We start from the raw sequence: 56,477 nt of genomic DNA on the forward strand, positions 1-56,477 counted from the left end.
GTGCGGGACTGCGGGGCGCGAGGGGGGCGCGGGGCAGGGGCGCGGCGGGTACGTGGGGCGGAAGCGCGGCGGCGGCGCGGCACAAGCGCGGGGCGGGAGCGGGGCCGGAGCGCGGCGGAAGCGGGGGGCGGGAGCGGCGCGTTCCGCTCCGTGCCCCGCGCCCGCGCGCCCCCCTGCGTCGTGCGCGTTACGGCAGGTTGCGGGCCATGACGATGCGCTGGACCTGGTTGGTGCCCTCGTAGATCTGGGTGATCTTCGCGTCGCGCATCATGCGCTCGACCGGGTAGTCACGCGTGTAGCCGTAGCCGCCGAGGAGCTGGACCGCGTCCGTCGTGACCTCCATCGCGACGTCCGAGGCGAAGCACTTGGCGGCGGCGCCCTGGTAGGTGAGGTCGGCGTCGCCGCGCTCGGAGGCGGCGGCGGCCTGGTAGGTGAGGGCGCGCGCGGCGGAGATCTTCATGGCCATGTCGGCGAGCATGAACTGGATGCCCTGGAAGTCGGCGATGGCCTTGCCGAACTGCTTGCGCTCCTGGACGTAGCCCTTGGCGTAGTCGAGGGCGCCCTGCGCGATGCCGAGGGCCTGCGCGGCGATGGTGATGCGCGTGTGGTCGAGCGTCTTCATGGCGGTCGCGAAGCCGGTGCCCTCGGCGCCGATCATGCGGTCGGCCGGGATGCGGACGTTGTCGAAGTAGACCTCGCGCGTGGGCGAACCCTTGATGCCGAGCTTCTTCTCGGGGGCGCCGAAGGAGACGCCCTCGTCGCCCTTCTCGACGACGAAGGCGGAGATGCCCTTGCTGCGCTTCTCCGGGTCGGTGACGGCCATGACCGTGTAGTACTCGGAGACGCCCGCGTTGGTGATCCAGCGCTTGACGCCGTTGAGCACCCAGAAGTCGCCGTCCCGCACGGCCTTGGTCTTCATGCCGGCCGCGTCCGAGCCCGCGTCGGGCTCGCTGAGCGCGTACGAGAACATCGCGTCGCCCTTGGCGAGCGGGCCCAGGTACTTCGCCTTCAGCTCCTCGGAGCCGGAGAGGATGACGGGCAGTGAGCCGAGCTTGTTGACCGCCGGGATGAGCGAGGAGGAGGCGCAGACCCGGGCGACCTCCTCGATGACGATGACGGTCGCGAGCGCGTCGGCCCCGGCACCGCCGTAGTTCTCGGGCACGTGCACGGCGTGCAGGTCGGCGGCGGTGAGCGCGTCGCGCGCCTCCTGCGGGAAGCGGCCCTGCTCGTCCACCTCGGCGGCGTGCGGGCCGATCTTCGCCTCGGCGAGGGCGCGGACCGTCTCGCGGAGCATGTCGTGCTCCTCGGCCGGACGGTACAGGTCGAAGTCGGACACGGTGCTGGTCTCCTTCTCGAACGGCCCGGTGCGAACGGGCCCGGGGGATGCCGCGAAGGGCCCCGCTGACGGCCCGCGCGCTCATTACCGGTTAGTAACCTACGGTTCCGCATGATAGGCCGCGAAGCCTGCCGCGCCTACGGGACGCGTACCCCGAGTGACCTTTCCGACAGCCCGCGCACCTTCCCGGCCGCGCCCCCGAAGCGCTTCGAGGGCCGCCGACTATGCTCGGCATCCGCCGGGGAGGCGCCCGCGCGGCCCCCGGCCGGCCGCTTCGGCGGCCCGTACGCGGCCCCGCCGCACAGCCCCGCCACGCATCCCCGTCGCACAGGAGCCGTCCATGAGCCAGTCGCCCCGGATCACCGTCATCGGTCTCGGCTATCTCGGTGCCACGCACGCGGCGTCCATGGCGGAACTGGGCTTCGACGTCCTCGGCATCGACGTCGTGCCCGAGAAGATCGAGTCGCTCTCGCGCGGCGAGACCCCGATGTACGAGCCGGGCCTCGAAGAGGTGCTGCGCAAGCACGTCGAGGGGCTCGACGGCTCCACCAAGCGGCTGCGGTTCACGAGTTCCTGGCAGGAGATCGCGGACTTCGGCGACGTGCACTTCGTGTGCGTCAACACCCCGCAGCGGCAGGGCGACCTCGCCTGCGACATGAGTTACGTGGACAGCGCCGTCGAGTCGCTGGCGCCGCTGCTCACCCGCCCGGCGCTCGTCGTCGGCAAGTCGACGGTCCCCGTCGGCTCGGCCGAGCGGCTCGCGGCGCGGCTCGCGGAGCTGGCCCCGGCCGGTGCGGGGGCGCGGCTCGCGTGGAACCCGGAGTTCCTGCGGGAGGGCTTCGCCGTCGAGGACACCCTCCACCCGGACCGGCTCGTCGTCGGGGTGACCGACAAGGAGTCGGAGGAACTGCTCCGCACGGTCTACGCGGGCCCGATCGCGGAGGGCACGCCCTTCCTCGTCACGGACTACGCGACCGCCGAGCTGGTGAAGGTCTCGGCGAACTCCTTCCTCGCCACGAAGATCTCCTTCATCAACGCGATGGCCGAGGTGTGCGAGGCCGCGGGCGGCGACGTCTCGCAGCTCGCCGAGGCGATCGGCTACGACTCCCGCATCGGCCGGAAGTTCCTGCGCGCCGGGATCGGCTTCGGCGGCGGCTGCCTGCCCAAGGACATCCGCGCCTTCATGGCCCGCGCGGGCGAACTCGGGGCGGACCAGGCGCTCACCTTCCTGCGCGAGATCGACTCGATCAACATGCGCCGCCGCGCGCAGATGGTGGACCTCGCGCGCGAGACCGTCGGCGGTTCCTTCCTGGGGGTACGCGTCGGGGTGCTCGGCGCGGCCTTCAAGCCGGACTCCGACGACGTACGGGACTCGCCCGCGCTGAACGTCGCGGGGCAGATCCACCTCCAGGGCGGGCAGGTCACGGTGCACGACCCGCGCGCGATGGCGAACGCGGCGCGCGTCTTCCCCACGCTGGGGTACGCGGACACGGCGCTGGACGCGGTGCGCGGGGCGGATGTGGTGCTCCACCTCACCGAGTGGGGGGAGTACCGGGACATCGACCCCGCGGAGCTGGGCGCGGTGGTGACGACGCCGACCATCCTGGACGGGCGGAACATCCTCGACGCGCAGAAGTGGCGCGCGGCGGGGTGGACCTACCGGGCGATGGGCAGGCCGAACGCCTGAGCGCCCTACCGGCACCCCCGCTCCCCCGCCCGTGAGGCACCCCCGCTCCCCCGTCCCGTGAGGCAGCCTTTCGGAGGCTGCCTCACGGGACGTCACGGGACGTGCCCTACCCCAGGCGGGTGGCGTGGATGCCGCCGTCGATGTCGAAGGTCGCGCCGTGGACGGACGCCGCTTCGTCGCTGACCACCCAGCGCACCGCGTAGGCGATGTCGAGCGGGCGCACGGGCACCCCCGCGGGGGTGCCCTTCGTCATCGCCGCGAGGATGTCGGCGGAGGCACCGTTGCCGGGCGTGGCCGTCGCTCCCGGCGCGACGGTGTTGACGCGCACGCCGCTCGGGCCGTACTCCGCCGCCCAGGCGCGCGTGAGCTGCTCGATCGCCGCCTTCGTGGCGGGATACAGCCCTTTGTTCGGCACCCCCACGCGTGCCATCCAGGAGCCGATGTTGACGACGGAGCCATGGCCGCGCTCGGCCATGCGAGGAGCGAGGGCGGCGACGAGCACGTGCGGGGCGCGGATGTTCGTCGCCCACAGGGCCTGCATCTCCTCGTCCGTGACGTCCGCCGTGGCGCCGCCCGGGTAGACGCCGGCGTTGTTCACGAGGATGTCGACGCTCCCGCCGAGGGCGGCCTCGGCTCGCGCGGCGAACTCGCGCACCTCCGAGGGCTCCGCGTCGAGGGCCGCGGTCACGACGTGCGCCGTACCGCCCTTCGCGCGAATCGCGTCCGCGACCGCTCCGGCGCGGTCGGGGTTCCGGCCGGACACGACGACCTCGGCGCCGGAAGCGGCGAGGACCCTCGCGATCGCCTCCCCGATGCCGTTGGACGATCCGGTGACCAGAGCCGTCCTCCCGCGCAGCCGCTCGTCGAGGGGAAGGGTGTCGAGAAGGTCTTGGAGTGCCTGGTTCTGTTGCATGTGTCCATGCTGGGCGCTCCGGCCGGTCCCGGGCTTGCCGGAATCCACGGCATCCTTGCCTGATCCCGTAAGGAGTGATCGCCTACCATGCGTGCGGTGGAGGGAAGTACGAGCGCGGCGGGCGCGGTCGCCGCGAGTCTGGAGCGGTCGGCCGACATCGTCGCCCGGCATGTCGGTGACACGGCGCGCGCGGCGGGGCTCGGCCTGCGCCTGGCGCGAGTGCACGGCACCACGCCCCTCTTCTTCCAGCGCTACGCGCCCTCGCTCGCCGTGGTCCTCGCCGGGAGGAAACGCTCCCTGGTGGGCGCGGACGACGAGGTCTGGGGCAGGGACCGCTTCCTGCTGACTCCCGTCGATCTCCCGGTCGTCGCGGGGGTGGTCGAGACCGACCCGGTGACCGGCGTTTTCCTCTCGGCGACCTGGGAGTTCGATCCCGTGCTCGTGCGGGAGGTCGCCGTCGCCTTTCCTCACCACTCGCGCCCGTCCGCCGGATCGCCGGACCGGCTCGGCACGTGGACGCCGGGCCTCGCGGACGCGTTCGCCAGGCTCGTCGGGCTGCTCGACGAGCCCGAGATCATCCCGGTACTGGGCCCCGCCCTCGCGCGGGAAGTCGTCCTTCGGCTGCTCCAGACGGAACAGGCGCCCCGCATTCTCGCCGCCACGCACGGGGAGGAGCGCTCCGTGGTCGTCCAGGCGGTCGCGCACCTGACGGACAAGATGAGCGAGCCCTGGACGATGCCCCTGCTCGCGGCGGCCCTCCACACCAGCGAATCGACGCTCTTCGGACGGTTCAAGCAGGCGACCTCGATGACGCCGATGCAGTACCTCAAGCGGCTGCGGCTGGGCGAGGCCCGGCACCGCATGGTGATCCTCGGCGAGTCGGCGGCTCAGGCCGCCCGTGCGGTCGGCTACCGCAGCGCCTCGCACTTCTCCCGCGACTACCGCGCCGTGTACGGCACACCGCCCGCCACCGACGCCGCCCGCTCCCGTGCCCACCTGCGGCGGATGGCCCCGGCGCTCCCCGAGAGCGGCGACCGGCCGACGAGCCCCTGACGCGGAGGGGGCCGCCGTGGCGGTGTCCCGGCGGTACGCCGGACTTACAAGCGCTAGTGCAGCCCGAGTGGCGGCACCGGCTTGGGCGTCAGTTCGTCGCGCTCCTCCAGCCTCGCCGTGCTCGGTCCGCGTCGCGCGCTCGTCTCTCTCGCCGTCTCGTCCGCCTCCTTCAGGACGCGGATGACGTTCTCCCAGGTCAGCGCGGCCAGTTCGGTGTCGCTCCAGCCCCGGGCGCGCAGTTCGGTGAGGAGGGGCGGGTAGCCGGTGGGGTCCGTGAGGCCCTCGGGGTGGGGCTCGCCCGTGTCGTGGGCTCCGCAGAGGGCGACCGACTCGGGCCCCGCGACGGCGCGGACGTGGTCGATGTGGTCGGCCGTGTCGGTGAGCGCGGGTCCGGTCAGCGGCTCGGTGAGGGGGACGAGGCACAGGCCGCGCGCGGCGCCGAGCGCGGCGAGCACGGGGTCGGGCGCGTTGCCCGCGTGGTCGCGTACGGCGGCGGCTCCGGCGCGCAGGAGCGCGGGGGCGCGGGAGATGTCGAGAACACGCGTGACGACGGCGGCGGGCGCCCCGGTGAGGTCGAGCAGCATCCCGAGGCGGTTCGTCTCGCGGACGACCTCGGTCCCGAAGACGCTCAGCCCCTCCTCGCCCGCCCAGCGGGCCCCGGCGAGGGTCAGGGAGCGGACGCCGAGTTCGGCGAGGGTGCGCAGCCCCGCCAGCGAGTCGTCGATGCCGCGCGCGTCGGCGGGGCCGGGGACGACGGCGATCCGGCCGCGGCCGTGCGCGTCGGCGATGTCGTAGGAGGTACGGGCGAGGCGCAGCGCCCCGGGGTGGGCGGCGACGACGGCGCGCGCGAAGTCGAGTTGTTCGAGGGTGCTGGTGAGGCTCGCGCCCTCGTCGCCGGGCACCTTGAGCGACCAGAACTGCGCGCCGACCCCGCCGGCCCGCAATCGGGGCAGGTCGGCGCCGAGCGCGCTGTCGCCCAGCTCCATCTCGCACCAGGGCAGGTGGCGCAGCGTCCAGGCGAGCCCGCTGTAGCCGTCGGCGACGGGGTGCTCGGCGAGCAGCGCCGCGATGTCCTCGGGCGCGGTCCGTGGCGCGGTGGCGTCCCCGCCGAGCGGGTCGGTGCCTTCGGGGAAGGGGTCGTCGGGAAGGGCATCGTCCCGCAGGTGCGCCATGGGAGGGCTCCGGTGCTCGCTCGGGTACGGGGCAGTGCGCCCACCGTGCCACGCGGCGGGGCGCCCGACACGCCGGAGCGGCCGTTCGGGTGAGGCGGTGCGGGGAGGCCGGGAGGGGCGGCGGTGCGGTCCTCGGGCGGGGCGGGCCGGGCGGCAGCGGTACGGGGCGGGGGTCGCCGGCCGCCCCCGCCCCGTATCGCAGTGCCGCGCGGTGCGTCAGGAGGTGACGAGCTTCAGCCCGTACCTGCCGAGGATCTCGTTGACCGGCTGGAACCAGGTCTCGCCGCCGCTGGAGCAGTTGCCGAAGCCGCCGGACGTCACGCCCTGCGCCTGGTCGCCGCTGATGAACGAGCCGCCGGAGTCGCCCGGTTCGGCGCACGCGTTGGTGTGCGTGGCCTGGTAGACGGGGCCGTCCGCGTAGTTGATGGTCTCGTTGAGGCCGAGGACGGTGCCGCAGTGCCAGTGCGAGGTCGAGCCCGAGCGGCAGATCGAGCTGCCGACCGGGGCGACGTTGGAGCCGCGCACGAGCTGGTCGGAGACGGTGCCCCAGCCGAGCACGACGGGGACGGTCCACCAGCCGCTGCCGACGTTGACCCAGGCCATGTCGTCGCCGGGGAAGGTCGAGCCCTGGATGTTGCCGATGTAGCTGTTGTCCCAGCCGTAGACGGCCTGGCCCGGCCTGCCGCAGTGCCCGGCGGTGACGAAGCCGCCGACGACCGAGAAGCCGATGGAGCAGCGGACGTTCCCGGTGTAGAAGGGGTCGCCGCCGACGGTTCCGGCGGCGAGCGGGCGGGGCTTCTCGGGGGCGCCCTCGACGGCGTGGACGGTGACGGGCCCGGCGTCCCGGGCCTTGGCGAGGAAGGCGCGGACGGCGCGGTCGGAGCGGTGGGCGGCGAGGACGTCCACGACGACGCGGTTCGCGCGCGGGTCGACGCGCCAGGCGGTGACCGACGTGGGCGCCTTGATGCGGTCGATCTCGCGCTTGACGGAGGTGAGCCGGGCCTCGCTGTGCCGGGCGTCGGTGCGGACCTCGGCGCCGGTGGAGCGGACGGCGTCGGCGGTACGGGTGCCGGTGAGGGCGACGGCGAGCGTGCCCTTCTTCGCGTCGAACCACGAGCCGGCGAAGTCGGAACCGGCGGCCTCGCGGGCCGCGCGGTCGGTCTTCGCGGCCTGCTTCTCGGCGGCGAGCCGGGTCTCGGCCTGCCGCGCGGTGAGGTGGAAGTCCTTCTGCAGGGCGGTCAGCATCCCCGCCGAGGCGGGCGGTTCGGGCTTGCTGTCCGCCTGTGCGGTGGTGCCGGTCCCGGCGGCGACGCCGAGACCTCCCAGGAGGGCGAGCGTGGACAGGGCGATACGCATGACGGGTCTGCGATGCATGGGGGTGACGGCCTCTCGTTGTTCCAGGAGTGGGGGTGGAACAACGACGCCCCGACGCGGTGGGGGCGCCGCGTTGACGAGAGTAGGCATAGCGAACAGGCCAGGCATAGACCAATGTTCGCCACTGTTGGTTCGTGTCCGATTCCGTGACAAGTTCCAACAAGACGCTGCGCTAGGGGAGTTGGAGCCAGGTCGGCTCCAACCCCCGTACACGGGCCCTTTACTCCTTGCCGTCCAGCTCCTCGATCGTCGCGTTGGACGGGCCGCGCCCGCGCTGGATCTCCTTCGCCGCGATCTCGGCCTCGCGCAGGACGCGGACCGCGTTGGACCACGTGAGCTTGGCCAGATCGGCCTCCGACCAGTTGCGGTCGAGGAGTTCGGCGACCAGGTTCGGGTAGCCGGCGACGTCGTCGAGCCCCTTCGGCGTGAAGGGCGTGCCGTCGTAGTCGCCGCCGACGCCGAGGTGGTCGATCCCGGCGACCTCGCGCATGTGGTCGAGGTGGTCGGCGACGGTCGAAGCGGTCGCGACGGGGCGGGGGTTGGCCTCCTCGAAGGCACGGTGCGCCGCCATCGCGGCGGGAGTCGTGTCGAGGTGGTGGAAGCCCTTGGCGCGCAGGTTCTCGTCGGCGCGCAGCGTCCACTCCCCCGCCTCGGGGAGGATGAACTTCGGGACGAAGGTGGCCATCGCGATACCGCCGTTGGCGGGCAGCCGCTCCAGGACGTCGTCCGGGATGTTGCGCACGTGGTCGCAGACGGCGAGCGAGGAGGAGTGCGAGAAGATCACCGGGGCCTCGCTCGCGTCGAGCGCGGCGCGCATCGTCGCGGGCGCGACGTGCGAGAGGTCGACGAGCATCCCGAGCCGGTTCATCTCGCGGACGACCTCGACGCCGAAGCGCGTGAGCCCGTCGTGCGCGGGCTCGTCGGTCGCGGAGTCGGCCCAGTCGGTGTTGCTGTTGTGCGTGAGCGTCATGTAGCGGACGCCGAGCGCGTACAAGGCCCGCAGCGTGCCGAGCGAGTTGGCGATCGAGTGGCCGCCCTCCGCGCCCTTCAGCGAGGCGATGCGGCCGGAGGCGCGGGCGGCCTCCATGTCGTCGGCGGTACGGGCCTCGGCGAGCCGCTCGGGGTAGCGGGCGAGGAGCTGGTCGACGCAGTCGATCTGTTCGAGCGTCGCGGCGACGGCCGCGTCCCCGGCCAGCTCGCCCGGCACGTACACCGACCAGAACTGCCCGCCGACGCCTCCGGCGCTCAGCCGCGCGAGGTCGGTGTGGAGACTGCCGCGCTGGTCCTCGGCGATGTCGAGCCGCCCGAGGTCGTACCGCGCCTGCTCGCGCAGGGCCCACGGCAGGTCGTTGTGCCCGTCGACGACGGGCGCCCCGGCGAGCAGCGCGCGGGCTTCTTCGAGTCGGGCGGGGGACGGCTGGGGCGTGGCCACGGCGGGACCTCTTTCCGGGAAAAGGGACGGGGGCGGCCCCGCGCGGAACGCGGCGTCACCCCCGTGACGTACGCAGAAGAACGTACGCCCGCCCTCACCTCCCGAAGCCGAAGCCCCCGCTCGCGTTCCGCGCGGGACCCTCAGCCCCCGAAGCCGAAGCTCCCGCTCGCGTTCTGCGCGGCCTTCGTCCGCAGCCGCTTGCCCTTCTCCGTCGCCTGCGCGTTCAGGTCCTGCTGGAAGTCGCGCATCCGGGCGAGCAGCTCGGGGTCGTGCGCCGCGAGCACCCGCGCCGCGAGGAGGCCCGCGTTGCGCGCGCCGCCGACCGAGACGGTCGCCACGGGCACCCCGGCGGGCATCTGCACGATGGAGAGCAGCGAGTCCATCCCGTCGAGGTACTTGAGCGGCACGGGCACGCCGATGACGGGCAGCGGGGTGACGGAGGCGAGCATCCCGGGCAGGTGCGCCGCGCCGCCCGCCCCGGCGATGATCGCCTTGAGACCGCGGTCGGCCGCGCCCTCGCCGTACGCGATCATCTCGCGCGGCATCCGGTGCGCCGAGACGACGTCGACCTCGTAGGGGATCGCGAACTCGTCGAGCGCCTTCGCCGCGGCCTCCATGACGGGCCAGTCGGAGTCGGACCCCATGACGATGCCCACGAGGGGCTGGGCTGTGGTGCTCACTCTGTGATCGTTCCTCGCAGGTAGCCGGCCGCGTGCCGCGCGCGCTCCAGGACCTCGGGCAGGTCCTTGCCGTAGGTGTTCACGTGGCCGACCTTGCGGCCGGGCTTCACGCCCTTCGCGTACATGTGGATCTTCAGCCCGGGGTCGCGCGCCATGCAGTGGAGGTACGCGCTGTACATGTCGGGGAAGTCGCCGCCGAGCACGTTGACCATGACGGTCCAGGGCTGGCGCGGGCGCGGGTCGCCGAGCGGGAGGTCAAGGACGGCCCGCAGGTGGTTGGCGAACTGCGAGGTCACCGCGCCGTCCTGCGTCCAGTGCCCCGAGTTGTGCGGGCGCATCGCCAGCTCGTTGACGAGCACGCGTCCGTCGCGCGTCTCGAACAGCTCGACGGCGAGGTGCCCGATGACGCCCAGCTCGTTCGCGATGCGCAGCGCCATCTCCTGCGCGATCCCCGACAGTTCCTCGTCGAGACCGGGCGCGGGGGCGATCACGGTGTCGCAGACGCCGTCGACCTGCTGCGACTCGACGACGGGGTACGCGACGGCCTGCCCGTGCGGGGAGCGCACGACGTTCGCGGCCAGCTCCCGTACGTAGTCGACCTTCTCCTCGGCGAGGACGCGGACCCCGGCGCGGAAGGGCTCGGCGGCCTCCTCCTCGGAGCCGACGACCCACACGCCCTTGCCGTCGTAGCCGCCGCGCGTCGTCTTGAGGACGACGGGGTAGCCCTCGCCCTCCGCGGCGAAGCGCGTCACGTCCGCCGGGTCGGCGACGAGGCGGTGGCGGGGGCACGGGACGCCGAGTTCGCTGAGGCGGGCGCGCATGAGGCCCTTGTCCTGCGCGTACACGAGCGCGGCGGGGCCCGGCCGGACCGGGATGCCCTCCGCCTCCAGGGCGCGCAGGTGCTCGGTGGGGACGTGCTCGTGATCGAAGGTGATCACGTCGCAGCCGCGCGCGAAGTCGCGGAGCACGTCGAGATCGCGGTAGTCCCCGACGACGACCTCGTGCGCCACGAGGGCGGCCGAGTCCTGCGGGGTATCGCTGAGCAGCTTGAACGTGATGCCGAGCGGGATGCCCGCCTCGTGCGTCATGCGCGCGAGCTGACCACCGCCGACCATGCCGACTACGGGGAATGTCACCACGCAAGCCTATCCGTTCCCGCTGGTCCCCCCGCTGGCCGGGCGGCCGATCGCCGCAGCGCCTAGCATGGCGGGGACCGCCCTTACCCGTCTCCTGGGGACAAACGCCTTATGACGAACGCCAGTGCCCCGCCCTCGCGGCTGAGACGTATCGTCGCGGAGCTGGCGAAATTCGGCGCGGTCGGTGGTGCGGGCGTGCTCGTGAACATGGCCGCCTACAACCTCGTCCGGCACTTCACCTCGCTCGCCTACGTGCGCGCGAGCGTCATCGCCACCGTCATCTCGATCGTCTTCAACTACGTCGGGTTCCGCTACTTCACGTACCGCGACCGGGACAAGTCGGGTCGCAAGCGGGAGCTGGGACTCTTCGCCGTCTTCAGCGTGATCGGTCTCGTCATCGAGAACGGGGTGCTCTACGCGGGCACCTACGGCTTCGGTCTCGACACCCCGCTCCAGACGAACATCGTGAAGTTCTGCGGCATCGGCGTCGCGACCCTCTTCCGCTTCTGGTCCTACCGCAGCTGGGTCTTCCGCGCGCTGCCGCCGAAGGACCAGGAGGCCGTGCGCGAGGTGTCCGCCGCCGTCCACGAGGCGGAGGCCGCCTTCACGCCGCCGGGCGGCCACCACGGCCCGTACGCGGGACCGCGCCGCGGCCAGCCCTCTCCCGTCGTCGCGCACCACACCCCCTCCACCGAGCACCTGGGCCAGGGCAGGCACCGCAGGCCGCGCCGCGTGCACGTGGACTGAGGCTCAGCGCACCGTCGGCGTCTCCTCGCCGTCCGCGCCCGTGCTCGGCTTGCGGGGGCGGGTGCGCGAGAGGAAGAGGGCGAAGACGGGCGGCTTGCCCTGGAGGAGTTCGAGCCGGCCGCCGTCCGCCTCGGCGAGGTCCCGCGCGACGGCCAGGCCGATGCCCGTGGAGTTCCGGCCCGAGATCGTGCGCTCGAAGATGCGCGCGCCGAGGTCGGGCGGCACGCCGGGGCCCTCGTCGGTGACCTCCACGACGGCCTGGTTGCCCACGGCGCGGGTGCGCAGCGCGACCGTGCCGCCCCCGTGCATGAGCGAGTTCTCGATGAGCGCGGCGAGCACCTGCGCGACAGCGCCCGGGGTGCCGACGGCGCGCAGGTGCCGGGGCCCCGAGCTCACGATGGCGCGGCCCGCGTTGCGGTAGGCGGGCAGCCACTCCTCGACCTGCTGCTTGACGACCTCGTCGAGTTCGAAGGGCACGGCGGAGCCGTTGCGCGGGTCGCGGGAGTTGGTGAGCAGCCGCTCGACGACGGCGGTGAGGCGCTCGACCTGGTTGAGCGCGATGTTCGCCTCCTCCTGCACGGTGTCGATGTCCTCCGTGAGGGTGATCTCCTCCAGGCGCATCGAGAGCGCGGTCAGCGGCGTACGGAGCTGGTGCGAGGCGTCGGCCGCGAGGCGGCGTTCGGCGGTGAGCATCCGCGCGATGCGCTCGGCCGAACTGTCGAGCACCTCCGCGACCCGGTCCAGCTCGGGCACCCCGTACCGCTTCTGGCGCGGGCGCGGATCGCCCGAGCCGAGGCGCTCGGCGGTCTCGGCGAGGTCCGTGAGAGGGGCCGCGAGGCGGTTGCCCTGCCGGATGGCGAGGAGCGCGGCGGCGATGATCGCGAGGAGCGCGACGAGGCCGATGATCATGAGCGTGCGGCCGACCTCGCGCGTCACCTCCGAGCTGGGCTCCTCGACGGTCACCGACTCGCCCGCCTCGCCCCGCTCGGTCGCCTTGATGACGTCGCCGCGGGGCCTGTCGCCGATCTCGATGGGCGCGCGGTTGCGCAGCCGTACGACCGCGTAGCGCCCCTCCTCGACCTGGTCGCGCAGGACCTCGGAGGTGATCTGCTCCTCGGCGATCAGCCTGCTGTCCACGATCGACACCAGCCGCACGGCCTCGGAGTCCACGCGCTCCTGCGCGCTGTTGGTGATCGTCCGGGTCTCGACGATGACGAGCGAGAGCCCGAAGACGGCGATGACGACGAGGACGACGGCGAGGGTGGACGTGATGAGGCGGCGGCGCATACCGCCATCCTGGCAGGTGAGGCGGCGGCCTCTCCGGCGTTCGCGGGAGCGGGGCCCGGTGCGCGGCCCCGGGAGACGGCCCGCCGGCGGTCAGGCGTGCGGGAAGAGGGCGCCCCTCACCGGCCCCGCTCACCCGCGGTCACTGGCCGCCCGCTCCTCCGCAGTCACTGGCCGCCTTCTTCCCGTTCGCCCTCGCGCTGAGCCAGGCCGCCAGGTCCTGGAACGAGACGTCGAGCAGGCCGTCGTGGTCCGCGTTCGCGTACGCCTTGTACTCCACCTGGTCCTTCAGCCCGCAGAGCTGCCCCTTCAGTTTCTCGGTCAGCTCCGGGGCGACCGTGGTGTCCTTGCCGCCCTGGAGCAGGAGGACGGGGCCGGAGGACTTGGCGTGGGCGGGCTGGGCCTGGGCGAAGAAGGCGCGCAGCGCCTTGCTCGTGCCCCAGTCCGCGTTGACGAGGGCGGGCGGCTGCGGGTCCAGCCCTTCGAGGTGCTCGCTCAGCGGCGCGAGGCACAGCCGCTCGGCCGCCGGGATCTGCCGGACGAGGCGGGGCGGCAGCAGGTCGGAGTACGCGACGGACGGCGTCGAGCGCTGGGCGCCGATGGCGATGTAGGTGAGGTACGAGGCCGTGCGGCCCCAGCCCGGCGCGTACGGCGGCCTGAGCTTCGCGAGGCCGTCCACGGCGTCGCCGAGGTTGCTCACGGGGGCCAGCGAGACGGTGCCGAGGTACTTCAGGTCGCTCGCCCGCTTCGCCGCGATCTCGCCCGCGCCGAGCGCGGCGGCGCCGCCCTGCGAGTGCCCGACGGCGAACCACCGCGTACCGAGCGCGGAGTCGAGGTGCCGGGCCGCGCGCACGCTGTCGACGACGGAGTTGCTCTCGGGCCCGAGCTGGAGGTAGCCCTGGACACGGCCGGGGAAGCCGAGACCGGGGTAGTCGGTGCCGACGACCGCGTAGCCGCCGCGCAGCAGGTTCGTGATCAGCTTCTCGTCCTGGCCGTCCGGGGAGAGGGAGAGGCCGGGCTCGCGCGAGGGCGCGCAGTCGGGCCCGACGCCGGTGGTGCCGTGCGCCCAGGCCACGACGGGCCAGCCGTCCTTGGGCGGGGTGCCCTGGGGCGTGAGCGCGAAGCCGGTGACGGCGACGGGCTCGCCGCCCTGCCCGTCCGAGCGGTACATGATCCGCTTCGCGCGCGCGGCGGCGGCAGCGAGCCCGGGTGTGACCTGGAGGGGCTCACTCGCGAAGACCTCACCGGCCGTCTTGCCCTTGATCGTCCCCGCGGCGGGATACGTGTAGAACGAGGCGACACCCGCCGAGGGGGAGCCGCTGGGGCTGGGCGGGGGCGAGGGCTTGGCCGTCCCCGCACTCGATCGGGCGGTCACCGCCCCGCACGAGGCCACCAGCCCCCCGGCCACACAGAGCCCTACCGCCCGCACGATCCCCTTGCTGACGCCCACAGCACACCCCTTCGCCGACTAGCGCTCACGCTAGGTCGCAAAGAAGCACAAAGCGACAAACCAGACCCAAAAGGGTCACACCCTCACCCAACTCGGGGGCCCAACCCCAGCCAGCCCGATGGCCTCAAACCCAGCCCGTCCGGCGCCACCCACCCCCAGCCAGTCCGGCGCTTGAGGACAAAGGCCGCAGGCCGCCCCGGGCACCCAACACCAGCGGCTCCCCCCAGCCAGTCCGGCGCTTGAGGACAAAGGCCGCAGGCCGATCCCCCAGCCCGTCCGGCGCTTGAGGACAAAGGCCGCAGGCCGATCCCCCAGCCCGTCCGGCGCTTGAGGACAGAGGCCGCAGGCCGATCCCCCAGCCACCCCCGAAGGGCTCAGCTCTTCTCGAACCGGAACCCCACCCCCCGCACCGTCGCGATGTACCGCGGATTCGCCGCGTCGTCCCCGAGCTTCTTCCGCAGCCACGAGATGTGCATGTCCAGCGTCTTCGTCGAGGACCACCACGTCGTGTCCCAGACCTCCCGCATGAGCTGATCGCGCGTGACGACGCGCCCCGCGTCGCGGACGAGGACGCGGAGGAGGTCGAACTCCTTGGCGGTGAGCTGGAGTTCCTCGTCACCCATCCACGCCCGGTGCGATTCGACGTCGATGCGGACGCCGTGCGTCGCGGGGGCTTCCTTGCCTGCCTCACCGGCGCCGCGCCGCAGGAGGGCCCGGACGCGGGCGAGGAGCTCGGCGAGACGGAAGGGCTTGGTGACGTAGTCGTCGGCGCCGGCGTCGAGCCCCACGACGGTGTCGACCTCGTCGGCGCGCGCGGTGAGGATCAGGATCGGTACGGAGAGCCCCTCGGCGCGGAGCCTGCGGGCCACCTCCAGGCCGTCCATGCCCGGCAGGCCGAGGTCGAGGACGACGAGGTCGATGGCGCCCTGCACGCCGGCCTCCAGGGCGGCGGGCCCGTCCTCGCGCACCTCCACCTCGTAGCCCTCGCGCCGCAGGGCACGGGCCAGCGGCTCTGAGATGGACGCGTCATCCTCGGCGAGCAGTACACGGGTCATGCCCTGATGGTAGACCGCGCGCGGACCCCCGGGCGGGCCCTCGTCGAAGGCCGGACGCCCTCCGTCGCACCGCCGGGGCCGCGGCTTGTGCGCGAGCTGTCGCGCGGCTGTGGAGGCGGCGCGCGGGGACGCGCTCCGCACCCGCGTCACCCCTCTCCCCCGTCCTGCGAAACGAAGCCCCTGACGCCCCATCACCTGCGATCCCGGCCTTCTGTTCCCTTCCTCACCTGTGATGGATGCCTCATTGCCCGCGGGGAACCGTCGGGAGTGCTTTAGGCTGAGTAAACGTCTGACGCACGGATCACGGACCTTCGCAGGTGCCTGGCGCACGCGAGGGTCCTTGTCGTATCGGTCTCCCGCACCCCCGCGGGCCCCGCCGCGACTCGTCAATGACCTGTGGCCGGGCTCCGGGTGCGAGGAAGCGCCTGGGGCGTGGTTCCTGGTACGCCCCCACTCTCTCGTCGCGCTCCCCCTACTACGGGCGCGACGACCGCGTCGGACGTGGGAGGAGGGGTGCGTACCGGTGCCGGCCTTCCCCCACGCAAGGAACGACCCATGGCGCCCAGCCTGACGAAGGACGCCACCGGCACCGTCACCGCCGGTAGCGAAAAGACCTTCTTCGGCCACCCCCGCGGACTGGCCACCCTCTTCATGACCGAGATGTGGGAGCGTTTCAGCTTCTACGGCATGAGGGCCCTGCTGCCCCTCTATCTCGTCTCCTCCGGCGGCCTGCACATGAACGCGGGCACCGCCACGGCGATCTACTCCGTCTACCTCGCGATGGTCTACCTGCTCGCGATGCCGGGCGGCTGGATCTCCGACCGCTGGTGGGGCCCGCGCAGGACCACCGCGATCGCCGCGGGCATCATCATGTGCGGCCACCTGCTGCTCGCCGTGCCGGGGCAGGGACTCTTCTTCGGCGGGCTGGCGCTCGTCGCGATCGGCTCCGGCCTGCTCAAGTCGACGATCTCGACGATGGTCGGCCACCTCTACCAGGGGCCCGGCGACCCGCGCCGCGACGGTGGCTTCACCGTCTTCTACATCGGCATCAACCTCGGCAGCTTCGGCGCGCCCCTCATCATCGGCACGGTCGGCGAGAACGTCTCCTGGCACCTGGGCTTCGGCCTCGCCGCGGTCGGCATGGGGCTCGGGCTCGCGCAGTTCCTGCTCGGCTCGCGGCACCTGAGCCCCGAGAGCAGTGTCGTGCCGAAGCCGCAGCCGCGCGAGGAGAAGATCGCGACGATCCGCAAGGGTCTGCTGTGGACGCTCGTCGCCGCGGTCGCGTACGGAGTGCTCGTCGCGACCGGTGTGTACACGCTCAACTGGGCGCTGGTCCCGATCAACATCGCCGGTCTCGTGATCCCGGTGGTGGTGCTCGCGCGGATCAAGCGGGACAAGGACCTGGACCGCGCCGAGCGGTCGAAGATGTCCGCGTACATCTGGTTCTTCGTCGCGGCCGCGCTCTTCTGGATGATCTACGACCAGGGCGGCTCGACGCTGTCCCTCTTCGGCGACACCCGGACGACGAACAGCCTCTTCGGCATCGGCTTCCCGACCTCGTGGTACCAGTCGGTGAACCCGGTCTTCATCATGGCGCTGGCGCCGGTGACGGCGTGGATCTGGCTGGCGCTGAACCGGCGCGGCAAGGAGCCGAGCACGGTCACGAAGTTCGCCTCGGGGCTCTTCCTCGTCGGCGTCTCCTTCTTCGTCTTCCTGATCCCGCTCCTGGACACCACGGCGAACGAGCGCGTGAGCCCGATGTGGCTCGTGGCGATCTACTTCGTGCAGACGGTCGGCGAGCTGTGCCTGTCCCCCGTGGGGCTCTCGGTGACGACGAAGATGGCCCCGGCCAAGTACAGCTCCCAGATGATGGGCGTCTGGTTCCTGGCGGTCACGGCGGGCGACAGCGTGACAAGCCTCCTGTCCCTCGCGCACGTCAACCTCGACCGCGCGGGCGTCGTAGCCGCCCAGGCGGCCCTGGCGGCCCTGGCAGGAGCGGCGATCTTCATGTACCGGCGCACGGTGCGCACGAAGATGGGCGAGGTCCACTGACCGACACGAAACGACGGAGGGGCCGGCCACCACACGCGGATCGTGTGGCGGCCGGCCCCTCCGGCGTTCGAGAAGCGGGGCCCGAGGCCCCAATCAGCCCCTCCGGCGCTTGACCACCGGGACGGAGGCCCCACCACTCAGCCCCTCCGGCGTTTGAGGAGCGGGGTCCGGGGCGGAGCCCCGAAAAGCCCCCCAGGGCCCGGGGCAGAGCCCCGACACCCCACGGGGTCGGGGGCGGAGCCCCGGGAGATCGGGCTTGGGGCGAAGCCCCAGAAGCCCTCCCGCCCCTGCGGACACGCCTACGCCGGGGCCGCCACCTCGGCCCACACCCGCTTGCCGGGGACCCCTTCGGCCCGGGACACTCCCCAGTCCACCGAAAGCCTCTGCACGATGAACATCCCGTGCCCGCCGGGCCGCCCCGCCTGGTGCGGTCGCCTCGGCTCCGGCTCCCCCGCCCCCAGGTCGGCGACCTCGATCCGCAGCGTCTTGCCATCCGTGCCGAGAACGAGTTCCTCCGGGCCCTCCGCGTGGAGGCACGCGTTGGTGACCAGCTCGGAGACGACGAGGAGCACGTCCTCGGCCGCCGCCTTGCGGTCCGCGCCATCGGCGGGCATCCATCCCCAGGCGTGCAGCGCCTGGCGCGCGAAGTCGCGCGCCATCGGCACGACACCGCTCTCGCCCACGAGGCTGAGCCTGCGGGTCTGCCGGCCGCCGGGAGCGGACACGCCACCGGGGGCGGACGCGGGGGCGCCGGGCCCTTCCTCGCCGGGGCGCTCGTCCGGCAGTTGCGGCCGGATGGTGCTCATCAGCGCTTCACCTCACCGAATCGCCGGAATCGCCAGTTCTCAGTGCACACTTTCGACACTTCAAGTCTCTCGGGGACCCGCTGGGGAGGGTCCTGACGGCTGCGGGGGTCACGGGAATCTCCTGCCCGACAGCGGGCGGCGGACACCTGCGGATCACTCCTCGCCCCCGTCTCGTGACCCGGGGCCCGCCCCGCGCTCAGCCGGTGAGCGCCTCGGCGAGGGTGGGGTGCACCTGGAAAACGGCGTCGGCGCCGGTGATCTCGAAGACCCGTGAGACGACCGGCTGCATCGCCGCGAGGTGGATGCCGCCACCCGCCGCCTCGGCCCGCAGCCGGGCGCCGAGGAGCACGTTGAGGCCGGTGGAGTCGCAGAACTCGAGCTCGGAGCAGTCCAGGACGATCCGGTCGTGACCGGCGTCGAGCTTGCTGTCGAGTGGTTCACGCAACAATTCGGCGGTGTGGTGATCCAGTTCACCGGCGAGCGCGACCACGACCCAGGGGCCCTCTTCGCGCACCTCGACGCGGAGCCGTCCCCTGTTCGCGCTGCCGACCGTCCCGCGGTCCATGCCGTCTGTCTCCTGAGCCTCGTCGTCCACCCGGCTGCGTGGCGCGGCGTGCGGAAACACGACGCGCCTCATGGCCTTTGTGCTGACCCGGCGTCCACTCCCACTGACCCTCCGCGACCAAGGCGCGGGCGAGCTCTGGGCAGAGGTACGCCGATGTTCTCGAACACTACGCCCTCGACACCCCTCTTCGGTAGCCGAACAACCGCCCAAAAAGGGACATTTGCCTCGTATCGCACTTGCGGTCACTGCGCGCGAGCGGGTAGGGCTAGAAGAACGCATTCGATACAAGCCGGCTTTGGAGGCGCCGCACACCGCAGTGCACGTATTGGCATCGGCAGCCATATGCCGAGAACGATGGAGGACATCATGTCATCCCAGCTCGACGCATCGCGGGCGAATCCGGCGACGTCGACCATCCCCGCTCCTCGCCCCCCGGGCGCGGCGAAGCGGGACCCCGCCGTGGCCCCCCCGGCCTTCCGGTCCCCCACCGCCGTACCCGAGCTGGCGGATCTCCCGGAGATCCCGCCGCTGGACGAGGTGGGGCCGCTGGACGCACGGGCCCTTTCCAAGAACCTTTTCGAACGACTCGAAGACCTCGACGAGGGCACGCACGCCCACTCCTATGTACGCAACACGCTCGTCGAGCTGAATCTCGCCCTGGTCAAGTTCGCCGCCTCGCGCTTCCGCTCCCGCAGCGAACCGATGGAGGACATCATCCAGGTCGGCACGATCGGCCTGATCAAGGCGATCGACCGCTTCGAGCTCTCGCGCGGGGTGGAGTTCCCCACCTTCGCGATGCCGACGATCATCGGCGAGATCAAGCGTTTCTTCCGTGACACCTCGTGGTCGGTGCGGGTCCCGCGCCGGCTGCAGGAGCTGCGCCTCGACCTGGCGAAGGCCGGGGACGAGCTGGCACAGCACCTGGACCGCGCCCCGACCCCCTCGGAACTCGCCGAGAAGCTCGGCATCGAGCGCGAGGAGGTCATCGAGGGCATGGCGGCGTCGAACGCCTACACCGCCTCCTCGCTGGACGCGCAGCCCGAGGAGGACGACAGCGAGAGCGCTCTCGCCGACCGGCTCGGTTACGAGGACCACAGCCTGGAGGGCATCGAGTACATCGAGTCCCTGAAGCCGATGATCGCGCGGCTCCCGCAGCGGGACCGGATGATCCTCTCGCTCCGCTTCGTCGCCAACATGACGCAGTCGGAGATCGGCGAGGAGCTGGGCATCTCCCAGATGCACGTCTCGCGCCTCCTCTCGCGGACCCTCGTGAAGCTCCGCAAGGGGCTGACGCTGGAGGAATGAGCACCGCGCTCCCGGCTTTGATCTGAACACGTGCGCTGCGGCAGTGCGCGAGAGGCCCGTCCCGCCCCCGGGACGGGCCTCTCCGTGTTTCCTCTTCCCGCACGTGCCAAAGTCATGCGCGCGCGGCAAATTCCTTACCGCACGCCCACGTTCGGCACCGAATCCACACGCACGTCGGCCGCACGGACCCGAGGAACCCGCGCGCCCCGCGCCGCACCGGACACCGCGAAGCCCGCCGCTCCCGATGCGGGACACGGCGGGCTCTCGATGGTCGCGTCAGCGCTCGCGCACGCTCCCGAGGAAGCGAGCGAAGGCCGCCCGGCCGAACTCGATCACGGGACCGGAGGCCGCGCACTTGCTGTCCCGCACGGGCATGACGTCTCCCCCGACGGCAAGCTCCACACAATTGCCGCCGTCAGCACCGCTGTAGCTGCTCTTCACCCACGTGAGTCCGTCGCGGTTCGTCATTCGCATTCCCTTTGCTCGGCCAGTCGGTGGAACAGCTCGGCCGACTGCGTCCCGGACATGGCGCTCTCGCGCAGATGGTCACACAACTCCGGGTCGGTGGCGCCGAACAGCTCAGTCCGCCTGTCGGCGTAGACACCGGGAGCGCCCGCCACCACGTCCATCTGCTCGGCGAAGGCCGCCGTCGCCGGGACCGATCCGCTCTCGACGCGGGACACGAGCGTCTGATGGCAGAACATGCGCTGGGCGAATTCCGTTTGGCTGAGCCCGAGATGCTCCCGGAGCCGCAGGACGTAGACGCCGAACTTCTTCGCGGCCTTCGCGCGACGCTCGAAATCGCTCACGCGTTCAACCTCCGTGTCATAGCGTCAAGTTGTCGGCCCCTTCGGCGCCATTGAATACCAAGGCACCGGTAACCGCGGACGTATCGGCAGGAACCACTCCGCGCCTACGACCGCGGCACATCGATCGCGCGCACGATCAGCGCGCGGGCCTCCGTCCCGTACACGGCCAGGTGCGGCAACTCCTCGAACGCCTGCACATACAAAGCGACTTCGGACGGCTGGTTGATGTTCACCCGCGCCGGGAGCAGTTCGGCCGACACGAGTGTGCCGTCGTAGCGCTGAACGACTCTGGACCCATATCGGGCGGCCCCCGTTGGGCATGGGATGAGCACTCTGACTCCGAGACGGTTTCGAAAGTTTCGAAACTTACCCCGATATCGTGACGCCACAAGGTAGGGACGCGGGGTGTTCCGGTCAAGGCTTGCCACTGATCTGCCTGGAAACAGCATCCCCCTGCGGGCCTGACGGACGAGCACGCCGGGCGGGCCCCTCCTGAAGGCACACGTATGGTTCGCCCAGTCCAAGGGGTGTGTGGGGAGTGGAAGTCCCGGACACGCGCTCGCTCCGACCGCGCCCCCGCACCGTTCGGCGACGGCGGCGCAGGGGCTGATTTTCCCCTCAGAAGTTTCGGAGCATTAATCGAAACTTCTGCTGCGGAGAGTATTGACGGCCCTCACCGGTGCCTCAATCATCCCTGTCTGAGGAGCTGACCGTGGTCCGCAAGACCGGACGTCGGCCTCGGCCCTCTGTCCTGCACGGCAGGTCCGCACCCCCCACCAGTCCTCTCGTGATGTCCCCCTTGGAGGCACAGTCATGGGCTTCTACACCCTTCCCGGAGCCGTTGTCCGCCGGAGAACCCGCGGCCTGCTGTTAGCGCTGGTCGTCGGCGCCCTCGGCGTGTCCGGCGCGCTGGTCGCGCCGCCGGAGGCACACGCGGCCGAGAGCACGCTCGGCGCCGCGGCGGCGCAGAGCGGCCGCTACTTCGGCACCGCCATCGCCTCGGGCAAGCTGGGCGATTCGGCGTACACGTCGATCGCGAACCGTGAGTTCAACATGGTGACGGCCGAGAACGAGATGAAGATCGACGCCACCGAACCGCAGCGGGGCCAGTTCAACTTCAGCTCCGCCGACCGCGTCTACAACTGGGCGGTGCAGAACGGCAAGAAGGTGCGTGGCCACACCCTCGCCTGGCACTCCCAGCAGCCCGGCTGGATGCAGAGCCTCAGCGGCAACGATCTGCGTCAGGCGATGATCAACCACATCAACGGCGTGATGGGCCACTACAAGGGCAAGATCGCCCAGTGGGACGTCGTGAACGAGGCCTTCGCCGACGGGAGTTCCGGAGCCCGGCGCGACTCCAATCTCCAGCGCAGCGGCAACGACTGGATCGAGGTCGCCTTCCGCACCGCGCGCACCGCCGACCCGTCCGCCAAGCTCTGCTACAACGACTACAACGTGGAGAACTGGACCTGGGCCAAGACGCAGGCCATGTACTCGATGGTCCGGGACTTCAAGCAGCGCGGCGTGCCGATCGACTGCGTGGGCTTCCAGGCGCACTTCAACAGCGGCAGCCCCTACGACAGCAACTTCCGCACCACGCTCCAGAACTTCGCCGCCCTCGGAGTCGACGTGGCCGTCACCGAGCTGGACATCCAGGGCGCCCCGGCCACGACCTACGCCAACGTGACCAACGACTGCCTGGCCGTCGCGCGCTGCCTCGGCATCACGGTCTGGGGTGTGCGCGACAGCGACTCCTGGCGAGCGGAGCAGACCCCGCTGCTGTTCAACAACGACGGAAGCAAGAAGGCCGCCTACTCGGCCGTCCTCAACGCGCTCAACGGCGGAGGCACGACGGAGCCCCAGCCCCCGACGGGCTCCGTGCAGATCAAGGGCGTCGGTTCGAACCGTTGCCTGGACGTGCCGAACGCCAGCACCACGGACGGCACCCAGCTCCAGCTGTGGGACTGCGGCGGCGGCAGCAACCAGCAGTGGGTGGCCACTGACGCGGGCGAGTTCCGGGTCTACGGGGACAAATGCCTGGACGCCGCCGGTACGAGCAACGGCAGCAAGGTCCAGATCTACAGCTGCTGGGGCGCCGACAACCAGAAGTGGCGCGCCAACTCCGACGGATCCATCGTCGGCGTCCAGTCCGGCCTCTGCCTCGACGCCGTCGGGACCGGCACCGCGAACGGCACGCAGATCCAGCTCTACTCCTGCTCCGGCGGCAGCAACCAGCGCTGGTCCCTCACCTGAGGGGACCCGCCCCGCACGAAGGGGCGAACCGATGACGGCCCGCGGTGCGGGGGCCGAGGCGGCGACGGCAGGCAGGACGCCCGGCCTGCGCCCCGAGAGGCTTCCCCCTCGGTGGTGCGACTGATCAGCACCGCGCACCTGCACGATCCCGGCCCCGCCGGGGAGCGGGCAGCACGTCCTGCCGGATGAGACGGGTGGCGGACCTCATGTCGCCGCCCGCCTCGTCCGGCGCCGAAGGCACCTTCGTGCCGCGATCGCGAGGGCGCCTTCCGGTCAGCCGACCCGCTTCCCCGCCCGCCAGACCTCGGCCACCAAGGGCACTCCGGGGCGGTAGGCGAAGTGGACGTGGCTGGGGGCGTCGAGGAGGAGGAGGTCCGCGCGGGCGCCGGGGGTCAGCGTGCCCACGTCCGTGCGGCGCAGCGCCCTCGCTCCGCCCGCCGTCGCGGACCAGAGGGCCTCGTCGGGGGTCATGCCCATGTCGCGGACCGCGAGGGCGAGGCAGAAGGGCATCGAGGAGGTGTAGGAGGAGCCGGGGTTGCAGTCCGTCGACAGGGCGACCGTCGCTCCCGCGTCCAGCAGGCGGCGCGCGTCGGGCCACTCGGCGCGCGTCGAGAACTCCGCGCCGGGGAGCAGCGTCGCGACCGTGTCGGAGGCGGCGAGCGCCGCGACGTCCTCGTCGCTCAGGTGCGTGCAGTGGTCGGCGCTCGCCGCGCCCAGTTCGACCGCCAACTGGACGCCGGGGCCGTACGTGAGCTGGTTGGCGTGGACGCGCGGGGTCAGTCCCCGCGCCGCGCCCGCCGTGAGGATCGCGCGGGCCTGGTCGCCGTCGAAGGCGCCCTTCTCGCAGAAGACGTCGACCCAGCGGGCGTGCGGCGCGCAGGCGTCGAGCATCGGGCCCGTCACGAGGGACACGTACGCCGCCGGGTCGTCCGCGTACTCGGGGGCCACGATGTGCGCGCCCAGGTACGTCACCTCGTCGGTGTGGCGCGCGGCGAGCGCGAGCGCGCGGGCCTCGTCGTCGACGGTCAGGCCGTACCCCGACTTCGTCTCCTGCGTCGTCGTGCCCTGCCGCAGCCCTTCGGTGAGGTGCCGTACGAGGTTGGCCTCCAGCTCCGCGTCGCTCGCCGCCCGCGTCGCGGCGACGGTCGTGCGGATGCCGCCCGCCTCGTAGGGCCGGCCGGACATGCGGGCGTGGAACTCGCGGGTGCGGTCGCCCGCGAAGACGAGGTGCGCGTGGGAGTCGACGAAGCCGGGGACGACCGCGCGCCCACCGGCGTCATGGCGCGTGTCCGCCGCCGGGGCCGCGCTCGCGGGCCCGGTCCAGGCGACGCGGTCGCCGTCCACGACGAGCGCGGCGTCCTCGATCAGGCCGAGCGGGCCGCCGTGCGCGGGGTCGTTGGTGACGAGGGAGCCGATGCCGGTGAGGAGGGTGCTGGTCATGCGCGCGCGTCCGTTCCTTCGGTGTGCAGGGCCGCGATGGTCTCGGCGAGGAGGGCGGCGGGGTCCGCGACCCGGGTGTGGCGTCCGTCCCGTACGACATGCTCGCCGCCGACGACCGTGTGCCGCACGTCCGCCGCGCTGCCCGCGAACACGGCGGTCTCGGCGCCGAGTTCGGGGCCGTGCCCGGCGGTGCGGACGGTGTCGAGGGCGAGGGTCGTGAAGTCGGCGGGCGCGCCGGGGGCGAGGCGGCCGGCGTCGGGGCGGCCGAGCGCGGCGTGGCCGCCGGGGCTCGCCGCTTCGAGGAGCGCGGCGGCCGTCCAGTGGCCGCGCGCGCGGGTGCGCAGGCGCTCGTCCAGCTCCAGCGCGCGGGCCTCCTCGAAGAGGTCGAGCACGGCGTGGCTGTCGCTGCCGAGCGAGAGCGGACTGCCCGCCTCCTGGAGTGCGAGGGCGGGCCCGATGCCGTCCGCGAGGTCGCGCTCGGTGGTCGGGCACATGCACGTCCCCGTGCCGCTGCCGCCGATGAGCCGGATGTCCTCGTCCGTGAGGTGGGTGTTGTGGACGCCGGTGGTACGGGGCCCGAGGACGCCGTGCGCGGCGAGGAGCCGGGTCGGGGTCATGCCGTGCGCGGCGAGGCACGCCTCGTTCTCGGCGGGCTGCTCGGAGAGGTGGACGTGCAGGGGCGCCTCGCGCGCGGAGGCCCAGGCGGCGACGGTCGCGAGCTGGGCGGCGGGGACGGCGCGCACGGAGTGGATCGCCGCGCCGATGACGGTGTTGTCGTCGCCGCGCAGCCGGTCCACGCGCCGGGCCCAGGCGTCCGCGTCGCCGTCGCCGAAGCGGAGCTGGTGGGGCTCGGGCGGGGCGCCGAAGCCGGAGGAGAGGTAGGCGGTGTCGAGCAGCGTGAGGCGGACGCCCGCCTCACGCGCGGCCTCGACGAGCGCCTCGCCCATCGCGTTGGGGTCCGTGTACGGGGTTCCGTCGGGCTGGTGGTGCACGTAGTGGAACTCGCCGACGGCCGTGATGCCGCCGAGGGCCATCTCGGCGTACACGGCGCGCGCCAGCCGGTGGTACGAGTCCGGGGTGAGGCGCTGGGCGACGCCGTACATCGTCTCGCGCCAGGTCCAGAACGTGCCGCGCGCCCGCTGCGTGGCCGCGCGCAGGGCGCGGTGGAAGGCGTGCGAGTGCGCGTTGGCGAGCCCCGGCAGGGTGAGGCCGCGCAGGGGCTCGGCGCCGGGCGGGGGGCCGGGGACGCCTTCCCGCAGCGAGGCGATCCGGCCGTCCGCGCCCGCCGTCAGGAGGAGGCCCGAGGCGGTGCGGGTACCGAGCCACGCGTGTTCGAGCCAGTACGTCAGCGGCACGCCCGCTCCTCCCGTCCGTGGTGTGTCAGCGGCACGCCAGCTCCTCCAGTACGTCCGCGAGGGCGGTGACCCCCGCGTGGCAGTCGGCGCGCTCCGCGTGTTCGGCGGGGGCGTGCGAGACGCCGGTCGGGTTGCGTACGAACAGCATGGCGGTCGGGACGACGGCGGAGAGGATTCCCGCGTCGTGTCCCGCGCCGGTGGGCAGGACGGGGACCTCGCCCTTGCCGGTGCGCAGGACGCGGCCCAGTTCCTCGCGCAGCGCGTGGCCGAACTCGACGACCGGCGTGAAGGACTCCCGTACCACGGACAGGTCGACGCCCTCGCGCGCGGCGGCGTCCCGGGCGGCCTCCTCGATCGCGGTCACGACCGTGTCCAGGGTCTCCTGGTCGGCGGCGCGCGAGTCGAGCCAGCCGCGGACGAGCGAGGGGATGGCGTTGACGCCGCCCGGCACGACGTGGAGCTTGCCGAAGGTCGCGACGGCCCGCGCGAGCGCGGCCTCGCGGCGCGCGGCGAGGACCGTCTCGGCGTAGGGGAGCATCGGGTCGCGGCGGTCCGCGAGCCGGGTCGTCCCGGCGTGGTTGGCCTCGCCGCGCCAGTCGAAGCGCCAGCGGCCGTGCGGCCAGATCGCGCTGGCGATGCCGACCGGGTCGCCGGTCAGGTCGAGCGCGCGGCCCTGTTCGACGTGGAGTTCGACGTAGGCGGAGACGCGGTCCAGGCGCGCGTGGTCGGCACCGATCGCGTCGGGGTCGAAGCCGGCCCGCTCCATGGCGCGGGGGAGGCTGACGCCGTCGGCGTCGCGGAGCGCGAAGGCCGCTTCCTTGGTGAGCGCCCCGGCGCTGAGGCGCGAGCCGACGCAGGCGAGGCCGAAGCGGGCGCCTTCCTCGTCGGCGAAGTTGGTGATCGCGAGGGGCTTGCGGGGTGCCGCGCCGCGTTCGCGCAGGGCGTCGAGCGCGGCGAAGGCGGTGACGACGCCGAGGGGGCCGTCGAAGGCGCCGCCGTCGGGCACGGAGTCGAGGTGCGAGCCGGTGACGACGGCGTCCCGGCCCCCGGGGTCGCCGAGCCAGGCCCACTGGTTGCCGTTGCGGTCCTCCTCGTACGCCAGCCCCCGGTCCGCGGCCTGCCCGCGGAACCAGTCGCGTACGTCACGGTCGGCGTCCGTCCAGGCGAAGCGGCGGTAGCCGCCGCTGTCCTTGTCGCGGCCGAGCGGGGCGAGGGTGTCCCACATGCGGTCGAAGTCGTCGGGGGTGCGGGAGGGGGCGGCGGGGGCCAAGGCGGGCTCCGCCCCGGCCGTCGCGCCGTCCGGGGTGCGCCCGCTCACGCGGCGCCGCCCTCATGCCCGCCGCCCTCGTGCCCGTCGCCCTCGCGCATCGGGATGCGGACGCCCTTGGCCTCCGCGACGGCCTCCGCCTCCTCGTACCCGGCGTCGACGTGCCGGATGACGCCCATGCCGGGGTCGTTGGTGAGGACGCGGCGGATCTTCTCGGCCGCGAGGGGGGTGCCGTCGGCGACCGTGACCTGCCCGGCGTGCAGCGAGCGGCCCATGCCGACACCGCCGCCGTGGTGGATCGAGACCCAGGAGGCGCCGGAGGCGACGTTGACCATCGCGTTGAGGAGCGGCCAGTCCGCGATGGCGTCCGAGCCGTCCTTCATGGCCTCGGTCTCGCGGTACGGGGAGGCCACGGAGCCCGTGTCGAGGTGGTCACGGCCGATGACGATCGGGGCCTGGAGTTCGCCCGAGGCGACCATCTCGTTGAAGCGCACACCGGCCTTGTCGCGCTCGCCCTGGCCGAGCCAGCAGATCCGGGCCGGGAGTCCCTGGAAGTGGACGCGCTCCTGCGCCATGGTGATCCAGCGGCGCAGCGACTCGTTCTCGGGGAAGAGGTCGAGGAGCGCCTGGTCGGTCTTGTGGATGTCGCTCGCCTCGCCGGAGAGCGCGGCCCAGCGGAAGGGACCCTTGCCCTCGCAGAAGAGCGGGCGGATGTAGGCGGGCACGAAGCCGGGGAAGGCGAAGGCGCGCTCGTACCCGGCGAGCCGGGCCTCGCCGCGGATCGAGTTGCCGTAGTCGAAGACCTCGGCGCCCGCGTCCTGGAAGCCGACCATGGCCTCGACGTGCTGGGCCATCGCCTCGCGGGAGCGCCGCGTGAACTCGGCGGGCTTCTCCTTCGCGTACGCCGCCATGTCGGCGAAGTCCACGCCGAGGGGGAGGTAGGCGAGCGGGTCGTGCGCCGAGGTCTGGTCGGTGACGATGTCGATGGGGGCGCCGTCGGCGAGGAGCTGGGGGACGATCTCGGCGGCGTTGCCGAGCAGGCCGATGGAGAGGGGCTCGCGGCGGTCGCGCGCGGCGGTGGCGAGGGCGAGCGCGTGGGCCACGTCGTCGGCCTTCACGTCGAGGTAGCGGTGCTCGATGCGGCGCTCGATGGCGCGCGGGTCGCAGTCGACGCAGATCGCGACGCCGTCGTTCATCGTCACGGCGAGCGGCTGCGCGCCACCCATGCCGCCGAGCCCGGCGGTGAGGGTGATGGTCCCGGCGAGGGTGCCGCCGAACTTCTTCGCGGCGACGGCCGAGAAGGTCTCGTACGTGCCCTGGAGGATGCCCTGGGTGCCGATGTAGATCCACGAACCGGCCGTCATCTGGCCGTACATGGTCAGGCCCAGCTCCTCCAGGCGGCGGAACTCCTCCCAGTTCGCCCAGTCGCCCACGAGGTTGGAGTTGGCGATGAGGACGCGGGGCGCCCACTCGTGCGTGCGCATGACGCCGACGGGGCGGCCGGACTGGACGAGCATCGTCTCGTCGTTCTTCAGCGTGCGCAGGGTGCGGATCATCGCGTCGAAGGAGTTCCAGTCGCGGGCCGCCTTGCCGGAGCCGCCGTAGACGACCAGCTCGTCGGGATGCTCGGCCACCTCCGGGTCCAGGTTGTTCTGGAGCATCCGCAGCGCGGCCTCCTGCTGCCAGCCGAGGGCGCTCAGCTCGGTGCCGCGGGGGGCGCGGACGGGGCGGGGACCGGACATGGGCTGCCTCCTGTGACTCGATTGATTCACATACTCCACTCCTGAATAGCCCTAGTCAATGGCGACAGAGGGCCGCGGCGGCACGATCCCTCCGCCCCCTAAACCGGCCCTCACGCAAACAGTTCCTCTCAGTCACGTGTCGGCCGGTGAACACACGGGGACGCGCGGCGAGTGTGACGCACTCCACGCCGCCCGTCCGCATACCGCCCTGCGCAGGCGTTTTCCGGCCTCGCCGGGCGGAGGCCATCGCTCCGCACGCTCTGTGATCGTCATATGTACATGGCGAAGCAAATCGAACCTAGATACGGTCGGCTTCGTACCTGTTGCTGGTTGAAGGGGGAAGAAACATGGACCAGTTGGGACTCGACTTCGACATCACGGTGCCGCGTCGCCTCGTGCACAGAGCCTCCGTCACGGAGGTCTTCCTGACGGACCACAGGCCGCAGGGCGACGGGGCCCTCATCGCGGCACAGCTTCCGCGTACGCACGACTACTACAACGACCACACGGCCACGCCCGCCAAGTACGACCCGCTGCTCCTCATGGAGGTGCTGCGGCAGTGCGGCATCCTCGTGGCGCACGAGTACCTCGGCGCGCCAGCCGACGCGAGCTTCGTCTTCGACGGCGCGACCCTGCGCGTGCTGTGCGCCGAGGCGCTGACCATCGGGCCGCGACCGGCCCGCGCCACGGTGGACTTCCGGGTGGAGGAGACGAAGGAGCGCGCGGGCGCCCCCTGCGGTGCCGTGTACGTGGCGCGCCTCGACATCGAGGGGCAGCCGGCGGCCGAAGCCATGCTGGAGTGCCGCTGGATGCCGCGCCGGGTCTGGCAGAAGCTGCGCGAACGCAGCCGCTCGGCTCTCGACCTGAGCCCGCGTGCCCGCCTCACCGGACAGCGGCTGCCCGGCTACCTGGTGGGCCGGCGCTCTCCGCAGAACGTCGTGCTCGCGGACGCCACCGTCGGCGGGACCACCGGCGAGGGCACCACCGTCGTCGGGCACGTGGTCGTGGACCCGGGGCACCTCGGCCTCTTCGACCATCCGCTCGACCACATCTCGGGGGCCGTCATGTTCGAGGCGTTCCGGCAGACAGCCCTGTACGCCGCGAGCGAGGTGCACGGGCTCGCCCCGCGCGGCCTCTTCCTGGAGCGGATCGACACCCGCTTCGTCCGGGTGGCCGAGTTCGAACTGCCCACGGACTGCCGGGCGCGCGTCGGCGCGAGCGACGAGACGGGTGTCTCGGTCGACCTGGAACTCGTCCAGGAGGAACGGGTCACCGCGACGGCGCGGGTGCGCCTGGGGCGTTCGCTGATCGCCGCCTTCGCGGAGCGGGAGACGGGGCTGGTGAGCGCGTGAGCACCGCCCCCTGGTCCGGGGCCCGCGGCCGGGCCCCGGACATGATGGTGTGGTTCGACTTCGGCGGCGTCCTCTCGCCGCCGCTCGATGAGCTGTTCCGCGCCTTCGAGAAGAAGACCGGTATCAGTTCCGGCCACCTGCGCCTCGCCATGAAGGACGTCGGGCAGGCACTCGGCCTGCCACCGCTCGCACCCATCGAGTCCGGCGCGATGCCCGAGGCGGAGTGGACCGCTCTGCTCTCGAAGGCGTTGCGCCGGCGCTGGCCGGGTCTCGACCAGTCACGCGCCCGCTGGGACGCTTTCGGGCGTCAGTGGTTCGAGGGGGTCGAGGTCAACGCCCCGGTGGCCGCGGCGGTGCGGCGGCTGAGCGAGGCCGGGGTGCGGGTCGGGGTCCTCTCGAACAACGTCCGCGAGTGGGAGCCGTACTGGCGGGGCATCATCGCGCCCGCCGGAAAGCTGGACTTCGTCGTGGACTCCTGTCTGCACGGGGTCCGCAAGCCCGAACCGGCGATCTTCGCCCTCGCCCAGCGCACCGCGGCGGCCGGAGCCGCGGACTGCGTCCTCGTGGACGACCTCGCGGAGAACTGCGCGGCCGCCGAGGAGGCCGGGTGGACGACCGTCCACTTCCGGGACAACGAGCAGGCGCTGCGGGAGCTGAGCGCGGTCACCGGCGTCCGCCTGTGCAAGCTCCCCTGACCCCGCGCCGCGCACCCGGCCCCGCCACCCCAGAGCAACTTTCCTCTCACTCTCACTGGAGTACCCCATGGCCACCTCCGCGCCTCCGCGACCGAGCGTCGACGGCATACCGCACCTCGACCCGGTCCCGACCTTCGTCCCCCTCGCCGCACGCGGTCGCGGCGGTCTTCCCCTGATCGAACTGCCCAGCGGGCACACCGCCGTCCACCTGACGCGCTACGCGGACGTGCACCGCGTCCTGACCGACCCGAGCTTCGGGCGCACCGCGACCAACACCGAGGGCGGGCCCAGCTTCCTGCCCACGATCATGCCGAAGGAGTTGCTGCTCAACCTCGACATGCCCGGCCACTCCCGGATGCGCGGCTTCGTCAACGCCGACTACAGCGTGGCCGGCGTCGAGCGGCTGCGACCCCTGGTGAGGGAACTCGTGGCGGCCAAGGCGGCCCGGCTGCGCGAGGCCGAGCGCCCCGACCTCTACGCGGCGGTGCTCGACACACTGCCCGCCGAGGTGAACGGGCGCTTCCTCGGCATCCCGGACACCGACATCGCGTACTACCGCCCGCTCGGGCACACCGTGCAGGTCGCCTCGCACGAGGACGTGCCGGGGCTCGTCGCCGACTTCACCGAGCTGTACACGTACCTCACCGGGCTCGTCACCGGGGCGCGGCCGAGGATCGAGGGCGGCGTGATCGACCGCTTCCTCGCCGCACGCGACACGGTCGAACCGCCGCTCGACGACGCCGAACTGGTCGGCATCCTGCTCGGTTCCGTCCTCGGGGCCGACCAGAACATCCTGTCGGTCGCGTCGAAGATCGCGTACGTGCTGCTGTGCCGCCCCGTGCTGTGGCAGCGCCTCGCGGCGGAGCCCGGGATCGCGCCGCGGCTCGTGGACGAGCTGATCCGGCTCATCCCGCTCGGCAACATCTCGGCCTTTCCCCGGATCGCGGGCCGCCGGACCGAGCTGGCGGACGGGGTCGTCGAGGAGGGCGAGGTGGTCTACCCGGACGCCTTCGCGGCCAACCGCGACCCCGAGGTCTTCCCCGAGCCGCTGCTGATCGACCCGGACCGCACGGGCAAGCGGCATCTCCAGTTCGGCTACGGGATGCACCACTGCATGGGCGCCGCGCTCGCGCGGATGGAGATCACGGAGCTGCTCACGACGCTCGCGGCGGAGTTCCCCGGGCTCGCGCTCGACGCCGATCCGGCCACGCTCACCTGGGACAGCGGCGTCATCCTGCGGCGTCCGGTGACGTTGCCGGTGCGCTGGTAGCCCTCGCGCGAAACCTCACGCTGCCGGGAGCCCCGCCGCTCCCGGCAGCGCCCCGTCCACGGGCAGCGGCGCGTTCTCCGCCACGAGCCGGAGCAGGCCGGGGAAGCGCCGCTCGATGTCCTCGCGGCGCAGCCGGGCGCAGCGGCTGTTGCCCCGGTCCACCTGCCGTACGAGTCCGGCCTCGCGCAGGATGCGGAAGTGGTGCGTACGGGTGGACTTGCCCACGGGCAGGCCGAAGGACGTACACGTGCGCTCGGTGTCCTCCGGCTGCCGGACGAGCGTCGCGATGACGTGGTAGCGCAGCGGGTCGGAGAGCGCTTTGAGCACCGTCTGGAAGTCGAACTCCTCGACGTTCGGGTGTCCTTCGGCATCGGGCATGGCTGCGGCTCCGGGGGGACGAAGTTGAAAACTATACGTTCCGATCCAAGGTACTACTTGCGTGCGACCTTGCGAACATGCCAGAGTGAGGTTCGATATAAAGCGAACCTATGTGGGGCGCAGCACACCTGCGGAGGTCCCCGCCCCTCCGCACGGCATCCCGTCGCCGTCCCACCTCCCTCGCACCGTCCCCCCGGGGCCGTACCGCCGCCCCGCGTCTCACCTCCGGAGTTCTCCGTGGCCTCACCCACCGCTGACCCGACCCGCCCCTCGCAGGCACCGCCCGACCCGGCCCAGGCCGCCCCGGGGAAGCTGACCCTGATCGCCGTGCTGCTGGCGGTCTTCGTCGTGCCCACCTCGATCTCCGGGACCGCCGTCGCGCTCCCGGACATCGGCGCCGGGACCGGTGCCGCGCAGGGCTCCGCCTCGCTCCAGTGGGTCGTCAACGCCTTCAACCTCGCCTTCGCCTGCTTCACCCTCGTGTGGGGCAGCCTCGCCGACCTCATCGGCCGCATCCGGGCCTTCGCGCTGGGCGCCGCCGTCTTCGCCCTCGCCTCGCTGGCCTGCGCGCTCGCGCCCAACGTGTACGTGCTCGACGGGGCACGCGCGCTCGCCGGTCTCGGCGGCGCCGCGATCTTCGCCTGCGGCAGCGCGATCCTGTCCTCCGCCTTCGAAGGACCGGCCAGGGCCAAGGCGTTCGCGCTCTTCGGCACCGTCGCCGGGGTCGGCGTGGCCCTCGGCCCGACCGTCTCGGGCCCGGCCGTGGACGCGCTCGGCTGGCGCTGGATCTTCGGCCTCCAGGCGATCGTCCTGGCCGCCGTGCTCGCCTGCGTCCCCGTGATCGCCCGGAGCGTGCGCGAGCCCGCCGGGGGCGGTGGCCGCCTGGACGTGCGCGGCGCGGTCGTCTTCGTCCTCGCCATGGCGGCGCTGACGTACGCCATCGTGCAGGGCTCGGCGTGGGGCTGGGCCTCGGCGGGAACGCTCGGCCTGCTGCTCGCCTCGCTCGTCCTGTTCGGCGCCTTCGGGGCGCTCGCCCGGCGGACCGCGGCCCCCCTCCTGGATCTCTCCGTCATCCGCGACCGCCGCTTCCTCGCGTACACGCTGGTGCCCGTCGCCGCCTCTTTCGGCTTCGTCACCCAGCTCACCTACCTGCCGTCGTACCTCGCGACCGTCGCCGGCTACAGCGCCTCGGCCGCCGGTACGACGATGCTCCTGCTCACGCTCCCCGTGCTCGTCCTGCCGATGGTGGGCGCCAAGCTCGTGGAGCGCGGCACCTCGCCGCTCGCCGTCGTCTTCGCCTCCCTCCTGTGCCTCGTCGTCGGCGACCTCGCCCTGCTGGTGCTCGGCCCGGACACCTCGCTCGTCGTCATGGCCCCCGCGATGCTCGTGACCGGTGCCGGTATGGGCCTGTCCGCCGGTCTCGTCGACGGCCAGGCGCTCGCCATGATCGAGCCCGCGAAGGCCGGGATGGCCGCGGGCTTCCTCAACACGCTCCGGCTCGGCAGCGAGGCGATCGCCGTCGCGGTGTTCGGTTCCGTCCTCGCCTCGCTCGCCGCCTCCGGCGGCTCCGGTTCCGGGGCCTCCTCGTACGACGACGCCTTCCACGTCCTGCTGTGGGTCATGGCCGGGGTGTGCCTCCTGCTCGGCCTGCTCGTCGTCTCGCTCGCGCGCGGCGGCGACCGGGCCGAGGGCGCCGGGGTGAGCACGCCGTGAGCCCCGGCCCGTCCCACCCCCGCGCCCCGCTCTCCTGCGAGGTCGCCGTCGTCGGCGGCGGCCCCGTGGGCATGTTGCTCGCCGCCGAACTGGCCCACCACGGCGTCGCCGTGACCGTGGTCGAGCGGAACGAGCGGACGCTCGACGTGCCCAAGGCCGGGACGCTGCACGCCCGCACCGCGCAGTCGCTGCGCAGGCGCGGCTACCTGGAGGGCCCCGAGCCGGCCACCGCGCTCCTGGACTCCGAGCACGCCGGCAGCTTCCACTTCGCGGGGCTCCCCGGGCTCACCATCACGGGACCCGCCGTGGAGGGCGAGCCGATCGTGGGGCGCGCCCAGGGCGACCTGGAACGGCTCTTCGAGCGCGTCGCCGGGGAGCGCGGGGCGACCGTCCTGCGCGGGCACCGGGTCACGGCGCTGCGCGGTGGCGGGGACGGGACGGGCCCGCGCCTCACCGTCGAGGCGTGCGGCGGCGGGGGCCCGCCCTGTACCCTCACCGCCGCGTACGTCATCGGCGCGGACGGCGCCCGCAGCCTCGTCCGCGAGGCGGCGGGCTTCACGAGCGAGGAGCACGCGCCGCACACCCAGGCCGTACTCGGCCTCGTCGACCTCGACGCGCCCTTCCAGGCGCCCGCGGGCTGGACCCCGACCGAGCGCGGCTGGACGGTCATCGGCCCCAACCCGTACGGGCCGAGCCGCGTCGCCGCCTTCGACTTCGGGGGGCCGCACCCCGACCGGCGCACGCCGCTCACACTCGAAGAACTGCACGCCACCGTCTCGCGCATCGCGGGACAGGACATCCCCATGCGCAACGCGCGCTTCCTGGACCGCTTCAGCGACTACGCCCGGCTCACCCACAGCTACCGCGACGGCCGGGTCCTCCTCGCGGGCGACGCCGCCCACGTCCACTTCCCGGTCGGCGGCCAGGGCCTCAACCTCGGCATCCAGGACGCCGTCAACCTCGCCTGGAAGCTCGCCCTCCACCTGCGGGGCTGGCCCAGCCCCTGGCTGCTCGACAGCTACACCGCCGAACGCCGCCCCCCGGCGGCCCGCACCATCGCCAACACCCGGGCCCAGCTCGCGCTCATGACCCCCGGCGCCACGCACGATCCGCTGCGCGAGCTGTTCACCCGGCTCCTGCGGCTCCCGGAGGTCAGCCGCCATCTCGGCGACATGATCAGCGACCAGGACGTCCACCTGCCGCGCACCGCCGCGCAGTCGCCGCTGACCGGGCTCTTCCTGCCCAACCTGCCGCTCACCGTCGCGCGGCGGCCCACGAGCGTGGCGCGGCTCCTGCGCCCGGGACGGCTCCTCCTGCTCGTCCTCGACGAGCAGGCCGAGGAGACGCTGCGCAAGGCGCTCGCGCCGTGGGACGAGGTCGTCGACGTCGTCCCGGCGACGAGCGAGGCGCGGCTCCCGCTGCGCGCCGCGCTCCTGCGCCCGGACGGCTACCTCGCGTGGGTGGACGACGAGAGCGGGGCGGACGCGGCGGGCCTGGAGGCCACGCTCGACACGTACCTCGGCCGCCGCCCCTGACCCGCCCGCGCCGCCTCACTTCCCCGCCCGCGCCGCAACAACCGCGTCCCGGTCCCCACGCCGCCGCCCCCGCGCCCTCGCCCCCCACGTCTCCGCCCCGTCCTCGTCCCTGACCCGTCCTCGGAGGCACCGTCATGACCGGCACCCGTATCACCGCTCTCGGGCACTACCAGCCCTCGCGAATACTCACCAACCAGGACCTCGCGGAACTGGTCGACACGAACGACGCGTGGATACGTTCCCGGGTCGGCATCCGCACCCGGCACCTCGCCGCCGAGGACGAGACGGTCGACTCGATGGCGGCGGCAGCGGCCGAGAAGGCCCTCGCGCACGCGGGCACCGACCCGGCGGACATCGACCTCGTCCTCGTCGCGACCTGCACCGCCGAGGACCGCGCGCCGAGCATGGCGGCGCGGACGGCGGCGCGCCTGGGCGTCCCGCACCCGGCCGCGATGGACGTCAACGCCGCCTGCTCCGGCTTCAGTCACGCGCTCGCCCTCGCCGACCAGGCGCTGCGCACGGGGTCCGCGCGGCGCGCGCTCGTCATCGGGTCCGAGAAGTTCTCGGCGGTCGCCGACTGGACGGACCGTTCGAGCTGCGTCCTCGTCGGCGACGGGGCCGCGGCGGCCGTCGTCGAACCCTCGGCCGAGCCGGGGATCAGCCCCGTGGTGTGGGGCTCCTTCCCTGACAGGGGGCCGGCGGTGCGCATCGAGGGCACGCCCCCGCGCTTCGCCCAGGAGGGGCAGGCGGTGTTCCGCTGGGCCACCACCGAACTCCCCGCCCTCGTACGGAAGGTGTGCGACCGGGCGGGCGTCCTGCCCGGCGAGCTGGGCGCCGTCGTCCTGCACCAGGCGAACCTGCGCATCATCGAGCCGCTCGCGGCGAGCCTCGGCGCGAGCGCCGCCGTCGTGGCCACCGACGTCATCGACTCGGGGAACACCTCGGCCGCGAGCGTCCCGCTCGCCTTCTCCAAGCTGCTCGACCAGGGCCGCGTCCCCACCGGCGCCCCCGCCCTCCTCTTCGGCTTCGGCGGCGGCCTCTCGTACGCCGGACAGATCGTGACGGCACCGTAAAGCCCCCGGTGGCACGGCACCTCCGCGAGGGCCCGGCCTCAGCCCGGCAGGCTCACCGTCCGCCCCCTCAGCCGCTCCTCACCCCTCCTTGCGCGCCACCGCGCACCACATCGGCAGGTTGTCGTTCGGGACGTCGCCCGTACGCGGGTGCCAGCGGTTGAGGGGGACGACGCCGGGGTCGAGCAGGTCGAGCCCGGCGGTGAACTCGCCCACGCGCTCGCGGGTGCGGGGGGTCGCCGCGGCGTGGGCGGCGGCGCGCTCGTTGTAGACGCGCATGGACTCGGCGACCTCGTCGGCGCCGATGTCGCTCGCCGGGTGCGAGAGCACGAGGAAGCTGCCGGGCGCCAGCCGCGCGAGGAGCCGCCGAACGACGTCCCAGGGGTCCTCCGCGTCGCGCAGGTACTGGAGCACCGCGATGAGCATGAGCGCCACCGGCTCGGCGAAGTCGAGCGTATGGGCGGCCTCGTCGAGGATCTTCTCGGGCTCGCGCAGGTCGGCCTGCACGTAGTCGGTGGCGCCCTCCTCCGAGCTGACGAGGAGCGCGCGGGCGTGCGCGAGGACGACCGGGTCGTTGTCCACGTAGACGATCCGCGACTCGGGCGCCACCCGCTGCGCGACCTCGTGCGTGTTGTCGGCGGCCGGGACGCCCGTACCGATGTCGAGGAACTGCCGGACCCCCCGGGCGGCGAGGTACTCGACGGCGCGGCCGAGGAAGGCGCGGTTGGCGCGGACCGAGGGCACGATGCCGGGGTTGGCGCGGGCCGCCAGCTCGGCGGCCTCCTGGTCCACCGGGTAGTGGTCCTTGCCGCCGAGCCAGACGTTGTAGACGCGGGCCGGGTGGGCCACCGCGGGGGCCGAGGAGAGGGGCGGACGGTCACTCATGGCGGTCACCTCGTGCGGGACGGGGGCGACACCGGGTCCGTGCGCACGCGAGCCCGGCGGGGGTCAGTGCTCACGGTAACCGGCGGACCGGCCCGTGGCTCGGCCTGGGCGGTCGGGGGCGGGGGCGGGGGTCCGGGGTCCGGGGTCGGCAGGGCTCACGGGACGCGCGGCCCCCGCACCGCCAACGTGCTCACCGTGCCGTCGCCCCACACCGTCGTGTTCATGAGGACGTGCCCGTCCCCCGCGAGGACGGTGAACTCCGGTACGTACCGCTCCGTGAAGAGCCCGGCCATCGCGCTCCTGAACAGCTCCACCTCGCTGCGTACGAAGTCCCACTCCTCGCGGAGCCGCACCCGTGCCCAGCCGTGCCGTGTCCCGCCGAAGCGCTCGCCGTTCGTCGCCGCGCGGTCCACGCCGATGACGAACTCGTCCCGCCCGTCGAAGAGCCGGAACTCCTTGGCCATCCGGAACCAGCCCGCGTTGACCCTGTCGGCGAGGTCCGGCGCGTCCACGGCGGCGACCTCGTGGGCGCGCGCGTCGTGCCGCCCCTGCGCGGGAAGCGCGGACGCGGCCCCGCCCGGGGGCAGCGGCGGCATGGCGGGCTCGCCCCGCACGCGTGCGAGGAAGCGCAGCCCGGCGGGAGCGAGGAGCGCGGCCAGCTCCGTGTCGTCGAGAGGCACGAACCCGACCATACGGGACGTTCACGGCCGGGGTGCGGGAACGGCGGGACGGGTGGGGACGGGGCGGGAACGGCGGGGCGGGACGGGATCAGGGGCGCCCCCTCGCGATCCGGCCACGCGCCGCCGTGCCCCGGCCGTCCCGGCCGCCCCGGCCGTCCCCGCCGGACAGGTACCGCCTCAGCCGCTGAATCCCTTCCGCGAGCCGAAGGCCGCCGCCCGCACGATGAACTCCTTCACCCGCGCCCCCGGCCGGCCCCCGACGTACGCGGTGCGCAGCGAGTCGTCGAAGCGCGTGAACTGCATGACGGCGTCGGCGCGCCCGAGACTCACGCAACGCCCCACGTAGCGCAGCGGGTACGGCTTCGGCTCGCGGCCCGCGAGGAGCCGGGCGAGGACATCCACGGCGTGCGCGGCCTGCGGCCCGGCGGTCTGGCAGCCGAAGCGCGCCCCCGGCACGGCGGCGCAGTCGCCCACCGCGAAGATCCGTCCGTCGCTCACGCTGCGCAGGTACGGGTCCACGACGGCCCGGCCCGCCTCGTCGACCTCCAGGCCGCTGTCGGCGGCGAGCGGCGGAACCCCCGCGACGACCGCCCACAGCACGAGGTCCGTGGGCAGTGAGCCGCCGGAGCGCAGCCGGAGTCCGCCGTCCGCCGCCCCGGCCTCCGTCACGACGTCCTCCACGACGTCGACGCGCAAGCGGCCGAGCGTGGTGAGCGCGCGGACCCTGGCCTGCCCCGAGAGCATGTCGGCGATCCGCTCCCCCACGAGCCGTACCCGCAGGTCCGGCCGCCGCTCGGCGACCTCGGTCGCGGTCTCGACGCCGGTCGCGCCGCCCCCGACGACAGTGACGTGCGCCCCGCCCGGCAGCGCGGCCAGCGCGGCGCGCGCCCGCCCGGCGCCCTCCCACGTCCCGACGGGCACGGTCCCGGGCAGGGGCCGCGCGGTACTTCCGACGGCGAGGAAGAGATGGTCGTACGGAAGCGTGTCACCCCCGGCGAGGACGAGAGTGCCCTCGCCCGCCTTCTCGGCCTCCCCCACCCGGATTTCGACGCCGTCCCGCAACATCGACCGCAGCGGTCTGGCGGCCTCGGCGCTCCCCGCGACGCGCTGGTGCAGGCGCACCCGCTCGACGAACTCCGCACGCGGATTGACGAGCGTGACCTCGGCTCCCTTCACCTTCTTGACCAGGCGGTTCGCCGCCAGTGTCCCGGCGTATCCGGCTCCCACCACAAGCACCTTCATCGCGATCCCCTTCCGGACGGTCCGGTCTCGTGTCTCACCTCCTTGACGGGACAGCGCCGCGAGGTGTGACAGGCGAGGGGTGGAGCGGGTCGGGGCGGGGAGGCGAGGGGTGGGGCGGCGGAAGACGGTCCGGAGTAGGGTCCACGCGCGTGGCGCTCAGACCCGCCGCTTCCGCCACAGCCAGGCGCAACCGGCGGCGACGACGAGGAAGAGGACGACGACGAGCGTCCAGCGCGCGGCCTCGGGCGCGGTGGTGTCGTCGGGGTGGACGAAGTACGTCCACCAGGCGATGTGCGCGAGGGTCGGGACAATGAGCGTTGCCGTGAGGCCGACCCACTTCTGGCCCCGGTCCCAGTGCCGCGAGCGGCAGACCATCACGAGAGCGGTGATGAGGAGCGCGAAGGAGACCAGGGAGAAGAGCGACATCGTGCTCACGTACGGCAGCACGTCGGCGAGGAGCAGCAGCACGAGCGGCACCTCGGCGGGGGAGCGCCGCCGCCCCCGGGGCACGGCCGCGCTGGGAGTTCCGGCCCACGCGGTGCCGGTGTTCCAGGCGCCCCCGTTCCCCTGCGGTCCACCGGCCCCGGCCCAGCCGCCCTGCGGCACGCCCGCACCCGCGCCCGCGCCGAAGCCCGGCCCGACGCCGAAGCCCCGGTCCGGGCCGGAACCCGCTCCGCGCCCGTCCCCCAACTCCTGCATGGCCGTCGCTGCGATGGCGCGGGGGTCGCCCATCTCGGCGAGGATCTCGCGCACGCCGCCGGGACGCTGGGCGAGGGCGACCTCGATGTGCTCGCCGAGGTCGGCCATCAGCTCCTGGCGCGCGTCCGGGGGCAGCAGAGCGCTCTCCCGCGCGACGGCCGCGAGGTAGTCACGCACGAGAGTGTCATCGGTCTTCACGGGAATCCCTTTCGGTGCCCGGGTGCGGGCCGCCCGGGGTGAGGAGGTGGTCGACGGCGTCACGGAAGCGGGGCCAGATCGCGGCGAAGTCCGCGAGGGCACGGCGACCGGTGGCGGTGAGTTCGTAGTACCTGCGGGGTGGCCCGGACGTGGACTCCCGCCAGGTCGTGGCGACGAGCGCGTCGCGCCGCAGCCGCGAGAGCAGCGGGTAGACGGTGCCCTGACTGGTCGCGAGGGCGCCGGTCTCCTGGAGGGCGCCGAGGAGTTCGACGCCGTACTTGGGGCCGTCCCGCAGGAGGGCGAGCACGCAGTACTCCAGGACCCCCTTGCGGAGTTGGCTTTCCGCCTTCCCCGGGGCGGCGTCACCCGTTCCCCCGTGCCTGTTGCTTGCTCCGCCAGGTTCCATGCATAGCAAGGTACCAGCACTGGCAAGGTTCTCGTATCCCACAGGCGCGCTCACCCCTGTGCACGGGGACCCCGCGGAGGTGCTCACCCTTGCTCGCGCGCGCCCGCCTCCTCCTCAAGCCCAGCAAAGAGGACATCGCGCGCCTCCTCCGCCGCCCGCCGCAGGCTGTCCGAGAGGAAGTCGAGGAAGCGGGCGGTGTTCTCCAGGCGGATCGCGGCGGGTGTTCCCGCGCCGAGGACACGGACGCCCTCGCGCGCGGTGGCGACGATGAGGTCGTTGGAGCGGATGCTGGCGAGGATCGACTCGTACCAGACGCCGTTGTCGATCACGTACCGCTCGCGACGGCCTTCGGCGTGACGGCGGACCAGTCCCTGGGATTCCAGGAAGGCGACGGCCTTCGAGACGGAGGCCGGGCTGATCCCCAGCCGCGCGACGAGTTCGGCGGCGGTGAGGCCGCCCGAGTCGGTGAGCGCGAGGGCCGCCTGCACGCGGGCCGCCATGCGGGGCAGGCCGGAGCGGAGGAAGACCTCGGTGAGCGTCTCCTCGTAGGCGCGCACCGCTTCCGGGTCCCGCCCCCCGGCCTCCCGCGGCCCGGGCCGCGCCTCGGGGGCCGGCGGCGCGATGCGGCGCCGGGAGCGCTGCTCGGTGGCACGCTGGGCGCGTTCGGCGCGGTACGCGACGGGGCCGCCGTTGCGCATGACCTCGCGCGTCACGGTCGAGGTCGGGCGCCCGATGAGCCGGGCGATCTCGGCGTAGGCGAGGCCCTCCACGAGGCCCTGCGCGATCCGCTTGCGCTCCTGCTGCGTGAGCCTTCCTCCGGGCACCGCGACCACCGCTCCTTCGTCCGTACGCCGCCTGTCTCCGCCGGCCCGAGAATAGCTTTCCCCGCACTCCATTGCAACGAATGACGCGGAGGAGCGTTGCATTAAACGGCGCATTGGTGCAACGAAATGGCGCCGTTGGCCTGCTATTTAGCGACTACAGCACGAAATGAGCGTTGCCGCTTCCGGAAAGGCAACGTAGCGTTTCCGTCATCGCGAACAAACATCAGCGAGAACGGACGCTCTTATGACGAAGCCCGGCCCCACCCCTGCTCCCGCCGACACCACCACGGCGACCCCCGCCGCTCCCCCCGCCCTCGCCCTCACCGTCGACCTCCCCGGCGGGCACCTCCAGGTCATCGCCACCGACCGGGCCGACGCGGCGGTGCGGATCCGCCCGGCCGACGCCAACAGGAGCCGTGACGTGAAGGCGGCCGAGGCGTTCGTGGTCACGCGCGGCGACGGCACCCTCCGGGTCGCGCCCACCGCGTCCCGGCACCGCCTCGTCGGCACCACCGGCGCGGTCGAGATCACGGTCCATGTGCCCAGCGGCTCCCACCTGGAGGTGAAGGCGGCGAGCGCCGGCCTGCGCGCGGTCGGCAGGCTCGGTGAGGTGACCGTCGAGGGACAGCGCACCGACGTCAAGCTGGACGAGACGGCGGCGGCCCGCATCACCGTGCAGGACGGCGATCTCACGATCGGCCGGCTCGGCGGTCCCGCCGAACTGCGCAGCCACCGGGGCACGATCCGCGTCACCGAGGCCGTACGCGGCGAGGTCACACTCCGTACGGACAGCGGCGACATCGAGGTCGGCGCGGCCCCGGGCGTCGCGGCCGGGCTCGACGCGGCGGCCCCCGCGGGTCGTGTCCGCAACGCCCTGGTCAACGCGGCACCGCCCACCCTCCACCTCCACGCCACGACGTCCCACGGCGACATCACAGCCAGCAGCCTCTGACCGACGGCCCACAGTCGGGCCCCGGGCACTGGCCCCGGGCCCCGGGCCCCGCGCTCCAGCGCGCCCTCGTCCCGGCGCGACCGCGTGCCGGACCGTACGCCCACCCCGGCGCTCCCCTCCCCGGCTCGCCGCTGGGCCGGACCACACCTCCGCACCGCCCCAGCCCGAACGCCCCCTGCCGGGACCGCACTCCGCCCCGCCATCCGCCCGCCCCACTCACCCATCCTCCCGAAGGAGCCCCCATGCCCCCGCGCCACACCCCGAACACCCCTCCCCCACAACCGAGTTCCACACCCCTGCCCGGCGGCCAGCTACCCTCGGCACCGGCCGTCTCGACCTCCACCACCCCGTCCCCCGCCACCTCGTCCCTCGCCGTCTCGGCGACCGCCCTCCGCAAGTCCTACGGCGACAAGACGGTCCTCGCCGGCATCGACCTCGCCGTCCCCGAGGGCACGGTCTTCGCCCTCCTCGGCCCGAACGGCGCGGGCAAGACGACCACGGTGCAGATCCTCTCCACGCTCGTCAGGCCCGACCCCGGCTCCGGGCCGCTCGTGGTCGGCGGGCACGACCTGGCGCGGGAGCCGCAGGCCGTCCGCGCCGCGATCGGCGTCACGGGGCAGTTCTCGGCCGTGGACGGGCTGATCACGGGCGAGGAGAACATGCTCCTGATGGCGGACCTGCACCACCTCGGCAAGCGCGAACGCCGCACGGTGACGGCGGAGTTGCTGGAGCGCTTCGATCTGACGGCGGCGGCGCGCAAGCCCGCATCGACGTACTCGGGCGGCATGAGGCGTCGTCTGGATCTCGCCATGACACTCGTCGGCGGCCCGCGCATCCTCTTCCTCGACGAGCCCACGACAGGACTCGACCCACGCTCGCGCCACGCGATGTGGCAACTCGTGCGCGACCTCGTCGCGCACGGCACGACCGTCTTCCTCACGACGCAGTACCTGGACGAGGCCGACGAGTTGGCGGACCGGATCGCCGTGCTGCACGAGGGCGCGATCGCGGCGGAGGGTTCGGCGGAGGAGCTGAAGCGGCTCGTCCCCGGCGGTCACGTACGGCTGCGCTTCACCGACCCGGCGGCGTACGAGGCGGCGGCCGGAGCGCTCCCCGGGGCGGTGCGGGACGAGGCGGCACTCACGCTGCGGGTCCCCGGCGACGGCAGTCAGCGCGCCCTGCGCACGCTCCTCGACCGCCTGGACGCGGCGGGCGTGGAGGCGGCAGAACTCACCGTCCACACCCCTGACTTGGACGACGTCTTCTTCGCCCTGACCGACAGCGCCACCCTTCCGGCCTCCACCGACCCCGGGGCCTCCGCCGCCCTCCCGGCCCCCGCCGGCGCCCCCGCCACGACGCCCCCGAAGGAGCCCCTGCGATGACCACCAACAGCACCCCTGCCCACCCCAGCACCCCCACCACCGGTTTCGCCCTCCGCGACTCCCTCACCATGCTCCGCCGCAACCTCCTCCACGCCCGCCGCTACCCCTCCCTCACCCTCAACCTCCTCCTGACCCCGATCCTGCTGCTGCTCCTCTTCGTGTACGTCTTCGGCGACACGATGAGCGCAGGCAGCGGCGGCGGGGCCGACCGCTCGGCGTACGTCGCCTACCTGACTCCCGGCCTCCTGCTCATGACGATCGGGGCCACGGTCGTGGGAACGGCGGTCTCGGTGGCGATGGACATGAGCGAGGGGATCATCGCCCGCTTCCGCACGATGCCGATCCACCGGGGCTCGGTGATCGTCGGGCACGTGGTCAACGGCGTGCTCCAGTCGGTCGCGAGCGTCGTCCTGGTCGCGCTCGTCGCGCTGGCGACCGGCTTCCGCTCGACGGACGCGAGCGCGCTGGAGTGGCTCGCGGCGCTGGGACTGCTCGTGCTCTTCGCGACGGCGCTCACGTGGATCGCGGTCGGCATGGGCCTGATCAGCCCGAACGCGGAGGCGGCGAGCAACACGGCGACACCGCTGATCCTCCTGCCCCTCCTGTCCAGCGCGTTCGTCCCGCTCGACAACATGCCGGGCTGGATCAGGCCGGTCGCCGAGTACCAGCCCTTCACCCCGGCGATCGAGACGCTGCGCGGCCTGCTCCTCGGCACGGGCATCGGCCATAACGGCTGGCTCGCGGTGGCTTGGTGCGTGGGTCTCACGGTCCTGGGCTACTTCTGGGCCACGGCGAAGTTCCACAGGGACGCGAAGTGACGGGCCCGCCGGGGGCGGAACGAGTACGGGCACCGGGGATGGGCGTGGGCAAGGGGCGCGGGCACAGGTACACAGCGTCGCGGCCCCGCTCGCCCCGCGCCGCCCCGTACCGCCCCGTACCGCCGTGAGGCACTCCCGCCGGAGCGCCCGCGCCATCCACGCCGACGCGGAGCGAACCACCACCAAGCCCGCGCGGCAGTCCCCGGCCCCTCACTCCCCCGCCGCTCCGCACTCCCCCGGAACCCAGCTTGACGCCGAGCGCAGCAAGAGCGGCCACCGAAGCCGGACTTCCCGGCCCCGGGACCGCTCATGCGGTACGGGTCAGGCGCGCGTCGCGGTGACGAAGCTTGTCCAAGCCGCCGGAGCGAAACCGAGGACGGAGCCGTCGGCATCCTTCGAGTCACGAACGTGCAGCACGCGGGGCGCGACGGCAACCTCCACGCAGTCATTGTCATTGGCGCCGCTGTAGCTGCTCTTGAACCACATCAGCTCGGCGCGGTCCTCACACGAAGGCTTCGCGGTCATGTGTCTCCTAGCAGTTTCTCGATGAATTCCCTCGACCTGGCGGGTCCGAGGGCCTGGGAGCGCAGGATGCCATACCGGACTTCCAACGCATGTACCTCTCGCGGGTCCGAGATGATGCGGCTTGTCAACTGCGCTTCGGAGTAGCCGACCGTCTTGCCGTTCTCCAGCCGCAGTACCTGCAACGCACCGCCCAGGCCCGCATGTTCCTCCGAGTCGGTCGGCATGACCTGGAGTTCGACGTTGGGCCGCTCGCTCACGGCGAGGAGGTGCTCCAACTCACCGCGCAGCACGGCCCGGCCGCCGATCGGGCGCCTGAGCGTGACCTCCTCCAGCACGAAGGACAACGTGACCATCGGACGCCGGTCGAAGACCGCCTGCCGGGCCAACCGCGCCTCCACGAGCCGCTCGAAGCGTTCACGCAGCAGGGCGGGCCGGGCCTGGGCGAACATCGCCGTGGCGTACTCCTTCGACTGGAGAAGGCCCGGGATGTTGTGCGCCCCATAGACCAGTATCTCCAGCGACTCCCGCTCCAGCTTCGTCAGATGCCGCAGCTTCTTCGGGTACCTGGCCTCGGCGACGTCCCGCTTGAACTCGGCGAGTTTTCCGCCCGCGTCGAGGATCTCGTCGGCCTTGTCGAGGAAATCGGGCTTCGGGATGCGCTTGCCGGCCTCGACCTTGTAGACCTGCGCCTCGCTGTACCCGATGGCCGCGCCGAAGGCGGGCTGCGAGAGCCCCGCGCTCTGGCGCCAGAGCTTGATCTGACGGCCCACGGCCTCCAGGACGGCGGCCGAGTCCTCCTCGTCCTCGACCTCCTCGTCGGAATCCCAGTTCTGGTTCCCCGAGCCGTCGGACTCTTCACGTGCCACGGCGCTCCTCTCTCCCGCACAGGGCCGGACAAGGCCGTACAAGGCCCGGCCCTCTCCCGCACAGTCACAGCCCGTACGGCCGCGATCACTGGAAAGCCTAAGCCGACCGCGCCACGCTGAGTGACGTGAATCACGAAATCACCCAGCAGCCAGAAGCGATGCACCACTTCTTCCGCGTGCAGTTGTCGAGCACGCGCCGGGGCGCGCGCCTGGCACGCCTGTTGGCGGTCGAGCAACTGCGCGAGTGGGGAGTGCCGTTGACGGCTCCCCGTCAGATCATCGCGGAACTGGCGTCGAACGCGGTACTGCACGGGCACGTGGACGGCCGGGACTTCGCGCTGATCCTCGACCTGTCGCCGGACAGGCTGCGGATCGAGCTGGTGGACACACGCGGTGACAAGGACCTGGAGCCGACCGCCCCACCCTGGTTCGCGGAACGCGGCCGGGGCCTGCTCCTCGTGGCGGCCTTCGCGGACGACTGGGGCGTGGAATGGGGCCCCGCGCCGAAAAAGACGGTGTGGGCGGAAGTACGCCTGCACAGGCGGCGTCGGCCGGGATAGCCAGTCCGGGGCAAGCTGGCGAGAGGACCGGGGAAGGCTGCCGCCCGGAGGCCCACAGCCCCGGCGCTCCTCCCCGGCACAACCACCGGGCCGCCCCTCCTCCAGTGCGAGCGAAGGGAGCACGTACTCTCCTCCGCGTACCCCCTCCGGGCCGACGTGGGGCAAGGCCTTCCGCAGTTACCGGGGCATCGCGCGGGCCCCTATCCGCGGGCGCTTCACAGCCATTTGCGCCGCGCCGCCTCGACGCCCGCCTGAAACCTGCTGCGCGCACCGAGTCGCTCCATGAGCGTGGTCGACGTGCGCCGCGTGGTACGCGGTGACACTCCCAGCCGCTTGGCGATCGCCTCGTCCGTCAGCCCCATGGCGAGGAAGCGCAGGGTGGCGCGCTCGCCCGGGCTGAGCGGCTCGTGCGCCGGGGTGCTCGGAGTGCCGAAGGGCTCGCCCTGTTCCCAGACACTCTCGAACAACGCGCACAGCGCGCTGATAGCGCCACCGCCCGAGACCACGACCGCTCCCGCGCCGCTGTCATCCTCGTCCAGCGGCAGCACCGCGAGTCGGCGGTCGATGACAATGAGCCGTACCGGCAGAGCGGGGACGGTCCGCGCCTCGCGGCCGCGTTCCGACAGCCACTGGGCGTACGCCACGGAATCGGGGCTGTTGCGGACGCTGTCGAGATAAACCGTGCGCATGCGCACGCCCCGGCTCAGGAGGGCTTCGTCGAGCGGGCGGGCGGCTTCCAGGTTCTCCGCGGTCTGGGCACCGCCGGGAGCGAAGGTCAGCACCTCCTCACGAACGTCGCGGTGGAGCGCGACCAGACGGTCCCGCACGGCTTCGATCCCGTACAGCCGCTCGAACCCGGGAGCGGAGTTCCCGGCCGGAAGTTCGGCGGCGAGTCGCGCGACCGCCGCCTTCGAACTCGCCAGACGCGCCTGCTCGGCGGCGAGTTGCTCCTCCCGTCGCGCGATGAGCGCTTCGAGCCCGATTTCCGGCCGCACCGTGTGGAGAGGACCGGGCCCGGAACCGGTGGAACGAATCAAGGCGAGCGCGCTGAGACGATCGAGTCCGCGGCGGGCTTCGGCCTCGTCGATGCCCAGCGTGGCGGCCAAGTCCCCGACTCCCCCCTCCGGATGGGCCAAAAGGTGGCGATAGACCCGCTCCGTGGCGTCGTCAAGCCCCAAAATCTCAAGCATGTACCCCCCCAGGTGACTGCTTGCTCTAGCGTAACGACATCATTACACATGCATAGGACATGTGAATATGCACTTCACCACTCCGGCCGTTTCCGGCCCAGGCCGTCTCAGGCCAGCGCTCTCCCCTCACTTTTACGCCTTCCGTCCGTGACGGTCAGGGCATGCACCTGATACACGCGCACCTCATAGGCCCAGGCGTCCTGCTGCCCCCCGGCACAGCGAGCGTGCTGCTCGACGTGGCACCGCCCCACATACGCCTGGAACACGCGGTGGTGCATCAGGAGTGGTCCGGCGAGGCCGTCATCGGCGTCTATCTGCTCGCCGCTGACGCACGACAGGCGCGCACCCAGGCGATCAGGCTGTTTCTGCTGGTCACACGGCCCGAAGGGACGCTGTCCGGCTGGCTGCTGGTCGACCTCCCCGGCCCTCTGCTCAATGGCCTCAAGGGTCCATGACCTCTTGAGGCCAGGGCGGAATCCTGTTCACCGTGCCGGTGATCATCACAGGATGAGCACAGGCAGCCCGGGACCTCCACACATCAGGGCGCCGTTTCCATCCCGTACATCGCACTGAGAGGAAACACCCATGCGTACCTGGCGACTTCTCGGCCGCGCGGTCGCTCTCTCCGCGCTTTTCGTCGGCTTCCTGACACCCGCCGCATCCGCCGACTTCGGCTGGCAGTGAGCCCGGGTTCGTCCGCGTTACCTCTCGCCCTCACCGACAGGAGACCCTGTGTCCTCGCGTTCCGCCCTCCAACGTTCCGCCGTCGCCGCTGTCGTGGTCGCCGCCGTGTGCACCGCTTCCCCTGCCGCGCTCGCGGCGGCTCCCATATCAGCCTCCACCACGACCCAGGCGGACAAGGGGTATGGCAGCGAGGGACAGGGGCCGGTCACCCCCGTGGGCCCCTCGGCCTTCGGCGCCCGGAGCGCCGCGGTCACGGCGCCGACCATCAGCAGATCCTCCGTCATCCAGCGTGCCGCGACGTGGGTCGGCGAGGGACTGGACTACAACCAGGGTGCCTACCACGACGGTTATCGCATGGATTGCTCCGGATACGTGTCCATGGCGTGGAAGCTGAGCTCCTCGCTCACCACCAATACCTTCGCCGGCGCGGGGGTGACGAAGTCGATCAGCAAGGGTGACCTGAAGGCCGGCGACGCCCTCCTGAACGACGCTGCGGGCAACTCGGGCCACGTGGCCCTGTTCCACAAGTGGGCCAACGACGCACACACTTCGTACTGGGGGTACGAGTTCTCCTCCTCCGGGGTTCACCACAGGGAGATCCCCTATCCCTACTTCTCCGGCTACGGCACCTTCCTTCCGGTGCGCAACACGAGCGTGGTGGACGACGCGCCGCCGGTGAAGACCGCAGGGACTTTGTGGCACCGGGAGTTGTCGGCTTCCGGTAACTGGCAGGCGCACGCCGACGAGATCGACGACAACGACGCGATCAACGCCTCCGCCGCCGCCACCCTCCCCGACGGCACCCTCCACGTCTTCTCCCTCGTACAGGGCAAGATCTACGACCGCACCCGCTCCACCAACGGCACCTGGCAGACCGCCGCCACCAAAATCGACGACAACGGCAGCATCAAGGACCTCTCCGCCGCAGCCCTCCCCGACGGCACCCTCCACGTCCAAGCCCTCGTCAACGGCGACATCTGGGACCGCACCCGCTCCACCAACGGCACCTGGTCCAATGCCACCAAGATCGACGACAACGGCAACATCAAGGACCTCACCTCCGCCGCCACCAAGGACGGCACCCTCCACATCGAAGCACTCGTCGACGGCACCGTCTGGACCCGCGCCCGCACCGCCAACGGCACCTGGCAGACCGCCGCCACCAAAATCGACGACAACGGCAGCATCAAGAAGATCTCCTCCGCGGCCCTCCCCGACGGCACCCTCCACGTCCAAGCCCTCGTCAACGGCGACATCTGGGACCGCACCCGCACCACCAACAACACCTGGACCAACGCCACCAAAATCGACGACAACGGCGGACTCACCCACGTCTCCGCCGCAACCCTCCCCAACGGCACCCTCCACATCCAGACCGTCGTCAACGGCGACGTCTGGGACCGCACCCGCACCACCAACGGCACCTGGTCCAACGCCACCAAAATCGACGACAACGGCAGCATCATCCACACCTCCGCCACAACCCTCCCCAACGGCACCCTCCACATCCAGACGGTTGCCTCATGACGCGCGCCGAAGGCAACCGCGGCGTCGGCAGGCGCGCCCTTCTCGTCGGGGCGCTCGGCGCGATCGGAGCGGGGGCAGCGGTGTCGCTGCCGTTCACGAGGAAGAGCTTCGCCGCTACACCTCCCGGGCTGCTCGTCGGGGACCAGAAGGCCCGCGCCGTCCTGCTCCTGGATTCGGCGAAAACGGCGTGGAATCCGGACACCGACTCCACTGTCGCGGCCTGGCGCTTCGCGCCGGACACCGACAGTCGTTACGCCGACCTGAACCCGGCCAAGAGCTTCACGTATGTCACGGAAGCCAAACCGGTGAAGGTGGAGGGGACGTCTTGTGTGCTGGTGACCGCGTCCTACGGCTTCGCCGCTGTGGTCGAGTACCCCTCCGGGGACAGGCGCTGGGGAGGCGTGGTCTCTTCCGATCCGGGCGGCGGGGACGACCTCAACGCGCACAGCATCGAACTGCTCCCCTCCGGGAACGTCGCGGTGGCGTGCACCAGCGGTGGTCTCGTACGGCTCTACGCCGCCTCCCAGTCCCCCACGTCGACCGCCTTCACTTCGGTGGTCCTCGCCGGCGCGCACGGTGTGCAGTGGGACCCGGCGAGTGGCCTCCTCTGGGCGGTGGGTGACCACGAACTTGTCGGCTACCGGCCTACAGGGAGCGCCGGGCAGGAGAAGCTGCTCCGGGAGAAGACGTTCTCGCTCGACAGCCTCAATGAGTTGTCCGGAACTCCCCAGGGACATGACCTCTACGCCGTCTCCGGTCAACCCGACCTTCTGTGGGTGACCACGCGCACGGGCGTCTACCAGTTCTCCATCGGACGGGGACAGTTCGCTCCGTACCCCGGGACCTCCTGGTGCTCCGCGCAGCAGGATGGAGTGAAGTCGATCAGCAACGTGGGCACGTCGATAGCGATGACCGCGCCTGACGGCAACCTGGCGAAGGCGTGGTGGAGCCGACGCGTCCATGTCGAGGACGGGCCGGGACAGGTCACGCATGTTCTGGGCGGCGAGGGATACGGCGGTGTCTACAAGGCACGCTGGTGGCAGCCGCAGGTCCGCTGACCTCGCCCCGCAGGGGCTTCGGCACGGCGGCACGAGGAAGGTGCCCGGCGAAACCGCGAATGATTTACCGGGCACCTTTCGCCGTGGGGGTCAGTGACCCCCACCCTGGTTCGCGGAACGCGGCCGGGGCCTGCTCCTCGTGGCGGCCTTCGCGGACGACTGGGGCGTGGAATGGGGCCCCGTACCGAGAAAGACGGTGTGGGCGGAAGTACGCCTGCGCAGGCGGCGTCGCCCGGGATAACCGGTCCGGGCGAGGGGCGCGGGAGGCGCCGGGACCGCCGTGGAGTACCGCGGAGTGCCGCGCGGCGCCGCCCCCCACGTCCCGGCCTCCTCACACCTGCCGGACGAGCGGCACGCCCTCGGCCCCGCGCCGGGCCGCGTCCTTGCGGGCGGACCCGGCGCTCGCGCCCGTGCCGACGACCTCGCCGTCCAGGAGGGCGATCCAGTCGCCCGGCCGCGCCCCCTCGTGGAGGGCGCTCGGGGCGGCGGGCGTGGCGAGCGCGGCGAGCAGGACGGGGGACGCGGCCGTCGCCGGCACCGTGGCGGATGCCCCAGCCCGCCACTGCGCCGTCGTCCGCTCCCCGCCCGTCCGCCGTGCCCAGTAGACGTGCTGGGCCACGATCAGCGGCCCCAGCACCACCATCAGCGGGAAGGCCCCGGTCAGGGTGCCCGTGGCGAAGAGGACGCTGATGGCGCTGGAGGCGAGGACGCCGAGCGCGCCCGCGAGCAGGGCCGCCGCACGTCCGTACGCCTTCGCCGCGACGAGGGGGAAGAGCACGATCAGCAGCAGGTCGCCCAGGCCGAGGGCCACGGGCGGGTCGCCGCGCGTGACGGCGAGGAGCGGTGCGAAGGGCAGGCCCATGACCTGGGCGGCGAAGCGGTCCATGACCGAGGTGAGCCCCGTCGCGACGAGGTCGTAGAGGGCGAGCAGCCCCGCGAACCACGCCGTGTGCACAGACCGGAAGCCGCTCTGCGCCCACATCGTCGCGACCCCGACGACGGCCACGGCGAGCAGCACGTCGGTCAGCACCAGCACGGCGAGCGTCCGGTCCGCGAGGGCCAGTCCGCCGGTCGCGGCGACGGCGAGCACGGCGAGGAGCGCCGCCCTGAGACCGCCGAGCAGGGGAGCCAGCGTGAACTGGAGCGCCGCGCACAGCACGAGACCGAAGACGACGGCGACAGCGGTACGGGGCAGCTCCAGGTAGAGCAACGGCGCCACCATCACCACGGCCATCACCACCAGCACGTCCGGCGCCTCGTACTTCCCCACCGGCGGCCTCGGCATCCGCACCCGCGCGAAGTACGCGAGGCCGAGCACCGTGATCGCGGCCACGCAGACGTTGAGGCCGATCAGGGCGGCGCTCACGCCGGGCTCGCGACGCGGACGGCGGCGGGGCGGACCGCCTCGAAGGTGTGCTCGAGCAGGTCGGCGCGGACAGGGCCGGTCGGCGGCATGTCGCCGGGATCGTCGTGCAGCACGATGCTCTCCAGCGGGAGGCGCGCCGCGCTCGCCCGGTCCTCCAGCCGACCGCGCAGGGCGTGCGCGGGCAGAGCGGCGACGCGGAGGTGGAGTGCGGGCCCACGCGGGCCCTCGACGAGCGCGTACCGCGCGGGCAGCGGCACCTCGGGCTCGGCCTCGATCAGGTCCAGCAGGTCACGTGTCGTGAGAACCCGGCTCAACTCCCCCGACCAGCGGCCGAGCACCGGACTCGTGGCGGGCAAGTGCGCCAGCTCGCACGCCGGTTGTTCCTCGGGCACGCGGACGAGGTCCCCGGTCGCGTACCGCAGGAGCAGCGTGCACTCGCGGTACGGGACGTACGGCGTGTGGACGAGAACTCCCGTCCCGCCGGGCGGAGTCGGCGCGTACGTCACCGGGTCGCGGATCTCCGTCCAACCGAACTCGGTGCTGTGGTGCAGGTGTCCGGCCGTGCAGGGCGAGCCGCCCGAGGGCAGGGTCTCCGTCATCATGTACCCGGCGGAGACGCGGGCCCCGAAGGCGGCCTCGGCGCGCTCGCGCAGCGGCGCGGACAGCACTTCGCCGCCCACGGCGAGGTGTTCGAGGCCGAAGTCGGCGGACCGCCACCCGTCCCGCTCGGCGGTCTGGACGAGGGACGCGAGGTAGGAGGCGGAGACGTTGAGGTGGGTGATCTGCGGGGCCTTCCCCGGCAGGTTGAGCGGGGCCGCGAGGCGGTCGAGCGCTAGGGCCGGGTCCACGGTGCCGATCTGCACGAAGGCGGCACCGACACGGGTCACGGACTCCTCGGTGCTCAGCAGCGGAAGTGTGGCACGTGAACACCCGCCGTACGCCATCGTGTGGTGCGGGCGCAGCCCGACGCCGAGCACGGCGGACACCGTGCTGAGCGCCACCACGATCTCGGTCTCGGCACGCGAGTACCACACGGCGGTCGGGGTGCCGCTCGTGCCCGTGGTCAGCGCCATCAGCGCGGGACGGGCGGCGGCCGAGACGAAAGCGGCGGGAAGGGCGCGCAGTGCGGACTTCTCCGTGACGGGCACCGTGTCCCACGTCTCGGGAGTCAACGACTCGGCGTCGAGGCCGTGTTCGGCGAAGAGCCGCTGGTAGTACGCGGTGTGCCGGGCCGCCGCGCGGGCGGTGGCTCGCAGGCCCCGCACCGCGACCGTGCGCCGCACCTCGGGATCGGCCTGCCCTGCCTGCCCCGGCAGCAGTGCCGAGTCCTCGCCCGGCTCGCCGAACTCGGCGAGCGTGGCGACGAGATCGCGGGCGATGCGCTCCAGGTCCCTCGGCCTGATCGGCCGGTTGCGCAGGAGCGCCGAGGTGTAGCGGAGCTGGCTGAACGCGGTGCCGAACACGGAGCCTCCCTGAGAGCCTGGACCGGGTCTTCGTCCCGGTCCAGGCCGGGCCTCGGTCCGGTCAGGCCATGCTGGCGAACATCGCGGCGGCGAGGGTGCTGTAGGCGTACTTGAGGTAGTGCTTGACCATGGCGGATCTCCCTTGTTCTGGCCGTCGTCCAGGACGGCAGGGGCTACCTGAGACGCGTCGGCACACCCGTCTCCCGTGGGGACCCAAGGTCCGGCGCGCGCTCAGATTAAGGGAGTCGGGAGCGCCGCGACATAGGCCGGAGCACTTTCCCCTCCCGTACGCGACGACAATTCCACCCCACGCGCCCCACACCTCACACACAACTCCCCCACCCCACGGGCACCCTCTCGCCCGGCCCGGAGGTCCCGCCTCCTCTTCCCCGGACACGCCCCCGGCGGCACCCCCGCGCACCACACAGCGGTGTACCTGACGGGGTCGCTCTCGCTATCCGTCAGGCACACCGCCGAGGGACGACGGGGGTCAGTGACTCCCGTGCAGGTGCATCCTCCGCCGGCCACGACGGCCGGAGGTCTGGAGGGGCTGCTGTGCCGATTGGCCGGAGCCCTCGGAGTTCGCCGGGCCGGCGGAGGCGCCAGTGCCTCCTCCGGTGCGGTGCTCGGCGTCGAGCTGACGCCGCAGCCGGTCTCGTTCACCGACCGCCTCGCCGCGCTGCACCGTGTGCCGGTGGTGGAGCCCGAGCCCCTCACGCATCAGCCACATCCCCAGTGCGAAGACCAGCGCGAGGCCGAGACCGCCCGCGAAGGCCCCCAGGGTACTGATGGTGAACGGATGGCTCCCGAAGAGGGACACCGTGTACTCGGGGCCCCCCGACGTGTTGAACGCGATCAGCAGGGCGGTGAACGCCGCTGCCGCCGCTGCCAGCAGAAGGCCGATGACCATCATGGGCAGCACCTCTTCACTGCGCGTCTCGCCGCGCATCGTCGCCCGCCCGGACCCTTTTCCGCCCGGACACTTCAGGGCCACTTTCCACCCTCCTCCCCCTCCCGCAAGCTCGCATCCCGAGAGCGGGCCGACGCGCCAGCGCCGCCCAAGAGCGGGCCCCCGCCCCTCAAGGAAGAGGGCCCGCATCCCCGGCGGCGAGGCGCTGTACGGCCCCGGGCCCGCCCCGCAGCCACCTCGGCTCTCCCCGGCTCCTCCTCGCGCGCAACGAGCCAGGCCACCCCGCGCCTACCGCTCCTCCCGCGCCCCCTCCCGCGTGCTCGGCGGCGCAGGAAGCCCCCCACCGGCACCCACAACCCAAGCGCCACCAGGCCGTGCCGCCGCCCCCATCCCGGTCCCCCGGCTCACTCGGGCCGAGCCCCACCAGGCGGAAGGCCCCGGCCAACCGCCCCCGCCAAAACCGCGGCACGCGAAAGGGCCCGTACGACCGAAGTCGTACGGGCCCTCTCAAGGTCCGAGTCGCCTGCGCCCCAGGGGGACGCGCGCCCTCAGATCACCGCCCGGAACACGTCCGGGCATCAACTCACTTGTTGATCTTGGTGACCTGGCCGGCGCCGACGGTCCGGCCACCCTCACGGATGGCGAACTTGAGGCCCTCTTCCATGGCGACGGGCTGGATGAGCTCGACACTCATCTCGGTGTTGTCGCCCGGCATGACCATCTCGGTGCCCTCGGGGAGGGTCACGACGCCGGTCACGTCCGTGGTGCGGAAGTAGAACTGCGGACGGTAGTTGTTGAAGAAGGGGGTGTGACGGCCACCCTCGTCCTTCGACAGGATGTACGCCTGCGCCTCGAAGGAGGTGTGCGGCGTGACCGAGCCCGGCTTGATGATGACCTGGCCGCGCTCGACGTCCTCGCGCTTGATGCCGCGGAGGAGCAGACCGACGTTCTCGCCCGCCTGGCCCTCGTCGAGGAGCTTGCGGAACATCTCGATGCCGGTGACCGTGGTGGTCGCCTTCTCCTGCTTGATGCCGATGATGTCGACGGTCTCGTTGACCTTCAGGACACCACGCTCGATACGGCCGGTGACGACCGTACCGCGACCGGTGATCGTGAAGACGTCCTCGATCGGCATGAGGAACGGCTTGTCGACGTCACGCTCGGGCTCGGGGATGGACTCGTCCACGGCCTTCATGAGGTCGAGAACGGACTTGCCCCACTCGGCGTCGCCCTCAAGGGCCTTGAGCGCCGAGACCTTGACGACCGGAAGGTCGTCGCCCGGGAACTCGTACTCGGAGAGCAGCTCGCGGACCTCG

The 56,477-nt window shown here is 72.4% G+C and carries 51 protein-coding genes and 2 pseudogenes (1 of these 53 running past the window's edge); 20 read left to right on the forward strand and 33 right to left on the reverse strand.

What is annotated here, in order from left to right:
• Positions 1–187: 187 nt before the first annotated feature.
• Positions 188–1,294 carry an acyl-CoA dehydrogenase family protein gene (locus IF99_RS0112255; RefSeq protein ID WP_051703468.1) on the reverse strand — a complete coding sequence of 369 codons (1,107 nt, stop codon included), beginning with the start codon at positions 1,292–1,294 and terminating at the stop codon, positions 188–190.
• A gap of 382 nt (positions 1,295–1,676) precedes the next feature.
• On the opposite strand from IF99_RS0112255, the gene IF99_RS0112260 reads away from it, so the two are divergent.
• The gene (locus tag IF99_RS0112260) at positions 1,677–3,023 is read left to right on the forward strand and encodes a UDP-glucose dehydrogenase family protein (protein WP_030996457.1); all 1,347 of its coding nucleotides are present in this window, start codon (positions 1,677–1,679) and stop codon (positions 3,021–3,023) included.
• Positions 3,024–3,129: 106 nt separating this feature from the next.
• Here IF99_RS0112260 and IF99_RS0112265 read toward each other — a convergent pair whose 3' ends face one another.
• On the reverse strand, positions 3,130–3,936 hold the full coding sequence (locus IF99_RS0112265; protein WP_030996458.1) for an SDR family NAD(P)-dependent oxidoreductase: 807 nt from the start codon (positions 3,934–3,936) through the stop codon (positions 3,130–3,132).
• 96 nt (positions 3,937–4,032) lie between these two features.
• On the opposite strand from IF99_RS0112265, the gene IF99_RS0112270 reads away from it, so the two are divergent.
• Positions 4,033–4,989, forward strand: a complete 957-nt coding sequence (locus IF99_RS0112270; protein WP_234340675.1) for an AraC family transcriptional regulator — start codon at positions 4,033–4,035, stop codon at positions 4,987–4,989.
• A 53-nt stretch (positions 4,990–5,042) separates the two neighbouring features.
• Here the strand turns inward: IF99_RS0112270 and IF99_RS0112275 are convergent, their stop codons facing one another.
• The 5 genes from IF99_RS0112275 to IF99_RS0112295 all read right to left on the reverse strand — a co-directional run bounded on the left by IF99_RS0112275 (position 5,043) and on the right by IF99_RS0112295 (position 10,783).
• Entirely contained in the window at positions 5,043–6,161 is a 1,119-nt protein-coding gene (locus IF99_RS0112275; RefSeq protein ID WP_030996460.1) for a membrane dipeptidase, read from the reverse strand.
• 216 nt (positions 6,162–6,377) lie between these two features.
• Positions 6,378–7,535, reverse strand: coding sequence for a S1 family peptidase (locus IF99_RS0112280; protein WP_030996461.1), 1,158 nt, complete (start codon positions 7,533–7,535; stop codon positions 6,378–6,380).
• Between the two features lie 220 nt (positions 7,536–7,755).
• Positions 7,756–8,967, reverse strand: coding sequence for a dipeptidase (locus IF99_RS0112285; RefSeq protein WP_030996462.1), 1,212 nt, complete (start codon positions 8,965–8,967; stop codon positions 7,756–7,758).
• Between the two features lie 140 nt (positions 8,968–9,107).
• Positions 9,108–9,611, reverse strand: coding sequence for a 5-(carboxyamino)imidazole ribonucleotide mutase (purE, locus tag IF99_RS0112290; RefSeq protein ID WP_107048962.1), 504 nt, complete (start codon positions 9,609–9,611; stop codon positions 9,108–9,110).
• A 32-nt stretch (positions 9,612–9,643) separates the two neighbouring features.
• The gene (locus tag IF99_RS0112295) at positions 9,644–10,783 is read right to left on the reverse strand and encodes a 5-(carboxyamino)imidazole ribonucleotide synthase (protein ID WP_078655065.1); all 1,140 of its coding nucleotides are present in this window, start codon (positions 10,781–10,783) and stop codon (positions 9,644–9,646) included.
• A gap of 111 nt (positions 10,784–10,894) precedes the next feature.
• Here IF99_RS0112295 and IF99_RS0112300 point away from each other — a divergent pair, with 111 nt between their 5' ends.
• Positions 10,895–11,530 (forward strand): GtrA family protein, encoded by a 636-nt coding sequence (locus IF99_RS0112300; RefSeq protein ID WP_030996465.1) that lies wholly within the window; start codon positions 10,895–10,897, stop codon positions 11,528–11,530.
• Positions 11,531–11,533: 3 nt separating this feature from the next.
• Here IF99_RS0112300 and IF99_RS0112305 read toward each other — a convergent pair whose 3' ends face one another.
• The 3 genes from IF99_RS0112305 to IF99_RS0112315 form a co-directional block, all read right to left on the reverse strand.
• Complete coding sequence (locus IF99_RS0112305) at positions 11,534–12,817, reverse strand: ATP-binding protein (protein ID WP_030996466.1); 1,284 nt, start codon at positions 12,815–12,817, stop codon at positions 11,534–11,536.
• Positions 12,818–12,956: 139 nt separating this feature from the next.
• Positions 12,957–14,264, reverse strand: coding sequence for an alpha/beta fold hydrolase (locus IF99_RS0112310; RefSeq protein WP_030996467.1), 1,308 nt, complete (start codon positions 14,262–14,264; stop codon positions 12,957–12,959).
• Positions 14,265–14,638: 374 nt separating this feature from the next.
• Positions 14,639–15,319: a response regulator transcription factor gene (locus IF99_RS0112315; RefSeq protein WP_030996468.1), complete on the reverse strand. Its 681-nt coding sequence runs from the start codon at positions 15,317–15,319 to the stop codon at positions 14,639–14,641.
• A 555-nt stretch (positions 15,320–15,874) separates the two neighbouring features.
• Between IF99_RS0112315 and IF99_RS0112320 the strand changes: the two genes are divergently transcribed.
• A complete protein-coding gene (locus IF99_RS0112320) occupies positions 15,875–17,371 on the forward strand; it encodes a peptide MFS transporter (RefSeq protein WP_030996469.1) in 1,497 nt (498 codons plus the stop codon).
• A 299-nt stretch (positions 17,372–17,670) separates the two neighbouring features.
• Here IF99_RS0112320 and IF99_RS0112325 read toward each other — a convergent pair whose 3' ends face one another.
• Positions 17,671–18,177, reverse strand: coding sequence for an ATP-binding protein (locus IF99_RS0112325; RefSeq protein ID WP_030996470.1), 507 nt, complete (start codon positions 18,175–18,177; stop codon positions 17,671–17,673).
• 196 nt (positions 18,178–18,373) lie between these two features.
• Complete coding sequence (locus tag IF99_RS0112330) at positions 18,374–18,742, reverse strand: STAS domain-containing protein (RefSeq protein WP_030996471.1); 369 nt, start codon at positions 18,740–18,742, stop codon at positions 18,374–18,376.
• A 354-nt stretch (positions 18,743–19,096) separates the two neighbouring features.
• On the opposite strand from IF99_RS0112330, the gene IF99_RS0112335 reads away from it, so the two are divergent.
• The gene (locus IF99_RS0112335; RefSeq protein ID WP_030996472.1) at positions 19,097–20,047 is read left to right on the forward strand and encodes an RNA polymerase sigma factor SigF; all 951 of its coding nucleotides are present in this window, start codon (positions 19,097–19,099) and stop codon (positions 20,045–20,047) included.
• Between the two features lie 276 nt (positions 20,048–20,323).
• Here the strand turns inward: IF99_RS0112335 and IF99_RS0112340 are convergent, their stop codons facing one another.
• The 3 genes and pseudogenes from IF99_RS0112340 to IF99_RS0112350 all read right to left on the reverse strand — a co-directional run.
• Positions 20,324–20,515, reverse strand: a complete 192-nt coding sequence (locus IF99_RS0112340; RefSeq protein ID WP_030996473.1) for a DUF397 domain-containing protein — start codon at positions 20,513–20,515, stop codon at positions 20,324–20,326.
• A complete protein-coding gene (locus IF99_RS0112345; protein ID WP_030996474.1) occupies positions 20,512–20,856 on the reverse strand; it encodes a helix-turn-helix domain-containing protein in 345 nt (114 codons plus the stop codon). The genes IF99_RS0112340 and IF99_RS0112345 overlap by 4 nt, the downstream gene beginning before the upstream one ends.
• A gap of 104 nt (positions 20,857–20,960) precedes the next feature.
• A pseudogene (locus IF99_RS0112350) lies at positions 20,961–21,131 on the reverse strand (transcriptional regulator); the annotation flags it as partial.
• A gap of 538 nt (positions 21,132–21,669) precedes the next feature.
• Between IF99_RS0112350 and IF99_RS0112355 the strand changes: the two are divergent.
• Positions 21,670–23,109, forward strand: coding sequence for an endo-1,4-beta-xylanase (locus tag IF99_RS0112355; protein WP_030996476.1), 1,440 nt, complete (start codon positions 21,670–21,672; stop codon positions 23,107–23,109).
• 273 nt (positions 23,110–23,382) lie between these two features.
• Here IF99_RS0112355 and hutI read toward each other — a convergent pair whose 3' ends face one another.
• From hutI to hutU, 4 genes are all read right to left on the reverse strand, one after another.
• Positions 23,383–24,549, reverse strand: coding sequence for an imidazolonepropionase (gene hutI, locus IF99_RS0112360; protein ID WP_030996477.1), 1,167 nt, complete (start codon positions 24,547–24,549; stop codon positions 23,383–23,385).
• A complete protein-coding gene (locus IF99_RS0112365; RefSeq protein ID WP_030996478.1) occupies positions 24,546–25,904 on the reverse strand; it encodes a formimidoylglutamate deiminase in 1,359 nt (452 codons plus the stop codon). The genes hutI and IF99_RS0112365 overlap by 4 nt, the downstream gene beginning before the upstream one ends.
• 25 nt (positions 25,905–25,929) lie before the next feature.
• Entirely contained in the window at positions 25,930–27,129 is a 1,200-nt protein-coding gene (locus IF99_RS0112370; protein WP_030996479.1) for an allantoate amidohydrolase, read from the reverse strand.
• 89 nt (positions 27,130–27,218) lie between these two features.
• A complete protein-coding gene (gene hutU / locus IF99_RS0112375; RefSeq protein ID WP_030996480.1) occupies positions 27,219–28,913 on the reverse strand; it encodes a urocanate hydratase in 1,695 nt (564 codons plus the stop codon).
• A gap of 347 nt (positions 28,914–29,260) precedes the next feature.
• On the opposite strand from hutU, the gene IF99_RS0112380 reads away from it, so the two are divergent.
• The 3 genes from IF99_RS0112380 to IF99_RS0112390 all read left to right on the forward strand — a co-directional run bounded on the left by IF99_RS0112380 (position 29,261) and on the right by IF99_RS0112390 (position 32,230).
• Complete coding sequence (locus tag IF99_RS0112380) at positions 29,261–30,265, forward strand: ScbA/BarX family gamma-butyrolactone biosynthesis protein (protein ID WP_030996481.1); 1,005 nt, start codon at positions 29,261–29,263, stop codon at positions 30,263–30,265.
• Positions 30,262–30,960, forward strand: a complete 699-nt coding sequence (locus tag IF99_RS0112385; RefSeq protein WP_030996482.1) for an HAD-IA family hydrolase — start codon at positions 30,262–30,264, stop codon at positions 30,958–30,960. Before IF99_RS0112380 ends, IF99_RS0112385 begins: the two co-directional genes overlap by 4 nt.
• A 67-nt stretch (positions 30,961–31,027) precedes the next feature.
• The gene (locus IF99_RS0112390; RefSeq protein WP_030996483.1) at positions 31,028–32,230 is read left to right on the forward strand and encodes a cytochrome P450; all 1,203 of its coding nucleotides are present in this window, start codon (positions 31,028–31,030) and stop codon (positions 32,228–32,230) included.
• A gap of 15 nt (positions 32,231–32,245) precedes the next feature.
• Here the strand turns inward: IF99_RS0112390 and IF99_RS0112395 are convergent, their stop codons facing one another.
• Positions 32,246–32,608 carry an ArsR/SmtB family transcription factor gene (locus IF99_RS0112395; protein WP_030996484.1) on the reverse strand — a complete coding sequence of 121 codons (363 nt, stop codon included), beginning with the start codon at positions 32,606–32,608 and terminating at the stop codon, positions 32,246–32,248.
• A 237-nt stretch (positions 32,609–32,845) separates the two neighbouring features.
• Here IF99_RS0112395 and IF99_RS0112400 point away from each other — a divergent pair, with 237 nt between their 5' ends.
• The 3 genes from IF99_RS0112400 (at position 32,846) to IF99_RS0112410 (ending at position 36,929) form a co-directional block, all read left to right on the forward strand.
• Positions 32,846–34,321, forward strand: coding sequence for an MFS transporter (locus IF99_RS0112400; protein ID WP_030996485.1), 1,476 nt, complete (start codon positions 32,846–32,848; stop codon positions 34,319–34,321).
• Entirely contained in the window at positions 34,318–35,856 is a 1,539-nt protein-coding gene (locus IF99_RS0112405; protein ID WP_030996486.1) for an FAD-dependent monooxygenase, read from the forward strand. The genes IF99_RS0112400 and IF99_RS0112405 overlap by 4 nt, the downstream gene beginning before the upstream one ends.
• 134 nt (positions 35,857–35,990) lie before the next feature.
• Positions 35,991–36,929 (forward strand): beta-ketoacyl-ACP synthase III, encoded by a 939-nt coding sequence (locus IF99_RS0112410; RefSeq protein ID WP_030996487.1) that lies wholly within the window; start codon positions 35,991–35,993, stop codon positions 36,927–36,929.
• 78 nt (positions 36,930–37,007) lie between these two features.
• On the opposite strand, the gene IF99_RS0112415 is transcribed toward IF99_RS0112410, so the two are convergent.
• The 6 genes from IF99_RS0112415 to IF99_RS0112440 form a co-directional block, all read right to left on the reverse strand.
• The gene (locus IF99_RS0112415; protein WP_030996488.1) at positions 37,008–37,811 is read right to left on the reverse strand and encodes an SAM-dependent methyltransferase; all 804 of its coding nucleotides are present in this window, start codon (positions 37,809–37,811) and stop codon (positions 37,008–37,010) included.
• Between the two features lie 155 nt (positions 37,812–37,966).
• Positions 37,967–38,491 carry a hypothetical protein gene (locus IF99_RS0112420; protein WP_030996489.1) on the reverse strand — a complete coding sequence of 175 codons (525 nt, stop codon included), beginning with the start codon at positions 38,489–38,491 and terminating at the stop codon, positions 37,967–37,969.
• 177 nt (positions 38,492–38,668) lie between these two features.
• Positions 38,669–39,733, reverse strand: a complete 1,065-nt coding sequence (locus tag IF99_RS0112425; RefSeq protein ID WP_030996490.1) for an NAD(P)/FAD-dependent oxidoreductase — start codon at positions 39,731–39,733, stop codon at positions 38,669–38,671.
• Positions 39,734–39,889: 156 nt separating this feature from the next.
• Entirely contained in the window at positions 39,890–40,630 is a 741-nt protein-coding gene (locus tag IF99_RS0112430) for an HAAS signaling domain-containing protein (RefSeq protein ID WP_037826822.1), read from the reverse strand.
• Positions 40,617–41,036, reverse strand: a complete 420-nt coding sequence (locus IF99_RS0112435; RefSeq protein WP_030996492.1) for a PadR family transcriptional regulator — start codon at positions 41,034–41,036, stop codon at positions 40,617–40,619. Before IF99_RS0112435 ends, IF99_RS0112430 begins: the two co-directional genes overlap by 14 nt.
• Positions 41,037–41,119: 83 nt before the next feature.
• Positions 41,120–41,860, reverse strand: coding sequence for a GbsR/MarR family transcriptional regulator (locus tag IF99_RS0112440; RefSeq protein WP_030996493.1), 741 nt, complete (start codon positions 41,858–41,860; stop codon positions 41,120–41,122).
• Positions 41,861–42,104: 244 nt separating this feature from the next.
• Between IF99_RS0112440 and IF99_RS0112445 the strand changes: the two genes are divergently transcribed.
• The 3 genes from IF99_RS0112445 (at position 42,105) to IF99_RS0112455 (ending at position 45,012) form a co-directional block, all read left to right on the forward strand.
• Positions 42,105–42,812 carry a DUF4097 family beta strand repeat-containing protein gene (locus IF99_RS0112445; RefSeq protein WP_030996494.1) on the forward strand — a complete coding sequence of 236 codons (708 nt, stop codon included), beginning with the start codon at positions 42,105–42,107 and terminating at the stop codon, positions 42,810–42,812.
• A gap of 242 nt (positions 42,813–43,054) precedes the next feature.
• The gene (locus IF99_RS0112450; protein ID WP_030996495.1) at positions 43,055–44,194 is read left to right on the forward strand and encodes an ATP-binding cassette domain-containing protein; all 1,140 of its coding nucleotides are present in this window, start codon (positions 43,055–43,057) and stop codon (positions 44,192–44,194) included.
• On the forward strand, positions 44,191–45,012 hold the full coding sequence (locus tag IF99_RS0112455) for an ABC transporter permease (RefSeq protein ID WP_030996496.1): 822 nt from the start codon (positions 44,191–44,193) through the stop codon (positions 45,010–45,012). The genes IF99_RS0112450 and IF99_RS0112455 overlap by 4 nt, the downstream gene beginning before the upstream one ends.
• 321 nt (positions 45,013–45,333) lie before the next feature.
• Here the strand turns inward: IF99_RS0112455 and IF99_RS0112460 are convergent, their stop codons facing one another.
• Positions 45,334–45,537 (reverse strand): DUF397 domain-containing protein, encoded by a 204-nt coding sequence (locus IF99_RS0112460; protein WP_030996497.1) that lies wholly within the window; start codon positions 45,535–45,537, stop codon positions 45,334–45,336.
• Positions 45,534–46,403 (reverse strand): helix-turn-helix domain-containing protein, encoded by an 870-nt coding sequence (locus IF99_RS0112465; protein WP_030996498.1) that lies wholly within the window; start codon positions 46,401–46,403, stop codon positions 45,534–45,536. Before IF99_RS0112465 ends, IF99_RS0112460 begins: the two co-directional genes overlap by 4 nt.
• A gap of 158 nt (positions 46,404–46,561) precedes the next feature.
• Between IF99_RS0112465 and IF99_RS0112470 the strand changes: the two genes are divergently transcribed.
• Positions 46,562–46,963 (forward strand): ATP-binding protein, encoded by a 402-nt coding sequence (locus IF99_RS0112470; RefSeq protein WP_030996499.1) that lies wholly within the window; start codon positions 46,562–46,564, stop codon positions 46,961–46,963.
• Positions 46,964–47,178: 215 nt separating this feature from the next.
• Here the strand turns inward: IF99_RS0112470 and IF99_RS0112475 are convergent, their stop codons facing one another.
• Positions 47,179–48,069 carry a helix-turn-helix transcriptional regulator gene (locus IF99_RS0112475; protein ID WP_324604375.1) on the reverse strand — a complete coding sequence of 297 codons (891 nt, stop codon included), beginning with the start codon at positions 48,067–48,069 and terminating at the stop codon, positions 47,179–47,181.
• Between the two features lie 245 nt (positions 48,070–48,314).
• On the opposite strand from IF99_RS0112475, the gene IF99_RS33950 reads away from it, so the two are divergent.
• From IF99_RS33950 to IF99_RS34875, 4 genes and pseudogenes are all read left to right on the forward strand, one after another.
• Positions 48,315–48,608 (forward strand): hypothetical protein, encoded by a 294-nt coding sequence (locus IF99_RS33950; RefSeq protein ID WP_158716596.1) that lies wholly within the window; start codon positions 48,315–48,317, stop codon positions 48,606–48,608.
• Between the two features lie 277 nt (positions 48,609–48,885).
• On the forward strand, positions 48,886–50,364 hold the full coding sequence (locus IF99_RS34300) for a hypothetical protein (RefSeq protein ID WP_051703461.1): 1,479 nt from the start codon (positions 48,886–48,888) through the stop codon (positions 50,362–50,364).
• The gene (locus IF99_RS30770; protein WP_051703462.1) at positions 50,361–51,422 is read left to right on the forward strand and encodes a DUF6528 family protein; all 1,062 of its coding nucleotides are present in this window, start codon (positions 50,361–50,363) and stop codon (positions 51,420–51,422) included. The genes IF99_RS34300 and IF99_RS30770 overlap by 4 nt, the downstream gene beginning before the upstream one ends.
• Positions 51,423–51,522: 100 nt before the next feature.
• Positions 51,523–51,663, forward strand: a pseudogene (locus tag IF99_RS34875) (ATP-binding protein); the annotation flags it as partial.
• 90 nt (positions 51,664–51,753) lie between these two features.
• On the opposite strand, the gene IF99_RS0112505 reads toward IF99_RS34875, so the two are convergent.
• From IF99_RS0112505 to tuf, 4 genes are all read right to left on the reverse strand, one after another.
• Positions 51,754–52,788, reverse strand: coding sequence for a hypothetical protein (locus IF99_RS0112505; protein WP_030996504.1), 1,035 nt, complete (start codon positions 52,786–52,788; stop codon positions 51,754–51,756).
• Positions 52,785–54,251 carry a phenylacetate--CoA ligase family protein gene (locus IF99_RS0112510; RefSeq protein ID WP_030996505.1) on the reverse strand — a complete coding sequence of 489 codons (1,467 nt, stop codon included), beginning with the start codon at positions 54,249–54,251 and terminating at the stop codon, positions 52,785–52,787. Before IF99_RS0112510 ends, IF99_RS0112505 begins: the two co-directional genes overlap by 4 nt.
• 490 nt (positions 54,252–54,741) lie before the next feature.
• Entirely contained in the window at positions 54,742–55,245 is a 504-nt protein-coding gene (locus tag IF99_RS0112515) for a hypothetical protein (RefSeq protein ID WP_234340676.1), read from the reverse strand.
• 499 nt (positions 55,246–55,744) lie between these two features.
• Positions 55,745–56,477, reverse strand: the 3' portion of a protein-coding gene (tuf, locus tag IF99_RS0112520) for an elongation factor Tu (protein ID WP_030996507.1). It continues 461 nt past the right edge of the window; only the last 733 of its 1,194 coding nucleotides appear in the window; its start codon lies off the right edge, out of view; the stop codon is at positions 55,745–55,747.

The organism is Streptomyces sp. NRRL F-5630, from assembly GCF_000719475.1.
GTDB lineage: Bacteria > Actinomycetota > Actinomycetes > Streptomycetales > Streptomycetaceae > Streptomyces.

What these genes read in the sequence shown, in the direction of transcription:
- IF99_RS0112255 (WP_051703468.1), bottom strand. Translation starts at nt 1,294, where the DNA reads ATGCTCCGCGAGACGGTCCGCGCCCTCGCCGAGGCGAAGATCGGCCCG.
- IF99_RS0112260 (WP_030996457.1), top strand. Translation starts at nt 1,677, where the DNA reads ATGAGCCAGTCGCCCCGGATCACCGTCATCGGTCTCGGCTATCTCGGT.
- IF99_RS0112265 (WP_030996458.1), bottom strand. Translation starts at nt 3,936, where the DNA reads ATGCAACAGAACCAGGCACTCCAAGACCTTCTCGACACCCTTCCCCTC.
- IF99_RS0112275 (WP_030996460.1), bottom strand. Translation starts at nt 6,161, where the DNA reads ATGGCGCACCTGCGGGACGATGCCCTTCCCGACGACCCCTTCCCCGAA.
- IF99_RS0112280 (WP_030996461.1), bottom strand. Translation starts at nt 7,535, where the DNA reads ATGCATCGCAGACCCGTCATGCGTATCGCCCTGTCCACGCTCGCCCTC.
- purE (WP_107048962.1), bottom strand. Translation starts at nt 9,611, where the DNA reads ATGGGGTCCGACTCCGACTGGCCCGTCATGGAGGCCGCGGCGAAGGCG.
- IF99_RS0112300 (WP_030996465.1), top strand. Translation starts at nt 10,895, where the DNA reads ATGACGAACGCCAGTGCCCCGCCCTCGCGGCTGAGACGTATCGTCGCG.
- IF99_RS0112305 (WP_030996466.1), bottom strand. Translation starts at nt 12,817, where the DNA reads ATGCGCCGCCGCCTCATCACGTCCACCCTCGCCGTCGTCCTCGTCGTC.
- IF99_RS0112315 (WP_030996468.1), bottom strand. Translation starts at nt 15,319, where the DNA reads ATGACCCGTGTACTGCTCGCCGAGGATGACGCGTCCATCTCAGAGCCG.
- IF99_RS0112320 (WP_030996469.1), top strand. Translation starts at nt 15,875, where the DNA reads ATGGCGCCCAGCCTGACGAAGGACGCCACCGGCACCGTCACCGCCGGT.
- IF99_RS0112325 (WP_030996470.1), bottom strand. Translation starts at nt 18,177, where the DNA reads ATGAGCACCATCCGGCCGCAACTGCCGGACGAGCGCCCCGGCGAGGAA.
- IF99_RS0112330 (WP_030996471.1), bottom strand. Translation starts at nt 18,742, where the DNA reads ATGGACCGCGGGACGGTCGGCAGCGCGAACAGGGGACGGCTCCGCGTC.
- IF99_RS0112335 (WP_030996472.1), top strand. Translation starts at nt 19,097, where the DNA reads ATGGAGGACATCATGTCATCCCAGCTCGACGCATCGCGGGCGAATCCG.
- IF99_RS0112340 (WP_030996473.1), bottom strand. Translation starts at nt 20,515, where the DNA reads ATGACGAACCGCGACGGACTCACGTGGGTGAAGAGCAGCTACAGCGGT.
- IF99_RS0112355 (WP_030996476.1), top strand. Translation starts at nt 21,670, where the DNA reads ATGGGCTTCTACACCCTTCCCGGAGCCGTTGTCCGCCGGAGAACCCGC.
- hutI (WP_030996477.1), bottom strand. Translation starts at nt 24,549, where the DNA reads ATGACCAGCACCCTCCTCACCGGCATCGGCTCCCTCGTCACCAACGAC.
- IF99_RS0112370 (WP_030996479.1), bottom strand. Translation starts at nt 27,129, where the DNA reads ATGTGGGACACCCTCGCCCCGCTCGGCCGCGACAAGGACAGCGGCGGC.
- hutU (WP_030996480.1), bottom strand. Translation starts at nt 28,913, where the DNA reads ATGTCCGGTCCCCGCCCCGTCCGCGCCCCCCGCGGCACCGAGCTGAGC.
- IF99_RS0112380 (WP_030996481.1), top strand. Translation starts at nt 29,261, where the DNA reads ATGGACCAGTTGGGACTCGACTTCGACATCACGGTGCCGCGTCGCCTC.
- IF99_RS0112390 (WP_030996483.1), top strand. Translation starts at nt 31,028, where the DNA reads ATGGCCACCTCCGCGCCTCCGCGACCGAGCGTCGACGGCATACCGCAC.
- IF99_RS0112395 (WP_030996484.1), bottom strand. Translation starts at nt 32,608, where the DNA reads ATGCCCGATGCCGAAGGACACCCGAACGTCGAGGAGTTCGACTTCCAG.
- IF99_RS0112410 (WP_030996487.1), top strand. Translation starts at nt 35,991, where the DNA reads ATGACCGGCACCCGTATCACCGCTCTCGGGCACTACCAGCCCTCGCGA.
- IF99_RS0112415 (WP_030996488.1), bottom strand. Translation starts at nt 37,811, where the DNA reads ATGAGTGACCGTCCGCCCCTCTCCTCGGCCCCCGCGGTGGCCCACCCG.
- IF99_RS0112425 (WP_030996490.1), bottom strand. Translation starts at nt 39,733, where the DNA reads ATGAAGGTGCTTGTGGTGGGAGCCGGATACGCCGGGACACTGGCGGCG.
- IF99_RS0112435 (WP_030996492.1), bottom strand. Translation starts at nt 41,036, where the DNA reads ATGGAACCTGGCGGAGCAAGCAACAGGCACGGGGGAACGGGTGACGCC.
- IF99_RS0112445 (WP_030996494.1), top strand. Translation starts at nt 42,105, where the DNA reads ATGACGAAGCCCGGCCCCACCCCTGCTCCCGCCGACACCACCACGGCG.
- IF99_RS0112450 (WP_030996495.1), top strand. Translation starts at nt 43,055, where the DNA reads ATGCCCCCGCGCCACACCCCGAACACCCCTCCCCCACAACCGAGTTCC.
- IF99_RS0112455 (WP_030996496.1), top strand. Translation starts at nt 44,191, where the DNA reads ATGACCACCAACAGCACCCCTGCCCACCCCAGCACCCCCACCACCGGT.
- IF99_RS0112460 (WP_030996497.1), bottom strand. Translation starts at nt 45,537, where the DNA reads ATGACCGCGAAGCCTTCGTGTGAGGACCGCGCCGAGCTGATGTGGTTC.
- IF99_RS0112470 (WP_030996499.1), top strand. Translation starts at nt 46,562, where the DNA reads ATGCACCACTTCTTCCGCGTGCAGTTGTCGAGCACGCGCCGGGGCGCG.
- IF99_RS33950 (WP_158716596.1), top strand. Translation starts at nt 48,315, where the DNA reads ATGCACCTGATACACGCGCACCTCATAGGCCCAGGCGTCCTGCTGCCC.
- IF99_RS30770 (WP_051703462.1), top strand. Translation starts at nt 50,361, where the DNA reads ATGACGCGCGCCGAAGGCAACCGCGGCGTCGGCAGGCGCGCCCTTCTC.